The sequence below is a fragment of the Microbulbifer mixtoriginis (SeqCode) genome, assembly GCF_052466695.1.
On sequence record NZ_CP174285.1, the window covers coordinates 1,787,388 to 1,845,058 of the forward strand.

At 50.2% G+C, this 57,671-nt stretch carries 50 protein-coding genes and 1 tRNA gene (2 of these 51 cut by a window edge); 16 read left to right on the forward strand and 35 right to left on the reverse strand.

Annotated elements, in window-relative coordinates:
* The 5 genes in view from ACJJI0_RS07775 to ACJJI0_RS07795 are tightly spaced (at most 54 nt apart) and all read right to left on the reverse strand, a layout consistent with a single transcriptional unit that may run on beyond the window.
* Window positions 1–680 carry the 5' portion of a YhdH/YhfP family quinone oxidoreductase gene (locus ACJJI0_RS07775; protein ID WP_252085393.1) on the reverse strand. The gene continues 334 nt to the left of window position 1, outside the view, so only the first 680 of its 1,014 coding nucleotides appear in the window; the start codon lies at window positions 678–680; its stop codon lies beyond the left edge, outside the window.
* A 54-nt stretch (window positions 681–734) separates the two neighbouring features.
* Window positions 735–1,880: a protease SohB gene (gene sohB / locus ACJJI0_RS07780; protein ID WP_444885407.1), complete on the reverse strand. Its 1,146-nt coding sequence runs from the start codon at window positions 1,878–1,880 to the stop codon at window positions 735–737.
* Between the two features lie 47 nt (window positions 1,881–1,927).
* A complete protein-coding gene (locus ACJJI0_RS07785; RefSeq protein WP_444885408.1) occupies window positions 1,928–2,578 on the reverse strand; it encodes a cation/multidrug efflux pump in 651 nt (216 codons plus the stop codon).
* 45 nt (window positions 2,579–2,623) lie between these two features.
* Window positions 2,624–3,439: an NAD(+) diphosphatase gene (nudC, locus tag ACJJI0_RS07790; RefSeq protein WP_444885409.1), complete on the reverse strand. Its 816-nt coding sequence runs from the start codon at window positions 3,437–3,439 to the stop codon at window positions 2,624–2,626.
* Window positions 3,440–3,459: 20 nt separating this feature from the next.
* A complete protein-coding gene (locus tag ACJJI0_RS07795) occupies window positions 3,460–5,169 on the reverse strand; it encodes a FimL-related protein (protein WP_444885410.1) in 1,710 nt (569 codons plus the stop codon).
* Window positions 5,170–5,541: 372 nt separating this feature from the next.
* On the opposite strand from ACJJI0_RS07795, the gene nhaB reads away from it, so the two are divergent.
* On the forward strand, window positions 5,542–7,077 hold the full coding sequence (gene nhaB / locus ACJJI0_RS07800) for a sodium/proton antiporter NhaB (protein ID WP_252085388.1): 1,536 nt from the start codon (window positions 5,542–5,544) through the stop codon (window positions 7,075–7,077).
* 113 nt (window positions 7,078–7,190) lie between these two features.
* On the opposite strand, the gene dnaQ is transcribed toward nhaB, so the two are convergent.
* The 3 genes from dnaQ to ACJJI0_RS07815 are packed head-to-tail and all read right to left on the reverse strand — an operon-like array spanning window position 7,191 to window position 9,209.
* On the reverse strand, window positions 7,191–7,919 hold the full coding sequence (gene dnaQ, locus ACJJI0_RS07805) for a DNA polymerase III subunit epsilon (protein WP_444885411.1): 729 nt from the start codon (window positions 7,917–7,919) through the stop codon (window positions 7,191–7,193).
* A gap of 19 nt (window positions 7,920–7,938) precedes the next feature.
* Window positions 7,939–8,370: a ribonuclease HI gene (rnhA, locus tag ACJJI0_RS07810; RefSeq protein WP_252085386.1), complete on the reverse strand. Its 432-nt coding sequence runs from the start codon at window positions 8,368–8,370 to the stop codon at window positions 7,939–7,941.
* A gap of 50 nt (window positions 8,371–8,420) precedes the next feature.
* Window positions 8,421–9,209, reverse strand: coding sequence for a class I SAM-dependent methyltransferase (locus ACJJI0_RS07815; RefSeq protein WP_444885412.1), 789 nt, complete (start codon window positions 9,207–9,209; stop codon window positions 8,421–8,423).
* A 223-nt stretch (window positions 9,210–9,432) separates the two neighbouring features.
* Between ACJJI0_RS07815 and gloB the strand changes: the two genes are divergently transcribed.
* Entirely contained in the window at window positions 9,433–10,215 is a 783-nt protein-coding gene (gloB, locus tag ACJJI0_RS07820; protein WP_444885413.1) for a hydroxyacylglutathione hydrolase, read from the forward strand.
* A gap of 203 nt (window positions 10,216–10,418) precedes the next feature.
* A complete protein-coding gene (locus ACJJI0_RS07825; protein WP_444885414.1) occupies window positions 10,419–11,975 on the forward strand; it encodes a LysM peptidoglycan-binding domain-containing protein in 1,557 nt (518 codons plus the stop codon).
* A gap of 93 nt (window positions 11,976–12,068) precedes the next feature.
* On the opposite strand, the gene ACJJI0_RS07830 is transcribed toward ACJJI0_RS07825, so the two are convergent.
* From ACJJI0_RS07830 to ACJJI0_RS07880, 11 genes are all read right to left on the reverse strand, one after another.
* Window positions 12,069–13,952, reverse strand: coding sequence for a SurA N-terminal domain-containing protein (locus tag ACJJI0_RS07830; protein ID WP_444885415.1), 1,884 nt, complete (start codon window positions 13,950–13,952; stop codon window positions 12,069–12,071).
* Between the two features lie 119 nt (window positions 13,953–14,071).
* Entirely contained in the window at window positions 14,072–14,344 is a 273-nt protein-coding gene (hbs, locus tag ACJJI0_RS07835; RefSeq protein ID WP_067086576.1) for a non-specific DNA-binding protein Hbs, read from the reverse strand.
* Window positions 14,345–14,601: 257 nt separating this feature from the next.
* The gene (lon, locus tag ACJJI0_RS07840; RefSeq protein WP_444885416.1) at window positions 14,602–17,007 is read right to left on the reverse strand and encodes an endopeptidase La; all 2,406 of its coding nucleotides are present in this window, start codon (window positions 17,005–17,007) and stop codon (window positions 14,602–14,604) included.
* A 274-nt stretch (window positions 17,008–17,281) separates the two neighbouring features.
* Window positions 17,282–18,568, reverse strand: a complete 1,287-nt coding sequence (gene clpX / locus ACJJI0_RS07845) for an ATP-dependent Clp protease ATP-binding subunit ClpX (RefSeq protein WP_252085380.1) — start codon at window positions 18,566–18,568, stop codon at window positions 17,282–17,284.
* A 164-nt stretch (window positions 18,569–18,732) separates the two neighbouring features.
* Complete coding sequence (gene clpP, locus ACJJI0_RS07850; RefSeq protein ID WP_444885417.1) at window positions 18,733–19,374, reverse strand: ATP-dependent Clp endopeptidase proteolytic subunit ClpP; 642 nt, start codon at window positions 19,372–19,374, stop codon at window positions 18,733–18,735.
* A 186-nt stretch (window positions 19,375–19,560) separates the two neighbouring features.
* The gene (tig, locus tag ACJJI0_RS07855; RefSeq protein WP_444885418.1) at window positions 19,561–20,874 is read right to left on the reverse strand and encodes a trigger factor; all 1,314 of its coding nucleotides are present in this window, start codon (window positions 20,872–20,874) and stop codon (window positions 19,561–19,563) included.
* 183 nt (window positions 20,875–21,057) lie between these two features.
* Window positions 21,058–21,142, reverse strand: a tRNA-Leu gene (locus tag ACJJI0_RS07860).
* A 169-nt stretch (window positions 21,143–21,311) separates the two neighbouring features.
* Entirely contained in the window at window positions 21,312–22,487 is a 1,176-nt protein-coding gene (gene fadA, locus ACJJI0_RS07865; protein ID WP_444885419.1) for an acetyl-CoA C-acyltransferase FadA, read from the reverse strand.
* A gap of 11 nt (window positions 22,488–22,498) precedes the next feature.
* Window positions 22,499–24,655, reverse strand: a complete 2,157-nt coding sequence (gene fadB, locus ACJJI0_RS07870; RefSeq protein ID WP_444885420.1) for a fatty acid oxidation complex subunit alpha FadB — start codon at window positions 24,653–24,655, stop codon at window positions 22,499–22,501.
* A gap of 279 nt (window positions 24,656–24,934) precedes the next feature.
* Window positions 24,935–25,564, reverse strand: a complete 630-nt coding sequence (locus ACJJI0_RS07875) for a helix-turn-helix domain-containing protein (protein ID WP_444885421.1) — start codon at window positions 25,562–25,564, stop codon at window positions 24,935–24,937.
* 93 nt (window positions 25,565–25,657) lie between these two features.
* Entirely contained in the window at window positions 25,658–27,514 is a 1,857-nt protein-coding gene (locus ACJJI0_RS07880) for a beta-ketoacyl synthase (RefSeq protein WP_444885422.1), read from the reverse strand.
* A gap of 137 nt (window positions 27,515–27,651) precedes the next feature.
* Here ACJJI0_RS07880 and ACJJI0_RS07885 point away from each other — a divergent pair, with 137 nt between their 5' ends.
* The gene (locus ACJJI0_RS07885; RefSeq protein WP_444885423.1) at window positions 27,652–28,638 is read left to right on the forward strand and encodes a GlxA family transcriptional regulator; all 987 of its coding nucleotides are present in this window, start codon (window positions 27,652–27,654) and stop codon (window positions 28,636–28,638) included.
* On the opposite strand, the gene ACJJI0_RS07890 is transcribed toward ACJJI0_RS07885, so the two are convergent.
* Together ACJJI0_RS07890 and ACJJI0_RS07895 are read right to left on the reverse strand one after the other, a co-directional pair.
* On the reverse strand, window positions 28,618–29,271 hold the full coding sequence (locus tag ACJJI0_RS07890; protein WP_444885424.1) for a class I SAM-dependent methyltransferase: 654 nt from the start codon (window positions 29,269–29,271) through the stop codon (window positions 28,618–28,620). The two genes, ACJJI0_RS07885 and ACJJI0_RS07890, sit on opposite strands and share 21 nt — an antisense overlap.
* Before the next feature lies 1 nt (window position 29,272).
* The gene (locus tag ACJJI0_RS07895) at window positions 29,273–29,764 is read right to left on the reverse strand and encodes an Hsp20 family protein (protein WP_444885425.1); all 492 of its coding nucleotides are present in this window, start codon (window positions 29,762–29,764) and stop codon (window positions 29,273–29,275) included.
* A gap of 147 nt (window positions 29,765–29,911) precedes the next feature.
* Between ACJJI0_RS07895 and thpR the strand changes: the two genes are divergently transcribed.
* Complete coding sequence (gene thpR / locus ACJJI0_RS07900) at window positions 29,912–30,502, forward strand: RNA 2',3'-cyclic phosphodiesterase (RefSeq protein ID WP_444885426.1); 591 nt, start codon at window positions 29,912–29,914, stop codon at window positions 30,500–30,502.
* A 64-nt stretch (window positions 30,503–30,566) separates the two neighbouring features.
* On the opposite strand, the gene ACJJI0_RS07905 is transcribed toward thpR, so the two are convergent.
* Window positions 30,567–31,565 carry a coiled-coil domain-containing protein gene (locus ACJJI0_RS07905; RefSeq protein ID WP_444885427.1) on the reverse strand — a complete coding sequence of 333 codons (999 nt, stop codon included), beginning with the start codon at window positions 31,563–31,565 and terminating at the stop codon, window positions 30,567–30,569.
* A 484-nt stretch (window positions 31,566–32,049) separates the two neighbouring features.
* On the opposite strand from ACJJI0_RS07905, the gene ACJJI0_RS07910 reads away from it, so the two are divergent.
* Window positions 32,050–32,403 carry an HPF/RaiA family ribosome-associated protein gene (locus ACJJI0_RS07910; protein WP_252085368.1) on the forward strand — a complete coding sequence of 118 codons (354 nt, stop codon included), beginning with the start codon at window positions 32,050–32,052 and terminating at the stop codon, window positions 32,401–32,403.
* 166 nt (window positions 32,404–32,569) lie between these two features.
* Here the strand turns inward: ACJJI0_RS07910 and gorA are convergent, their stop codons facing one another.
* Complete coding sequence (gorA, locus tag ACJJI0_RS07915) at window positions 32,570–33,925, reverse strand: glutathione-disulfide reductase (protein ID WP_444885428.1); 1,356 nt, start codon at window positions 33,923–33,925, stop codon at window positions 32,570–32,572.
* A 229-nt stretch (window positions 33,926–34,154) separates the two neighbouring features.
* Here gorA and ACJJI0_RS07920 point away from each other — a divergent pair, with 229 nt between their 5' ends.
* On the forward strand, window positions 34,155–34,667 hold the full coding sequence (locus tag ACJJI0_RS07920; protein ID WP_252085366.1) for a hypothetical protein: 513 nt from the start codon (window positions 34,155–34,157) through the stop codon (window positions 34,665–34,667).
* Between the two features lie 66 nt (window positions 34,668–34,733).
* Here the strand turns inward: ACJJI0_RS07920 and ACJJI0_RS07925 are convergent, their stop codons facing one another.
* The 4 genes from ACJJI0_RS07925 to ACJJI0_RS07940 form a co-directional block, all read right to left on the reverse strand.
* A complete protein-coding gene (locus ACJJI0_RS07925; RefSeq protein WP_252085365.1) occupies window positions 34,734–35,870 on the reverse strand; it encodes a TIGR01620 family protein in 1,137 nt (378 codons plus the stop codon).
* Window positions 35,870–37,339, reverse strand: a complete 1,470-nt coding sequence (locus ACJJI0_RS07930) for a YcjX family protein (protein ID WP_444885429.1) — start codon at window positions 37,337–37,339, stop codon at window positions 35,870–35,872. Before ACJJI0_RS07930 ends, ACJJI0_RS07925 begins: the two co-directional genes overlap by 1 nt.
* Window positions 37,340–37,443: 104 nt before the next feature.
* Window positions 37,444–38,253, reverse strand: coding sequence for a GIN domain-containing protein (locus ACJJI0_RS07935; RefSeq protein ID WP_252085363.1), 810 nt, complete (start codon window positions 38,251–38,253; stop codon window positions 37,444–37,446).
* Between the two features lie 133 nt (window positions 38,254–38,386).
* A complete protein-coding gene (locus tag ACJJI0_RS07940; protein ID WP_444885430.1) occupies window positions 38,387–38,815 on the reverse strand; it encodes an HIT family protein in 429 nt (142 codons plus the stop codon).
* 334 nt (window positions 38,816–39,149) lie between these two features.
* Between ACJJI0_RS07940 and ACJJI0_RS07945 the strand changes: the two genes are divergently transcribed.
* The 4 genes from ACJJI0_RS07945 (at window position 39,150) to tcdA (ending at window position 41,387) form a co-directional block, all read left to right on the forward strand.
* A complete protein-coding gene (locus ACJJI0_RS07945) occupies window positions 39,150–39,509 on the forward strand; it encodes a globin family protein (RefSeq protein WP_252085361.1) in 360 nt (119 codons plus the stop codon).
* Between the two features lie 130 nt (window positions 39,510–39,639).
* Entirely contained in the window at window positions 39,640–40,104 is a 465-nt protein-coding gene (locus tag ACJJI0_RS07950) for an FKBP-type peptidyl-prolyl cis-trans isomerase (protein WP_252085360.1), read from the forward strand.
* 34 nt (window positions 40,105–40,138) lie between these two features.
* Window positions 40,139–40,594: a thiol-disulfide oxidoreductase DCC family protein gene (locus ACJJI0_RS07955; protein ID WP_444885431.1), complete on the forward strand. Its 456-nt coding sequence runs from the start codon at window positions 40,139–40,141 to the stop codon at window positions 40,592–40,594.
* Window positions 40,581–41,387 (forward strand): tRNA cyclic N6-threonylcarbamoyladenosine(37) synthase TcdA, encoded by an 807-nt coding sequence (tcdA, locus tag ACJJI0_RS07960; RefSeq protein ID WP_444885432.1) that lies wholly within the window; start codon window positions 40,581–40,583, stop codon window positions 41,385–41,387. Before ACJJI0_RS07955 ends, tcdA begins: the two co-directional genes overlap by 14 nt.
* Here tcdA and ACJJI0_RS07965 read toward each other — a convergent pair.
* Window positions 41,384–42,235 (reverse strand): LytR/AlgR family response regulator transcription factor, encoded by an 852-nt coding sequence (locus ACJJI0_RS07965; protein ID WP_444885433.1) that lies wholly within the window; start codon window positions 42,233–42,235, stop codon window positions 41,384–41,386. The genes tcdA and ACJJI0_RS07965 overlap by 4 nt on opposite strands.
* Window positions 42,236–42,399: 164 nt before the next feature.
* Between ACJJI0_RS07965 and ACJJI0_RS07970 the strand changes: the two genes are divergently transcribed.
* Window positions 42,400–43,596 carry an acyltransferase family protein gene (locus ACJJI0_RS07970; protein WP_444885434.1) on the forward strand — a complete coding sequence of 399 codons (1,197 nt, stop codon included), beginning with the start codon at window positions 42,400–42,402 and terminating at the stop codon, window positions 43,594–43,596.
* A 5-nt stretch (window positions 43,597–43,601) separates the two neighbouring features.
* Here the strand turns inward: ACJJI0_RS07970 and ACJJI0_RS07975 are convergent, their stop codons facing one another.
* Together ACJJI0_RS07975 and ACJJI0_RS07980 are read right to left on the reverse strand one after the other, a co-directional pair.
* On the reverse strand, window positions 43,602–45,266 hold the full coding sequence (locus ACJJI0_RS07975; RefSeq protein WP_444885435.1) for an aminotransferase class V-fold PLP-dependent enzyme: 1,665 nt from the start codon (window positions 45,264–45,266) through the stop codon (window positions 43,602–43,604).
* The gene (locus ACJJI0_RS07980) at window positions 45,263–46,051 is read right to left on the reverse strand and encodes a TatD family hydrolase (protein ID WP_444885436.1); all 789 of its coding nucleotides are present in this window, start codon (window positions 46,049–46,051) and stop codon (window positions 45,263–45,265) included. Before ACJJI0_RS07980 ends, ACJJI0_RS07975 begins: the two co-directional genes overlap by 4 nt.
* Before the next feature lie 32 nt (window positions 46,052–46,083).
* Here ACJJI0_RS07980 and ACJJI0_RS07985 point away from each other — a divergent pair, with 32 nt between their 5' ends.
* Entirely contained in the window at window positions 46,084–46,716 is a 633-nt protein-coding gene (locus ACJJI0_RS07985; RefSeq protein WP_252085353.1) for a LysE family translocator, read from the forward strand.
* An 84-nt stretch (window positions 46,717–46,800) separates the two neighbouring features.
* Here the strand turns inward: ACJJI0_RS07985 and ACJJI0_RS07990 are convergent, their stop codons facing one another.
* Window positions 46,801–47,283 carry a hypothetical protein gene (locus ACJJI0_RS07990; protein ID WP_444885437.1) on the reverse strand — a complete coding sequence of 161 codons (483 nt, stop codon included), beginning with the start codon at window positions 47,281–47,283 and terminating at the stop codon, window positions 46,801–46,803.
* A gap of 499 nt (window positions 47,284–47,782) precedes the next feature.
* On the opposite strand from ACJJI0_RS07990, the gene ACJJI0_RS07995 reads away from it, so the two are divergent.
* Window positions 47,783–48,907 carry a M14 family metallopeptidase gene (locus tag ACJJI0_RS07995; protein WP_444885438.1) on the forward strand — a complete coding sequence of 375 codons (1,125 nt, stop codon included), beginning with the start codon at window positions 47,783–47,785 and terminating at the stop codon, window positions 48,905–48,907.
* Window positions 48,908–48,979: 72 nt separating this feature from the next.
* Here the strand turns inward: ACJJI0_RS07995 and ACJJI0_RS08000 are convergent, their stop codons facing one another.
* Window positions 48,980–49,870: a hypothetical protein gene (locus ACJJI0_RS08000; protein WP_444885439.1), complete on the reverse strand. Its 891-nt coding sequence runs from the start codon at window positions 49,868–49,870 to the stop codon at window positions 48,980–48,982.
* 811 nt (window positions 49,871–50,681) lie between these two features.
* On the opposite strand from ACJJI0_RS08000, the gene ACJJI0_RS08005 reads away from it, so the two are divergent.
* Together ACJJI0_RS08005 and ACJJI0_RS08010 are read left to right on the forward strand one after the other, a co-directional pair.
* Window positions 50,682–51,884, forward strand: a complete 1,203-nt coding sequence (locus ACJJI0_RS08005) for a phosphatidylinositol-specific phospholipase C domain-containing protein (RefSeq protein WP_444885440.1) — start codon at window positions 50,682–50,684, stop codon at window positions 51,882–51,884.
* A gap of 179 nt (window positions 51,885–52,063) precedes the next feature.
* Window positions 52,064–53,827 (forward strand): M28 family metallopeptidase, encoded by a 1,764-nt coding sequence (locus ACJJI0_RS08010; protein ID WP_444885441.1) that lies wholly within the window; start codon window positions 52,064–52,066, stop codon window positions 53,825–53,827.
* A 583-nt stretch (window positions 53,828–54,410) separates the two neighbouring features.
* On the opposite strand, the gene ACJJI0_RS08015 is transcribed toward ACJJI0_RS08010, so the two are convergent.
* The 3 genes from ACJJI0_RS08015 to ACJJI0_RS08025 all read right to left on the reverse strand — a co-directional run.
* The gene (locus ACJJI0_RS08015; protein ID WP_444885442.1) at window positions 54,411–56,045 is read right to left on the reverse strand and encodes an AMP-binding protein; all 1,635 of its coding nucleotides are present in this window, start codon (window positions 56,043–56,045) and stop codon (window positions 54,411–54,413) included.
* Between the two features lie 140 nt (window positions 56,046–56,185).
* The gene (locus ACJJI0_RS08020) at window positions 56,186–56,533 is read right to left on the reverse strand and encodes an SCP2 sterol-binding domain-containing protein (RefSeq protein WP_252085347.1); all 348 of its coding nucleotides are present in this window, start codon (window positions 56,531–56,533) and stop codon (window positions 56,186–56,188) included.
* An 83-nt stretch (window positions 56,534–56,616) separates the two neighbouring features.
* Window positions 56,617–57,671: the 3' portion of an acyl-CoA dehydrogenase C-terminal domain-containing protein gene (locus ACJJI0_RS08025; RefSeq protein WP_252085346.1), read on the reverse strand. The gene runs 739 nt beyond the window's last position; the window shows 1,055 of its 1,794 coding nt (coding positions 740–1,794); its start codon lies beyond the right edge, outside the window; the stop codon is at window positions 56,617–56,619.

Below are 57,671 nucleotides of genomic sequence, written 5' to 3' on the forward strand. Positions count from 1 at the left end.
ACAGCCCAAGCCCATAAGGGTTTAGCCATGGCCTTGTTGGCAAATGGCGCTAAAGTATCTCGATCAAGTACCTTCCAAGCACCCAATTCAGCGAGAAAGTCTGCCGCTTCAAGTTTCCCGGTCACCGCAGCTACTCGAAAGCCCAACTTTGCCAGCAGCGCCACCGCAATTGACCCGACTCCTCCAGTAGCACCGCTGACCAATACTTCACCATCTTCTGGCATGGCTCCAGCCTCCAATAGCCGGTCCACACAGAGGGCAGCGGTTAACCCAGCAGTACCAAGCGCCATAGATTCCCTGGCACTGAGCCCCTCAGGAAGCGGTAGAGCCCACTCAGAGGGAACAGCAGTAACCTCCGCCAAGCCACCGGGGGTATTCATGCCTAAATCATAACCTGTGACTAAGAGTTCAGTTCCTGGCGTGAATTTACCACTTTGGTCTTCGAGCACCGAGCCTACGGCATCAATCCCTGGAGTGTGCGGGTACTCTCTGGTAATACTGCGGTTTCCAAATGCAGACATAGCATCCTTGTAGTTCAGAGAGGAATAGGAAACTCTAAGCAACAAGGGGTTACTGGGCAAATCTCGGAGATGTCGCTTCACCAGTAGCTGATCAAATTTTCCAGCGGCCACCTCTTCCACCCTAATGGCCCGGAACTCCCTTTCCTGAGAACTATTCATGCCTGCTTTATCCTAATGACAAACTTCCCTATAAATTGCCCTTGTCGACATCTCTTACTGGGCGTGATGACGCCATGCGCTCAATCTTGAGAATAGACGTGTCAGGGCCGACTCTACCCCGGCCTCAGCAGCCAACCCCATTTTCTTGGCGATATTTTTCTTCTCTTTGTATTCCACCTGAAACAGGTCAGCATGTTTAGCACAATCTGTCAGGTACTCATCAGATGTTTTCAACTCATCCACAAGGCCCATTGTCAGAGCCTTTTGCCCAAACCAAACTTCTCCTGTCGCAACCTTGGCAACATCCAAGTTGGGGCGGTACTCACTGATAAAGTGCTGGAAAAGTACATGTATTTCCTCCAGATCACTCTGGAATTTCTCACGTCCCTCTTCAGTATTTTCTCCGAACATGGTTACTGTGCGCTTGAACTCACCCGCAGTGAAAAGCTCATAATCCACATCGTGACGCTTTAGCAAGCGATTAAAGTTAGGCAGCTGCGCCAAAACACCGATAGAGCCCAACATTGCAAAAGGTGCGGCAAGAATTCTGTCTGCCACGCAGGCCATCATATAACCGCCACTTGCCGCCACTTTATCCACTGCAATAGTGAGCTGAATGCCCGCACTGCGTACACGTGCCAACTGGCTTGCGGCCAGACCATAGTTGGCCACCATTCCTCCGGGGCTTTCCAAACAGAGCAGCACCTCATCACCAGCCTCTGCAACTTGAAGAATTGCAGTAATTTCCTCCCGCAAACGCGAAAGCTCACTGGCTTTGATGTCGCCATTAAAGTGGGTGACAAAAATACGCTTGCGCTCATCTGTCGAATCCGAGATTTTCTCTGCCTCACGGGCATCAGCTTGTGGCTCTTTCGTCTCACCGCCTAGATTGCCTTCTTTGGAGGTTTTCTCTTTGGCCGCCGCTTTATGCTTTTTAGCCAGGGCTTTTTCCTCAGCTTTCTTATCCTTTGCCAGCTGCTTTTTACGCTGATTAAACTCGTGTTTTTCCATAACGGCTTCGAGCAGAGTTTCTTTAAACTGCTCGTAGCGGTCATTCAATCGAGTAACACTGATGTGTCCCTGCACCCTCTCTTTAAGTTGCTCTCGATTAGCAAAAATAAAACCTATCAACACCATCAGAGCAACGATAACAGTTACTATTTTTGCCAGGAACAGGCCGTATTCAATTAAAAATTCCACTTATACTCCAGATTGCTGCCATGCAAATTAAAAATTATTTAGCCGCCCTACTGCCAACCATCCAAGGCAGTGGTCGCCTGCTGATTTAATGGTCGCGCCAACAAGCCGCTGTGACTGATACGCACCTCATAAACTGCACCATCCTCCATGGGCAAAAAGGTTGCGCTCCCGTAGACGGCATCAACGAAAGGAAGATTTTTATCAAACCCTCGTACAAACTGCCAAATATCAACCCCATAATTTGTGCCATCAATTTGATGCACAGAGCGTTCGCGTACTCTTTCGTCTTGCAAGGTAAGATAACGACCGCTCAGGCGATCCAGGCGATAAGCTGGCTCGATACCCCAGCGTATCAATGGGCCTTGCCACTTCAGCATACGGGCATCCAATTGCCACTGATCTCCATACAGCTCAAATTTTTGCGAAATACCATCGGCATCAGAAAACTTCACTTCAAACTGCTGCTCCGCGATCTTTTTAAATGACACAACGCCAACGCTATGCTCATTACCTAGATTTCGATAACTGTATACATCCGCAGCAACCAAAACGATCCAAAGGGCCAAACCAAAGAAAACCAGCCCTACAGAGCCGCGCAAAAAACCCGTCACCCAAGAGCCACTCAATAGTACCCTCGCTCCCCAAAAGACGAGGAACAGAGCCACTACCGCTATTAGGAAGGTGATCACGATATACATGATGATACTTAACTCCTCTCTGCCAATTCCTTAAAAACGGAAGATCTACAGCTTCAATCCGCCTGCCAATAAATTGGAAAACGTATGAATCAACTGTCCAGATAAAGTTTGCACTGGCGGAATAGCTGGCAGCGAACGATAGTGGAACCACTGAGCCTCCTCAATCTCATTTGGATCGGGGCATAGCTCCCCCCCCTGCCACTCTGCCAGATATCCCAACATCAACTGCCCCGGAAAAGGCCAGGGTTGGCTACCGACGTACCTGAGTTTTCCCACCTCAAGTCCAACTTCCTCTCGGACTTCTCGCCTTAAAGCCTGCTCTGCACTTTCACCTGGTTCAATAAATCCAGCCAGCGCGGTATAGGTGATATTTCTTCGATTGGCATGGCGAGCGAGTAGGCACTCCTCCCCACGGGTAACCAACATGATTACGCAAGGAGAAATTCTTGGGTAAACCGTCAACTGACAATTTGGGCAGGTCCTGGCCCGGTCTAGAGAATGGTAATGGGTTTCTGTGCCGCAGCGGCCGCAAAAGCGGTGATCTCGATCCCAATAAGCCACCTGCAGAGCTCGGCCAGCTAAAGCAAATAGATACTCCTCTGTCGAAGTAAGCAGACTACGCAGGTTACGCCAGTCATGCCCATGAATCTCAAACTGAGCTGAAAGTACTCTAACACCGCAACTGCGACCTCCCAGCTCGCCGAGATAGTGGCTTGAGATAGCAGTAGTAGGTGGCAATTGATCCACCTCGTGAATGAACCGGTCTCCACTACAGAGAACCAGGCCCTCCGCTACAATAATTTGCTGGGAGAACTCGGGAGCCTCCCAAACATTTGCGGCAGGCTCAAAGCGATCAACCAAAAAGTGACTCCTTTCTCAAGTTAGGCCGTTTCAACAGGACAACCTAGCGCTGCCAAGCTCTCCACTGCAAGATTCAGAGATTGAACATCTGCCTGGCGATGTAGCTTTACTTCGCCTAGGTAGTATTCCAGACTAATAATCGCATCGGCAAAAATATCCAGCAGCTGCTCCACCTCAGGGGCCGCATCATGCCTATCCACCGAGCTTTCAACAAAGTTCAGCAAACCTTCAACCACGGCTGCGGCACGGCGGAGGTTGAGCACAATCAGCCCCCCTCGAACGGAATTTAAAGTGGTGGAAACATTGCGGATATGCCCGTGATCAAAACCAGAGTCTGCATAGGCAGCCAGCGCTCGCTTGATGAGGGCAAGGCCCGCTTCCGCCTCTTTAAGTACTGCCACCTCGGCCTCGGCCAGCTGGCTGCACTCAAATGCAATATCCGCATGACCGTACTCATCAAGATCAATACTGGTGCTTTGCTTTAGCGCCCGTACAGTACTATCTACCATTAGCACTTGGCCTGTGAGCTTTTGCAACGCTGCATCCGCAACGGAGCCACCAGCACTTGCTGCGCTCTGGTATTCAGCTATGGCATTACGCAGGCTCTCCCCAATCCGTCTGAAATTGAGCATTTGTAAGGTGCCGGCAACCTTTTGCAGGGTAGTAGTCAGGCCATCATCCTCATCAATACCCGATACCCCAATCATCTCGATGTCATCGAGCATTCTCCGCACACTAGACAATTCTTCATCAAGGGCACCCGCAACTGCAGCAATAGCCGTTGCACCAGGGCCGCCGAGGCTTGCGCGCTCTCTTTCCAGTTCATCCTCAGTGTATTCGAGTTCCTCCGCAGAAAAAGCTTCAAGCAGTTTCTCTCCACTTTTATCAGGGCGTGAAAGAGCCAGCCAATAGATACATTCTTTTAAAAGAATTGGCGGAGCCGGTTGATCCAGGGCCGTATCACACTCTTTCTGTAATGCACGCAGCCAGCGGTCAAACATACTGAAAACCATCACCCGCGAACGGCTGATCCGCATTTCAGCCGCAGCCATGCCGCCAAGTGCCGCTCCAGCTACCAGCCATAGGCGCCCATTGGGGCGGCCTGTGGTAATACTGGCAATACGCTCTAGTGCTCGCGCCATCATCGTGAAAGCGGGGCCCCTAGGCTTTCCACGCAACAGCGCCAATAAACCAACTTGGTACATATGACGAAATCTGCGCACAAAACTGCGAAGGTCTTCGGACATTACCGCCGAAGCCCCCAGGCCAGGTATCGAAGCACTTAGATTACAGCTAAAAAAGTGACTCTCTGGCACAGGAGGCTCGGAACGCGCCGCACGTAAATTGTTAATAAAAGGTATTAACAGCTCTGGGCGCGCAATCGCTCGGTTTTGCACAAAGTCAAGATAACGACCCAGCACATAAAAACCCGTACCCAAGGCTTCCATCAGCTCTTCTGTAGGCTGTTGGCGCCCCTCCAGCACCTCGGTCAAAGCGGCGATCTTTTCCTGCGCTAGCAATTCACCCGCATGGAGTTGCACCATTTGCAGCACTCCACTCACTTGCCTAAGAACAGCGACACACTGCTCCAAAGACTGTTTCTGGGTGGTATCTGCTGCAAATTTATCCAGGTGAGCGGCGGCATTGTCTATTGCAACAACCAGCTCGTCCTTGACTACATTGACAGAAGTGATGTTGATCTTGCGCAATTCACTTTTTGCCTGCACCACTACATTCTTCCTGTAACCGAACAAAAAACAACCAACTCCCATGGAGCAGGCCTAATAAACGGCAATTTATACCAATAGCGAAAAGAGTCCACCTTTCCGCAGACAAATTCCACCGAATATTCGACAAAACCCCCGGCAATAAGGCAGACAGTCCTAAATTACTTGAATTTTCCGGAAAACCCAGTAGCGTTTGCTATTTTGATATTTGCGTCTGTACGCATTTTGTTCTTGCGCACAAAAAACAACCAGTACAAAAATTAACAGCTTTGCCGCAAGGGGAAGAGACAGGGGAGTAGGCATATCACTGCTATTCGCCAATCAATTCCAACACTCCAATTTGGCCCTTAACTGGGTAAACCATGGAAGTAAATGATGAACACCTACAACAATGCAATTACCGCGTCTGGAAGCGGTTTTGGCCGGGCTTTTGCAGATAATTTTCTCGGTGAGGCTCCGGACTGGTACAAATTAACCATCGCCGCCTTCCTACTTTTAAACCCTCTCCTACTCTATGTCAGTGGCCCCTTCATCACTGGCTGGGTGCTAATCGGGGAATTTATTTTTACCCTGGCCATGGCTTTAAAATGCTACCCATTGCAACCAGGCGGACTACTTGCAATCGAAGCAGTGTTGATGGGCATGACCAGTACTGATGCGGTTTACCACGAGGTTGTAGAGAATATAGAAGTTATCTTGTTGCTAATGTTTATGGTGGCAGGCATCTACTTTATGAAGAGCCTGTTACTATTTGTCTTCACCAAGATCCTTATTCATGTAAATTCTAAAAGCCTATTGTCACTATTATTCTGTGCAGTGGCAGCTGTGCTTTCCGCCTTTTTGGATGCACTTACGGTAACAGCTGTTTTGATTGCCGTTGCTGTTGGCTTTTATTCTGTATACCACCGGGTTGCATCACAACAACCCCATCACCACCACAGTCACGATCACTCCAACGATGAGCATGTGGTCGAGTATCACCGTGAGGATTTAGATCAGTTCCGGGCCTACTTGCGCAGCCTGATCATGCACGGCGCTGTCGGTACCGCACTCGGCGGAGTGTGTACCTTAGTGGGCGAGCCGCAAAATCTCCTCATTGCCGAGAAAGCCGGATGGGAATTTGTGCAGTTTTTCCTACAAATGGCTCCAGTGACCATCCCCACCCTGTTTGCCGGACTAATAACTTGCGTAGTCTTGGAAAAAACCAAGGTATTCGGTTACGGCGTACAGCTTCCCCTAGCGGTTAGGGAAGTTTTAGTAAACTTCTCCAAGGAAGAAGAAAGCAAACGTACCAGCGCCCAGGTTGCCGAGCTCTGGATACAGGGTATTGTTGCACTAGTTCTAGTATTCGCCCTGGCCTTCCACGTTGCAGAAGTTGGCATGATTGGCCTGATGATTATTGTATTGCTAACGGCCTTTAATGGGGTGGTTCAAGAAGCTCGTATCGGCCATGCTTTTGAAGAAGCGCTGCCTTTTACTGCACTTTTAGTTGTGTTCTTCGCGATTGTTGCAGTCATTCATCAACAACATCTATTTGAACCCGTGACTCACTTCGTACTATCGCAAAAGCCTGAACAACAACCGGCTTTACTGTTTGTTGCCAACGGTATTCTATCCATGATCAGTGATAACGTGTTTGTCGCCACCGTATATATCAATGAAGTTAAATCGGCTCTCGTTGCTGGCGATATAACTCGGGAGCACTTCGACAAACTAGCTATTGCCATCAATACTGGTACCAACTTACCGAGTGTTGCCACACCTAATGGCCAGGCGGCATTCCTATTTCTTCTGACGTCGGCCCTTGCGCCCCTCATCCGCCTATCCTACGGCCGCATGGTGATTATGGCCCTACCCTATACATTAGTACTCAGTGCTGTAGCTCTGTTTTGTGTGATTTACACTCTCTAGAGAATAGTTCGCCGGCAAATACCCAGTATTAGCCGGCAGCCTCAAAGCTATGGCCCAATGACAAGAAGAGTAACCAGCAATAAAAAAGCCCGCTAAGCGGGCTTTTTTATTGCTTACCAGAAGTGCTTCCCAGCAGATTTCTGCAACAGTTCAAGCATAGACAGGTGCGCTTCCTGCTCATGTCCCGAAGCCTGGATTACCCTGAGAGAGGGCCGATTCTGCGGAAGCCTGCGAATTACCGAGGAGACACTCTCCCCCTTTGCCTGCTCACTCTCCTCAGAGCTTTGCCCATCGCTCCCCTGAGCCAACCCCAAATCGGTTTGGCCTCCAGTCATCATCAGGTAGACGTCGGCAAGTATCTCCGCATCTAGCAGAGCGCCATGCAGATCTCGCTGTGAATTGTCGACGAAATAACGTTTACACAACGCATCCAAGTTGTTCTTTTGACCAGGATGCTTTTCTCGCGCAAGGGCCAGAGTATCCAACACACTGCAATGAGCATTCACATGCTGCCAGCGTGGACCGCCCAACAACTTTAGCTCGGCATTAATAAAGCCAACATCAAACGGGGCGTTGTGAATAACGAGCTCAGCGCCCTCGCAGAAAGCCATAAACTCGTCGGCGATCTGCGCAAAAACGGGCTTATCCGCAAGGAACTCGTTGGTGATACCGTGAACTTCAATCGCCCCATCATCAACCTGCCGCTGAGGGTTGATATATTGATGATAATGACGCCCTGTAAGCTTACGGTTTTCAAGCTCCACACAGCCTATTTCAATAATTCGGTGGCCATTCTTGGGATCTAGGCCGGTAGTTTCGGTGTCCAGTACAACCTGGCGCATAACTCACTCCCCGTCAGAATTACAGCTCATCTATACCACGATTGGCTAACTGGTCAGCCCGCTCATTTCCAGGGTGGCCAGCATGGCCCTTCACCCAGTGCCACTCGACCTGATGCCTGGCAACACCTTCATCCAACTGACGCCAGAGATCGGCATTTTTTACTGGCTTTTTACTCGCCGTCTTCCAACCATTCTTTTTCCAGTTATTGATCCAACCAGTGATCCCCTGCCTTAGATATTGGGAATCGGTATGTAATTCAACCTCACAGGGCTGCTTCAGGGCTTCCAATGCCTTGATCGCAGCCATCAGCTCCATACGGTTATTTGTGGTATGGGACTCCCCTCCACATAACTCTTTTTCATGCTCTCCGTAAACCAGTAGAGCTCCCCAGCCACCTGGACCAGGGTTGCCACGACAGGCGCCATCTGTGTAGATAGTAATTTGCTTCAAAATCAGTGCCAGAAATAGGAGTAAATCAGCTTCTGGAGACTCCCCCAGAGCTATCGCTTCTGATGTTTTCCCCGTGCAGCGACACGGGGACTTGTAGGTGTTGCTACCAGGGCAGGCTTACGCTCAGCGCGCCAATCTATCTTGATTGTCCGCACCCGCGCCACTTCTTTGCGCGCGACTATGATGTAAAAGCCACCCCAAGGCAAGCGCAGGCGATTAGCGAGCCTCTCCATCCAGGCCGACTTAGCGAGTAGCTCACGTTGCTGTAAAGGCAGGCGGAAGAAGCCTCGATGCATCTGTTCAGCCTGGAGATCCAGCAGATTCATCCAGTCAGCAATCCTGGCTGCCCTCAATTGATTGCCTTTTTGATAGGCTCCACGTGAAAATAACAGGCGTGATAGACCCAACAAAGAAAAGGGATTGAATCCCATTAGCAGCATGTGACCGCCAGGTATCAGTACTCGCGCCGCTTCACGCAAAATTTGATGGGGATGAGTGGAAAAGTCCAGCAAATGATGTAAAAGGACCACATCAATTGACTCAGAGGGGAGTGGCAGGTGTTCCATCTCTACAATAGCCGCCCCTTGCTGCTCCGGGCAAACCGCCAAGCGAAAGCAATGATTAATACGGCTAGAAGCGGCAAAATCTACGGCATCAGTAACCCCCGCCTGCAATAGATGGTAACCAAAGAATCCTTCAACCAAAGGCTGGGTCAGCGCCAATTGCTGAGAAAGAATCTCCTGCCCTAGACTGCTTGAAAACCAGTGAGAAAGGGCCGGACTGGCTTTGCGCAATAGCGATGACTCTATCGACTCACGAGATCTGGACTTATCAGTCATTCACTCTCCTTAAGAACCAGGCAGAAATCAAATTGATTATCCTGCACTCCCGCAGCCATCCTTTACGGTGGTTAGCTCTAAATGCTATGCAGTTTAACATCATGTCGATCATTCATTTACGAGACACTATAGAAAGCTTGCTGCTAGGTAAGCACCCTCCTCTACACCTTTCGGTTAATATCCATGATATCGTTCCGGCATTGAGTTGGCAGGCAGAACAAATATGCTCTCCGTAACCCCCATTCCCGCATTGAATGACAACTATATCTGGCATCTTGAGAAGGATGGTGAGCACTGGGTCGTCGATCCCGGTGAAGCCGAGCCGGTAATCAAGACCTTAGGGGAAGCCCCCCTAAGTGGCATTTTAATTACTCATCATCATTATGATCATACAGGCGGCATCAAAACACTGCACAAGCATTATGAATGCCCAGTGTTCGGCCCCGAATCCATCAAAGGAGTAACCAATCCAATTGCCGACGGGGATACATTTTTACTGTTAGGACTACCAACTGAAGTCCGGGGTATTCCCGGCCACACCCTGGACCACTTAGCGATAATTCTGAAAGAGGAATCTGCCAGCGGCAGTCGGCAGCCTCATCTATTTTGTGGTGATACACTTTTTGCCGCCGGCTGTGGCCGCATATTTGAGGGAACCCCAAAGCAGATGCTCAATTCCCTACAAATGCTAACCAAGCTACCAAAACATACCCTTGTTTACTGTGCCCATGAATACACGCTCAATAACCTCCGGTTTGCCCATACTGTAGAACCTGGAAATACTGCGGTTAGTAAACGACTAGCCCACACCCAAACCTTGCGGCAATCCGGCGAGCCGACCCTGCCTAGCAGCATTTCCGAGGAACTGGCAACAAACCCATTCTTACGCTGCCAATTTCCAGAGGTTGCTCAAAGTGGAGCCCATCATCTGGGGCGGGAAACGCCCGAAGAGCTCAGTGAAGTTGAAATATTTTCCAGCCTTCGCGACTGGAAAGACCATTTCTAATAGAGGTGGCCATAACCCCATAAGTCACGACCAGCAGCTTAGCGCCCTCAAATACTGTCTGTTTTTTATCCATCTACATTGACCGAAACTATTCCCACTAATTAGAATCAGAAGGCTATGATCTAATGCTCAGTGTTAGCAAAAAATAAGCGCCTTCGCGCGAGCTGAGTGGGAATTAAAAGAATTACTCGCGGATATCAAACATGGTTCACAAGAATTTTGCCGCAGCATTGCTGGCCGCTACGGTTGGAGCTTGCTCGCAAATACCTGAGACTGGCTCATCCCCCGATAGCGAAAGTCAGCAGACGCAAGAAACCAGCCCTGCAAATAACCTTGAGATATCTTCCCCTATTTCCACGGAAGCAGCCCCGCCCCCTACAGATATCTGGGAGCGCCTGCGCCGGGGATTTCGCCTCAATCACCGCACCGAAGATCCGAAGGTGCAGGATTACATCGCTTATTTCTCTCGTAATGAAGGCTATATGTCGCGGGTTACAGAGAGGTCTCGCCGCTATATCTTTCATGTTGCAGAGGAGTTAGAGCAGGCAAATATGCCTCTTGAGCTCGCCTTATTACCTATAGTGGAGAGCGCCTACGATCCCTTTGCTTACTCTCATGCACAAGCCTCCGGAATGTGGCAATTTATCCCCGCCACCGGTCGCTCTTTCGGCCTCCAGCAAAATTGGTGGTATGACGGACGCCGAGATGTACATGAATCGACCCGCGCAGCGGTAAAATACTTCAAATACTTATTCGAGCGTTTTGATGGCGACTGGGAGCTTACTCTAGCAGCTTACAATGCTGGGGAAGGAACTGTGCGTCGCGCAATAGAGCGCAACCGCCGCAGAGGACGAGGAACTTCGTTCTGGGAAATCAAGTTACCACGCGAAACAAAACGCTATGTACCACAGCTTCTAGCACTTGCTGAGGTAGTATCCCGCCCAGAGCATTACAAGGTACCTCTACACGAAGTCGCTAACGAACCCTACTATGCCCGCGTCAACGTTGGCAGCCAGATAGATCTTTCCCAAGCCGCAGAACTTGCTCAAATCGAGTTGGATGAGCTTTATCTACTCAACCCCGGGTTTAACCGATGGGCCACTGACCCCAATGGCAATCACCACCTGCTTATTCCAGTAGAAAGCCTAGAGCGCTTTGAGTCGGCCTTGGAAGAACTGCCCGTAGAACAACGCGTAACCTGGGAGCGCTATAGTATCGCCCGGGGAGATACGCTTTCTACCATCGCGCGGCGCTATCAGACAACCATCTCAGCCATTCGTGAAGCCAACAAGCTGCGAAATAACAATATTCGCGCGGGTAAAACCCTACTTATCCCTAGCGCCTCTGGTCCAGAGGGCCAGTATGCGTACACCGTAGACCAGAGAGTGAAACAGCGCCAAGCTACTGGCCAAGGGCAGAGGTCGAGCTACACAGTACAACCCGGTGACAGCCTTTGGGCCATCTCGCGCAAACTGAAAGTGAGCGTCAAGGAGCTCGCTCATTGGAATAGCATGGCTCCAGGGGACACCCTTCGCCCAGGCCGGACACTGGTTGCCTACAATGGGGGGGCAGGTAGCAGCAACCGTACCACTCGCAAACTCTCATACAAGGTAAGAAGTGGAGACTCCCTCTACCGAATTGCCAATAAGTTCAGTATCAAAATCGACGATATTTTGCGATGGAACAAAATTCCCAAGTCGAAATATCTACAACCCGGCCAGCGTTTAACTCTCTTCGTCGATAGTGCACATAACAGCTAATCTTTTTTCCAAGCGGTATTAACCACAATAAAAAACCCGGCAAAAGCCGGGTTTTTTATTGGCCAAATTGACTAGCCTATACATGCTTACCTGCTATTCGCCTGTAGAACTAAGCTCCACTTTGGCCTGATCAGACAGGTAACGGCGAATTGCAGCCAATTCTGCACCACCATTCACTGATGCTAACTGCTGCATCAACGCTCGGCGCTGCTCCTTACTCTGCTGGGAGAGGTCTCCTGGACGCACATCACGCAATGCCAAAACAATCTGGTTGCCGTTGCTCACAGCAAAAACAGCCAACTCCTCAGAACCTGCCGTAGGCACAGGCATAGAGAAAGCCTTGCTATTAATCTCAGCGCGCTCACCGAAACCACCTCGACGAGTCTTATCACTAGCCTCCAGGGTCAAGCCCTGCTCCTGGGCCAGCTCAGCAAAATCACCGCCAGCTGCCAAACTTTCTTTCAAGCTTTCCGCCTTTTGGGCAAGCTGAGCACTCGCCTTGTCACGCTTCAGAACGTCAACAATCTGCTCGCGCACCTCTTCCAGCGGGTAAATACCTGCAGGCTTGGAGTCAGTCACTCGCAAAACGACAGAATGCTCATTATTGAGATTCAGCACATCAGAGGTATTGCCGTCCTCCATCACCTCTGGAGAAAAAGCAGCCTCTACTACCTGGCCATTAGCCAGTACCCCACTACCATTTGAGCGAGAGAAAAGACCGCTGGTTTGTAAGGATACCCCTAATTCCTCAGCCGGGCCTGCCAAGCTTTCAGCATTGTAGGCCAGGTCTGCCAAGCGACTCAGAGCATCCAGAAACTCTCTTTCCGCTGCCGCAGTACGCAACTGATTTTCAATAGCGCTCTTACGCTCTTCAAAAACCGGCGGCTCACTCTCTTCCACTTCTAAGAGCTTAATAAAATGAGTGCCACTATCAGTGGTAACTGGAGCAGATACCTGCCCAACTTCCAGAGAAGCAAGGGCCTCTTCAAAAGCTTGCGGGAATACATCGCCAGTAGTGAAGCCGAGGTCTCCCCCTTCATCACGGGAACCAATATCCTCCGAGTAACTTTTGGCCAGTTCAGCAAAATCTTCACCGGCGTCAAGTTTCACCTGAATTTCATTCAACTTTTCCTGATCTGCATCTTCTAAAAGAATATGCGCTGCACGACGGCGAAGATCAGAACCAAAATTAGCAAGCTCCAGGTCATATTGAGCGCGAACATCCTCTTCAGAGATATCAATGTTGGAGGCAAAAACCTCCGGAGTCAGCTCAATATATTCAACCGCTACCTGCTCAGGCCGCTGGTATTGACTCTGGTTGGCTTGGTAATACTGCTCAACTTCAGCATCACTAACGTCTGTAGAGGCCAATAACTCCTGCACAGGCAACACAACGTAGGAAAAGTCGCGCTCTTCCATAGAGGCTGCAACTATCTGCTCAGCGTCTTCCTTGGTGGTAAAGGCACTGGCAGTAACGCTATCCGCATATTGTTGCAAAGACAGATCGCCCTCAACAATTTGCGGGAAACTAGCAGTGCTATACCCCATACGGCGTAAAGCATCACGATATAGCTGGGTGTTAAAGGTACCGTTGACCTGGAAGGCCGGAATATCGGTAATCGCCTTATTAACCGCAGCGGTACTCATCACCATACCACTCTCCTGAGCAGCCTGGCGCATGACTGAAGTGGAAATCAATTGGCGTAAAACCGGTTCACGCAGCTGCTCATCACTGATCAAGTCCGCCGGAACATCCTCTCCGTATTGGCTCATGATCATACTGCGGCGGTTTTGTATGGCCCGCTGCAAATCCATATTAGTGATTTTTTCACCATTGACCTCGGCGACCGCGTCGGTGGCACCACCACTGGCACCGGTAAAAAAATCGATTCCCCCAATGACCATAATGAACCCAAAGAATGCCGCAACAATAATGGCTGCCGTTCCCTTCAGGTTATCGCGCATGGACTGAAGCATGCTCAGCTCCGAATTTTCACTCTAATTGTTCAACTGTTAGCAGATACAAAAAAGGCGTATCGAAATTGACACGCCTCTTTGCACTTCGACTTTTACAAGGTTTCGAAGTTCACCGAAACTTAGTTTACGGCGTCTTTCAGGGCTTTACCGGCCTTGAAGTTAGGAATTTTTGCCGCTGCAATTTCAATCGGGTCGCCAGTGCGTGGGTTGCGGCCAGTGCGGGCTGCACGCTCTTTTACTGCAAAAGTACCAAAGCCCACCAAGGCAACCTGATCGCCTTTTTTAAGCGCATCAGTAATGCTGTCAACCATTGCGTCCAAAGCACGGCCAGCTGCAGCTTTAGGAATATCTGCAGACTCAGCAATAGCTTCAATCAGTTCGGACTTATTCACGCTTAATCCCTCTGTTCTTTTAAATATGTTTAGGGCATGCCCTCAGGCAAGGCATCCCTACTCGTAACTTTCTAACCACCGGCAATTTTAGCGCCGGCCAAATAAGGCCCGTTTTATACCAACTGCCCGGTAGCGGGTCAAGGAACCATGCGGGTTTCCGGCCGGTAAGACAAACCTCAGGCAACAAAAATCAATTTTGTGGTTAGATTTTGGTCTTGTAAATTGTTACGGGGTGACAGTTGTCACCCCGAATGCGATTAATGGGTTTGAACGGATCTCTGTGAGCGCTCTTCAGCCTGCTTTTGCAAAGCAGAATATTCCTCATCAGTAAGAGACTCGGGTTTGTGCTCAAGCGCCAACTCAAGAACCTGATCAATCCATTTAACCGGTTTTACCACCAGATCCTGAAGAATATTGTCGGGAATATCCTTCAAGTCTCGCTCGTTATCCGCAGGAATCAGCACAGTTTTTATACCGCCCCGATGCGCTGCCAATAACTTTTCCTTCAGACCTCCAATTCGTAAAACTTCTCCCCTCAGGGTGATTTCTCCGGTCATGGCCACATCCGAACGAACTGGAATATTGGTCAGTACGGAAACCAGTGCCGTGCACATGGCGATACCCGCAGAGGGCCCATCTTTTGGCGTTGCACCTTCCGGAACATGAATATGGATATCCCGGGTTTCATGGAAATCAGGACCAATACCGAGCGCCTGGGAGCGCGAGCGCACCACTGTCAATGCAGCCTGAATAGACTCCTGCATCACATCGCCGAGAGAACCGGTCTTGATCATGCGCCCTTTACCAGGAACAGCAGAGGCCTCAATATTGAGAAGCTCACCGCCCACCTCTGTCCAGGCTAGGCCGGTAACAATCCCGATCTTGTTCTCTTCCTCGGCGCGACCAAAGTCAAACTTGCGCACACCCAACAACTCTTCCAGTTCCTCAGACTGCACTATCGCTTTTTTGTCCGAAGGATTACGGACATGCTCCGTTACAATCTTGCGGCAAACTTTGGCAATTTCCCGGTCGAGCCCCCGCACACCCGCTTCACGAGTGTAGTAACGAACGATATCCCGGATTGACTGGTCAGAAAGCTCCAGCTCATCCTCTTTCAACCCATTGGCTTTACGCTGCTTGGGTACCAGGTAGCGCTGGGCAATGTTGAGCTTCTCATCCTCGGTATAACCGGGGATACGAATAACCTCCATGCGATCCAGCAAGGGACCGGGGATGTTCATGGAGTTTGAGGTGCACACAAACATCACATCGGAAAGGTCGTAATCCACTTCCAGGTAATGGTCGTTAAATGTCTTGTTTTGCTCTGGATCAAGTACTTCGAGCAGGGCCGACGCGGGGTCACCACGCTGATCCATACCCATTTTGTCGACCTCATCGAGCAGGAAAAGCGGATTCTTAACGCCGACTTTGGATATTTTCTGTACCAGCTTACCTGGTAGAGAACCTATGTAAGTGCGTCTATGTCCGCGGATTTCTGCTTCATCACGAACGCCACCAAGGGCCATACGCACATACTGGCGGTTAGTCGCACGAGCGATAGACTGCCCAAGTGAGGTCTTACCAACCCCGGGAGGCCCAACCAGACAAAGGATCGGCCCCTTCACTTTCTTGACACGTTTTTGCACAGCAAGATATTCGAGGATACGCTCTTTCACCTCTTCTAGGCCATAGTGCTCCTTCTCGAGAATCTCTTCGGCTTTCTTCAGGTCATGCCGTACGCGGCTAGCTTTTTTCCAAGGAAGGCTCAACATCCAATCAATGTAGCTACGCAATACCGATGCTTCTGCCGACATGGGCGACATCATTTTCAGCTTGGCCAGCTCGGCACGGGTTTTCTTTTCCGCCTCTGCAGACATTCCTGAATCTGTAATCTTGTTTTCCAGCTCCTCAATTTCATTGGGCTCTTCGGTAATTTCGCCCAATTCTTTTTGAATCGCCTTCATCTGCTCATTGAGGTAGTACTCACGCTGGCTCTTTTCCATCTGCTTCTTAACACGGCCGCGAATACGCTTCTCCACCTGTATCAGGTCGATCTCGGAATCCATCAAACCGAGCAAATGCTCCAGCCGCTCTTTGACATTGGAGGTTTCCAGCAGCTCTTGTTTCTGAGCCAGCTCGAGGGACATGTGCGCGGAGATGGTATCCGCCAAGCGCCCCGGCTCATCAATGCCAGACAGCGAGGTAATAACCTCATTGGGGACCTTCTTACTGATGGAGACATACTGCTCGAACTGAGACATAACCGAGCGCACCAAGGCTTCAGCCTCTCCCTCGGACAGCTCAGTAGTTTCTATAGGCTCGACAGTAGCCTCAAAGTGATTATCGTGCTCGGCAACATCGAGGATATTGACCCTCTCCCCCCCTTCCACAAGCACTTTCACAGTGCCATCTGGAAGCTTGAGAAGCTGCAGAACACTGGCAATAGTACCAACGCGATAGATGTCCTCGGCGCCAGGGTCATCTTCCGATGCTCTCCTCTGGGCTACGAGTAGCACTTGCTTATCCCTGCGCATGGCCTCTTCCAGAGCCTCAATGGATTTTTCCCTGCCGACGAACAGCGGAATCACCATGTGGGGGTAAACAACAACATCGCGCAATGGCAATAACGGATATTCAAGCTTGGTGTCGGATGACTGATCCATAGAACTCCTCTCGGCCCTATCACTGGGTATTTGGCGCGGCATCATGCTGCTGTTGAAATTGACAGCTTAATTTGGGCCACCGCCCGTCAGTTGCTAGAGATGGGGGGGGAGAGCCCGGAATACAAGTCTAATCTCGCGACCAATTTGTGCCGAATTCAACTGAATACTGGCTGGCCGCTGGTAGTTAAGCATGTCAAACAGGTAGAAAAGATAGATTTGAATAACAATTGGCTATAAAAAAAGCCCCACAAGTGGGGCTTTTTAATATGGGGAGTTACTCCTCTGGCGCCGCCTTTTGCGGCTGGCTTTCACTTTCGTAAACCAACAGCGGTGCCGACTCCCCCTTTATCACCGCCTCATCGATAACGACCTTAGCGACATCATCAGAAGATGGAATATCATACATAGTTTCCAGTAACACCGACTCCATGATAGAGCGAAGTCCCCGAGCACCAGTTTTGCGCTCCATAGCCTTAGTAGCCACAGCATCCAAGGCGTCTGGACGGAAGTCCAGCTCTACATCTTCCATTTCGAAGAGTTTTGCATACTGCTTGGTCAGAGCATTGCGCGGCTCAGTGAGAATTTGCACCAAAGCCTCGCGATCGAGCTCCTCCAGGGTCGCGGTAACCGGCAGGCGCCCAACAAACTCTGGTATAAGACCATAGCGAACCAGGTCTTCTGGTTCGAGGTCACGCAGAATTTCACCAAAGTTACTGGTTCCATCCTTAGACTTCACTTCAGCGCTAAACCCAATCCCCCCCTTCTCTGAGCGATCGCGAATCACCTTGTCAAGGCCCGCAAAGGCACCGCCACAGATGAACAGGATGTTAGAGGTATCCACTTGCAGGAATTCCTGCTGTGGGTGCTTACGACCGCCCTGAGGGGGAACAGAAGCCACAGTACCTTCAATCAGTTTTAGCAGTGCCTGCTGCACACCCTCACCAGAAACGTCCCGGGTGATGGATGGGTTATCGGATTTACGTGAAATTTTGTCAATTTCATCGATGTAGACAATTCCCTGCTGGGCCTTCTCAACATCGTAATCACACTTTTGCAGCAGCTTTTGGATGATATTTTCTACATCCTCACCGACATAGCCAGCCTCAGTAAGAGTGGTGGCATCGGCGATGGTAAACGGCACGTTCAGCAGCCGCGCAAGGGTTTCAGCCAGCAGGGTTTTACCGCTACCAGTTGGACCCACCAGAAGAATGTTGGACTTGCTCAGCTCAACATCATCTTTGCCTTTAACGCCAGTTTTACTACGTAGGCGCTTATAGTGGTTGTAAACCGCAACCGCCAGGACACGCTTGGCCCTCTCCTGGCCAATCACGTACTGATCCAAAATCTCGGTGATTTCACGCGGCGTGGGTAGGCGCCCCTCCGGGCCCTCCGCAGTCTCCTGGACCTCTTCGCGAATGATATCGGTGCAGAGCTCGACACACTCATCGCAGATAAAGACTGACGGCCCAGCAATCAGCTTCCGCACCTCCTGCTGGCTTTTGCCACAGAAGGAGCAGTACAGCAATTTGCCGCTATCTTCTCCGCTGCTTTTGTCGGTCATCAAAATACTCCGTGGTCACTGGCCTACCAGGGCCTTTAATTCAGCTATTACAGCAAGATGCTGTCTCTTGGCGTTTTTTTCAAGCCCCCTCTGCCTGAGAAATGACTTTGAAAGAACTCAGGTTCTCTCTTCACGCCTTTAGCAAAATATTTTTGTTGATAGTGTTACTTTTCAAGAGCCTGACGGCGGGAAAGTACATCATCCACTAGACCATACTCCTTCGCCTCATCGGCACTCAGGAAGTGGTCACGCTCAGTATCTCTCTCAATATCACTGACCGGACGGCCAGAATGGTGGGCCATCAACTCATTTAAGCGATGACGAATTTTGAGGATTTCCTGAGCATGAATATGAATATCGCTAGCCTGCCCTTGAGCGCCACCACTGGGCTGATGGATCATCACCCGGGAGTTAGGGGTGGCAAACCGCTTACCTGGCGCTCCCGCCGTCAGCAAGAAGGCTCCCATGCTGCAAGCCTGACCAATACACATGGTGCTCACATCAGGCTTGATAAACTGCATGGTGTCATAAATGGACATACCTGCAGTTACAGATCCACCGGGAGAGTTGATATACAGATGAATGTCTTTATCAGGGTTTTCTGCTTCGAGAAACAGCAACTGGGCAACCACCAGATTAGCCATGTGGTCTTCCACGGGGCCAACCAAGAAAATAACCCTTTCCTTCAATAGACGTGAGTAGATATCAAAGGAACGCTCACCCCTGGCAGTTTGTTCTACCACCATGGGCACCAAACCAGTCGCTAAGGGCTCAATTGAGGCTTGGGGATAATCGATTCGTGCCATAGGTACCATTGCTTCCTTTTGTGGCGTGTTCGGCAGGCCAGCATGCAAGCGCTAGGCGCCCGTGCTGAAAATTAGGTTTTCAGAGCTTAACCGGTCAGGCAGGATAAAGCCAGCCGGTAAAAAGGAAGGAGATGCAACGACGCCCGACTGAAGCGGGCGCCAATGCATTCGGAGATAAAGGGATAATTAACCCTGCTTCTGCGGCTTGATCACGTCGTCATAAGTACTTTTAACTTCTTCGACTTTTGCAGACTTCAGTACAAAATCCACAACCTGATCTTCCAGAACTACCGATTCAACTCCAGAGAGCAGCTCGCGGTTATTGTAGTAGTATTCAACCACTTCTTCCGGTTGCTGGTAGGTAGAAGCCAGCTCCTCAACCTTAGCTTTTACCAGGTCAGCATCTACAGACAGTTCGTTTTTCTTAACGATCTCACCAACAACAAGACCTAGAACTACACGACGCTTAGCCTGCTCTTCGAACATAGTGTCCGGCAACATACGCTCAGCATCTTCGGCTTTGATCTGGCCACCAAACTGCTGAACCATTTGTCCACGCAGAGTGCTAACCTCACCTGCGACTAGGGCAGAAGGCAATTCGACCGGGTGCTGTTCAAACAACTGGTCCATCACCTGGGTTTTAACCTTGTTCAGCGCTGCGTTTTTCAGCTCACGCTCCATGTTACCGCGAACTTCTTCGCGGAACTTCTCTTCTCCACCCTCCTGAACACCATATGCCGCGAAGAATTCTTCATTCAGCTCGGGCAGCTCAGGCTTTTCAGAAGAGGTAACTTTAATATTGAAGGTTACAGCAGCACCACGTAGCTCTTCAGCTTGGTAGTCTTCAGGGAAGGTCAGGTCCAGATCTTTCTCTTCACCGGGCTTCATGCCGAGGATACCTTCCTCAAAACCGGGGATCATCTGGCCGGAGCCCAGTACCAACTGGTGACCTTCGGCCTTACCGCCTTCAAACTCTTCGCCATCTTTACGGCCCAAGAAGTTGATCACAACACGATCACCTTTTTGTGCCTTGCGCTTGGTATCCTTCCAGGAAGACTGCTGTTTGCGCAGCACATCAACCATATTGTTAACATCCGCATCAGTTACTTCTGCAACTGGACGCTCAACGCTAACCTCAGCCAGGTCGGCCAATTCTACTTCTGGATAAACTTCAAAAGTGGCGACGTATTCCAGATTCTCGCCAGCTGCAGTTTGCTTTGCCTCAATGCTTGGCTGACCGGCAGGCTTAACTTCTTCCTGCTGAACCGCATCGTAGAAGGAACGGCTCATAACCTCGCCGAGCACTTCCTGGCGAACGCCGGCACCAAAGCGCTGACGCACAACTTTCATCGGCACCTTGCCTTTGCGGAAACCGTTTATACGAACAGTCTTAGCCGCCTGCTGAAGGCGCTTGTCCACTTCTTTATCGACGACTTCCGCCGGCAAGTTGACCGTTAAGCGACGCTCCAGACCGGAAGTAGTTTCGATGGAAACCTGCATGTTTATCCTCGTGAGACTATCTCTTTAATCGCGCCGCAGCGCCAACGAATACCGGGTCACCGAGACTTAGTCAGCAACCTCATGGGGAAACATCAAAACAATATTTTGAGCTTCCGCCAAATACACAAGAAGCCCGCACCCACCCCTCCAGGGTAAGTCACACGGACTTCAAGGTTTTTGATTTGGTGGGGACGGGGAGACTCGAACTCCCACACCTTTCGGCACCAGAACCTAAATCTGGCGTGTCTACCAATTTCACCACGTCCCCGAAACTCTCTTACCGCTAACCCATTGATATATATAGGGTTTCGATCTTTTTTAAGACCTCATCGCGACAAGGGGTGCAAATTGTGCCACAGCATTTTAAAGGCATCAACACTTTACTGAAAAAAAATAAAAAAGGCGCCAGAAAGGCGCCTTTTGTGGGGTGCGGGAGATTAAACTCGCTCAACAATCGTGGTGATTCCCTGCCCCAAGCCGATACACATGGTGGATACACCAAGGTTTCCACCCTCGTTTTGCATAACACTCAACAAGGTACCGGTAATGCGAACGCCTGAGCAACCGAAGGGGTGGCCAAGAGCGATAGCGCCACCGTACAGGTTGACCTTCTCATCCATCTGCTCGAGCAGATCCAGGTCCTTCAGCACCGGCAGCGCCTGCGCTGCAAATGCCTCATTCAGCTCAAACTTGTCGATATCGCCGACAGTTAGACCCGCTCTCTTGAGCGCCTTCTTGGTGGAAGGCACCGGGCCATAACCCATAATAGACGGATCAACACCGGCCAGCGCCATTTCCTTCACGCGAGCAATAGGGGTCATACCCAAAGCCTGAGCACGCTCAGCGGACATTACCAGCATCACAGAAGCACCGTCGGTGATCTGAGAGGAGGTGCCAGCTGTTACCTGGCCGTGCTTCGGGTCGAATGCCGGCTTCAGTTGAGCCAGACCTTCCACGGTGGTGTCAGGACGGATGGTTTGGTCCGCCTCAACCAGGAAAGGTACGCCGTCATCGTCATGGCCTTCAATAGCGATAATTTCGCGATTGAATTTGCCAGCCTTGGTAGCCTCAGCGGCGCGATGGTGAGAGCGTGCGCCGAACTCATCCATCTGCTGACGCTGGATACCGTGCATCATCGCCAGGTATTCAGCCGTCATACCCATGGAGCCGGCAGCTTTAGCCATATAGCGACCCAGCATTGGGTTGGGGCTAACATGCTCCATCATGTTCAGGTGACCCATGTGCTCAACACCACCCACAACGTACACATCGCCAACGCCAGCCTGGATGTTGGCAGCTGCAGTATGCAGGGAGGACATAGAGGAACCGCACAGGCGGTTGACGGTTTGCGCCGGGATAGTGTGTGGCAGACCTGCGCGCAGCAGGATAAAGCGAGCTACGTTAAAGCCCTGCTCATCGCGCTGCATAACACAGCCCCAGATCAGGTCATCGATCTCGGCGGGATCGAGCTTGTCATTGCGCTGCATGAACTTTTTCAGCAGCTCAGCGGACATATCATCGGCGCGAACATGGCGATATACACCATTCTTCGAGCGACCCATGGCCGTACGCGCGTAGTCGACGATTACGGCATCTCTAGGATTTAAACTCATCGCTATTCTCCTTACTTGTCGCCGTAGTAGGTTTTGCCACTTGCGGCCATTTCACGCATGCGATCGGTCGGCTTGTACAGCTCACCCAGATCGGCGTACTTATCGGCAATCTTCACGAACTCATCCAGACCAATACTGTCCAGCCACGCGAAGATTCCACCGCGGAATGGAGGGAAGCCAATGCCGTAGATCAGCGCCATATCGGCTTCAGCCGGGGAATCAACGATACCCTCTTCCAGGCAGCGAGCCAGCTCGGTGGCCATAGGCACCATCATGCGCTCGATAATTTCGTCTTTTTCAAACTCGCGACGCTCAGCCACGTGCGGCTTAAGCAGCGCGTAGGACTCTTCGGTAGCCACTTTCTTCGGGCGACCTTTTTTGTCCTGCTCGTAGTTGTAGAAGCCCTTGTTGTTCTTCTGCCCGTAACGACCCGCTTCATACATAACGTCGGAAGCAGCGGTAAAGGTTTTACCCATGCGATCGGGGAAGCCTTCAGCCATTACGCTTTCCGCGTGAACACCGGTATCGATTCCGACAACGTCCATCAAGTAAGCGGGACCCATCGGCCAACCCCAGCGCTCCATCACCTTGTCAACGGCCTGGAAGTCAGCACCATCGCGCACCAGCATGGAGAAACCGGCAAAGTAAGGGAAGAGAACGCGGTTAACCAGGAATCCAGGACAGTCGCGTACAACAATAGCTTTCTTGCCCATCTTGTTTGCGTAGGCAACAACGCGAGCTACAGCTGTGTCGGAAGTTTTCTCTCCGCGAATTACCTCAACCAGCGGCATTTTGTGCACTGGGTTGAAGAAGTGCATGCCGAGGAAGTTTTCCGGACGGGAGAGCGGCTCAGCCAGCTGGTTAATAGAAATAGTGGAGGTGTTAGAAGCGATTACAGTGTCTTCGCTTACTTTGGTTTCCACTTCTTTCAATACTGCGTGCTTCACCTTGGGATTTTCAACCACAGCTTCCACAACAACATCGATATCGTTGAAGCCGTCGTAGCTCAAGGTAGGCTCGATACGGTTGAGCACTTCACCCATTTTAACGGGGGTCAGGCGCTTGCGATCAACCAGCTTGGACAGCAGCTTGTTCGCCTCATTCAAACCAAGGTCGATACCCTTCTGGTCGATATCCTTCATCTTGATCGGAGTGCCCTTGTAGGCAGACTGGTAAGCGATACCGCCACCCATAATGCCAGCACCCAATACTGCCGCACGCTCAATCGGCTTATCGGCTTTCTTCTCCCAACCTTTGGCAACCTTGCTGATTGCCTGGTCAGCCAGGAACAGCCCTACCAAAGATTTCGCAGTGCCAGTCTGCGCGCAGAAAATAAACTTCTCTTGCTCGATTTTCAGCGCTTCATCGCGAGTCAGCTTGTAGCCCTGCTCGATTGACTCAACCGCAGCTACAGGAGAAGGGTAGTTTTTGCCCGCCTGCTGACCCACAAATGCCTTGGTGGTAAAGAAGGCCATCAGCGCTTCGGTGTCATTCAAGGGAATCGGAGATTTCTTGAGTTCGCGAATGGCTTTGTAGTCCAGCTCGCCATTGATAGCGCGCTCAAGCAGCTTGACCGCTGCATCTTTGAGTTTGTCAGTGGGGATCACCGCATCAACAGCGTGAGCCTCCAGAGCGGCAGCCGGCTTCTGCTCTTTACCTGCTGCAATCCACTCAGCAGCGACATCAACACCCACTACACGCGGCAGGCGAACGGTGCCGCCCCAGCCCGGGATCAAGCCCAGTTTAACTTCCGGAAGGCCAACTTTGGCCTCTTCGCCCATCAGGCGGAAGTCACAGCCAAGACACACTTCAAAACCACCACCGAGCGCGTAGCCATTAATTGCCACCGCAGTCGGTACCGGCAGATCTTCCAGACGGTTGATATTTTCGTTGTTCTGATTCATCAGATCAGCAACGCCCTCTGCGCCAGCAGAAAAAGCACCGCCAAACTCAGTGATATCAGCACCGACAATAAAGACGCTCTTGCCACTGGTCAGCAGCACACCTTTGATGCCATCTGCTGCTTCAATTGCATCCAGAGCCTGAGAGAATTCGGAAACCGTTTGGCGGTTGAACTTGTTGACGGATTCGCCTTGCAGGTCGAATTTAAGCTCGGCGATGCCGTTATCCAGCATCTGAACCGTGAGCGCTTTGCCACTAAATAACATTGATTGACCTCTTTTATTCTGGGCCGCAATCCTGGACCCGGGGTCGGAATTTTTTTGCAACCAAGGGCCGCCCCGCAGTGTGCGGTGACACTTTGGCCCAATATGGTCAGCCGTAGTATAGCCAGATTCAAACGATTGTTTGAATACTATTTCTTACAAAAGAACTGGCACCAAGAGCGCCAAAGTACAGAAAACAACCAGCCATATCTCACAGGCTGGTCGCACAGGCGGAGCCAGTCTATCGCGGATCAATCCACCTTTTCAGCACGGTGGCGTAAATCACCCTTTATAGAAAGGCTCGCTTGGACGGGAAGCGCAGGGAATATTCGATGAGGGAGTGGCAGCCACGGCACTGAAAACCACACAGTCAACACTTCCGGGGTTGCGGAAGCGATGTGGACGCCGTGCATTTAAGTAATAACCATCCCCCTCCTCTAGCAGGGCAAACTCTGATCCTGCTGTAACCTCCAGCTCTCCAGCAATAACAATCCCCCCCACCTCCCCATTGAGTAGCAATTGGCCTGAACCGGTATCCTGCCCAGCGGGAAACACTTTACGGAGGATTGTCATGGCGCGGACCTGGCGGGAGCCGCCGAGCAAATGACAGAAAACCCGACCATTACCAATATCGGGCATTTCATTGGCGCGAAAAAAAATCTGTTCTGGCTCGGCAAGTTCCAGGGAGAAAAACTCAGCCAGAGACATGGGCACACTATTCAATATCTTCTCAAGCGATCCCACAGATGGGCTGACCCGACCCTGCTCTATAAAAGACACAGTGGCATTGGTAACGCCCGCTTGCCGCGCAAGTTGTCGCTGGGAAATCCCATAAATTTTTCGCACCAGCTTCAGCCGGGCACCAAGATCCCCGGCATCACTAACTTCACTACAAACATCCATGTCTGACATTGAATCTCTCACTCCGCCAACTGCCAAAGGAGGTTTCCCCCTTAATTGGCAGGAAAAATTTTAAGCATCATACATTACCGATGCACGGGCCTTTTAAACCATATCGGTAAAGGGGTTATCAACATCGAGCTCTACAGGAGGAAACCCTGGAAATGAGACCTTATCGACAGAAAGACCTATTTGAGCATCATCTACCAGCCCCTCTCCAAAACGGTAGATAGTTTGTAAATCTCCTCTGCTTGCTTTTTCATCGTACGCTACAGCATGCTCCACGACAGACTCATTTTTTCTATGATGAACAAGCATCTTTTTTGACCCGTAGCGTTTTTCCAGCATTGAGCGGGTCAAGTGAGGAGAGAGTACAGCCGCAGTCGCATTATTCCCCCCAAAACCTTTAGAATTCAGGAAAGCGAGATCCAGTGAAGCGGGATCTCTCTCCACATGCTCACAAGAGATCTGCAGGTTATTCTGGTGAACATCATCTGCCACTCTGTCAATCGTGACGATACCCGGTAAAATTCCCCTATCAAAAACTCCCAGGGTCGAAATTAACTGGTCACCACTCGCCACCGCTATCGTGTGCCCAAGATAAGCTTTAACAGCACAAACCGGCCATTCCTGCACACCAAAAACAGAAGCCAAACGATCAAGGATCGCAGACTCTGTTACGCGATTTTGCGGTGTGCTAGATCCATGGGCCTGAACAAAACTGCGCTTCTTCAGACTTTCATCCCCGACAATAGCTTTCGACTCCGCCATCGCCCTGGCCATCGTTAGATAATTACCTGGCCCCGGTGCGGAAATCGACTTTTTGAAGCCATCAGCATTGATATACACCCCTGTAACCGCACCGTGGACACTCGCCCCCAGTTCAACGGCCAAAGCGTCATCCATTAAGATGGCCCACTGGGTACCCTCCCCCAAAGTAAAACCGCAATTCTCCCCAAACGGGCGACTAGTGCGGCGGAAGTCCACTTCGCCCGAAGAGATCTTTCGCAGATTTTCAGTGGTAGCAAGCGCGCCCATGGTTGAGTAACCATCAACAATCTCGGGAACCAATGGCGCTTCAGTAGCACCAACAACGGCCACCCTGGCCCGACCACTGCGAATATCCTCTACCCCTGCGCGCAAATTGTACAAATAGCTCGCACAAGCTCCGGTAACCGCCCCAGTAGAACCAACATTACCCAGCACATAGGCGTTCACAAAGTCTGCCGGCATACTATTCAGCCCAAGCGCCAACTGCTTGGAGCTAACCCTGGAGCCGCGCAAACGGGACTGCATCAAGCCTCCGTTTCCATAAGGGTCGAGTTGGCTCATGGCTGAGGAGGCGTAAACAGAAATATTACCGGGACCAGCTGCAGCAACAACATCCTGCCAATCCACCCCCATAGAGAGAACAGCATCAGATGCACCCAACACTGCCAACTGCAATCCCCTCGGGTGGAATCGGGAATTGTAAAGCTCACCAGGCTCAAAGCCTGTGGGCAGCTGTCCTGCCGCCCCCACTGGGATCTCGCGAAAGCTATCCAGCATGACTGACAAACTTGATGTAGCCACACGAACCCTACCACTACCAATAGTTTCCACTTGCCATCCCTCTGGCAGTGGATGGGGTAATTGGCGCGTAGAAATCTCAAAAGAAATACCAGCGGGATTTGAAAGATTCGCCGCCTGGTGAAAATGACACCTGTGGTAATCGTAGATTCGCGCTTCCAATTCTCGCACCAAGGTGCCCTTGAGAACCTTTTCCTCCAGCGCTGACTCGAGGGGGCCTTTGGCCTCGACGCCTGTACGCAACCCCATCAATGCGGCGAGATCAGAAAGCGTATCATTCCGCTCCCTCTGTCCGAGTTTGTCGAGCACCATGCGGGCATAGCCCCGGTGAAAGGAGCTGCGTCCTGCAGGGTTAAAACCACCGAACGCGGTAATTACGGGAAGGCGCTGCATCCTGACCTCCAGCCAAGCTAAACACTACAAATTTGATATTTGGGAGTGTAGGGGCTGGCGATTCCGTCCAGTTATGGGCATACTGGCCAGCAAAATTGAGTGTTTTGGCCAATGGCGCAACCCCGCCTGAGTATGTAATGCGAACGGTTACCTTTCTTCTGATTGATCAAATGCTGGCCACCGGCACAGTTCTGCCCTTAGAAATGCTGCGCGGTGCCGAAAGCCGCGCCCGAGTGGAAAGGCTGGCAGAGCCCTTGCGCCTAGTAACAGCCAGCATAGATGGACAAGCGGTAAAAACCCGCTGCGGCTTTACCTTTCAACCTGACGTGTCTTTAGAAGAGGCACCAGACAGCGACTTGATCTACATTCCTGCGCTTTGGCGCAATCCCCGCCCAGCCCTGAAGCGCAGTGGAAAGCTTTTAAGATGGCTAAGGAGCCAGGCCGAAGGTGGAGCTGCGATCAACGCCGTGGGTACTGGAGTTTGCTTTCTAGCCGAGGCAGGCCTCCTTGATGGCAAACCCGCCACTACACACTGGCACTATTTCGACCAGTTCAGCGCGGACTACCCAAAAGTCAAATTGAAGCGCCAGTATTTTATCACTCAGGCTGACAAACTTTTTTGTGCTGCCAGCGTAAATGCCTTGGCAGATGTCACGGTTCATATGATTCGCCAGCTCTATGGAGCCGCTGTAGCCAGTCATGTGGAGCGTAACTTCTCCCATGAAATTCGCCGACCATTTGAGGAAATTGCTTACTCAGAAGGTTCGGTGCATCTACATCCAGACGAGGATATTGTACAGGCCCAGGCATGGCTAAAAGAGCACTGTAATACCGAGGTGCGCCTCAGTGAGGTGGCACAAATGTTCGACATGAGTGTGCGCTCCTTCAACCGCCGCTTTAAATTAGCTACAGGACAGACACCGCTGCAATATTTGCAAAATGTTCGCGTAGATATGGCTCGGGAACTGCTGCAATCCAGTAATCTATCCGTGAATGAAATTGCCGAAAAAGTTGGCTACCAGGATATGGGGCACTTCACTGCACTGTTCAAAAAATTCCTTGCTACTACACCAAGCGAATATCGGGCCACCGTCAGAGCCAAGCTATTCCGGGTCAATACCTGATTTCTTCAGGAAGATAATATCACTATCTGCAAAGTGTAGTTCCGCACCTAATTTTCGCGACAGCCATTGAAAGGTTTCAACACAAAAGAAGGAAATATGTGTTGGGTCACGAATATAATGCCAGCTGGCAAAGCGTTCTCGAGAAATAACCAACTTGGTCATCAGTGCCAGCACACCGCCAACTCGTAATCGTGTCCACAAAGCCGACAACTCATCGCCAGGCGCGCTCAAATGCTCCACCACTTCTGTCGCCACTATGAAGTCGTAGCTTTTTTCCTGCACCCGACGCTCAGGGAAGTAATAACGGTCGAACAACTCAACTTTATGGCCCTGCTCCTCTAAAATTCGCGCCAATAATGGCGCTGGTCCACAGCCAAAATCCAACCCCACACTAGTAACAGAAAGCTCTTTCAATAAGGGCTTGGCGCAACGGCTTAGGAAATGGCGATACCCTTCATCCTCCATAGAGTTTTCATGCAGATTGTAATAGGCATGCTCTTCAACTGGAGTCAAATGATATTCTGCGGGCACAAACACCAATTCGCAGTTATTACATTGGTAATAACTGCGAAATTTATCTCGATAATAGAGTTGTGCCGCGCGATGGCGGCACAGGGGGCAAGAAAGTGTCAACTTATGCAGCTACCGTGTCAGGCTTTTTTTTCGCCGTGACGTTTTCAGCCTGCTCATGATTCAGTAAAGCGCCTTCACTGATCTGGATTTTTCGAGGCTTCATCGCTTCAGGTATTTCTCTAACCAGCTCTATATGAAGCAGGCCGTTGGCAAGCTTCGCATCAGTCACTTTGACGTGATCTGCTAGCTGGAAGCGTCGCTCAAAATTTCTCGCAGCAATTCCTCGATGGAGAAAGTTTCTTTGTGCAATATCTTCTGGTTTTTTACCGCTCACACTTAAGCGATTTTGCTCAACCTGAATATCGAGTTCAGATTGCTCAAACCCAGCCACAGCCATAGTAATTCTATAGCTATCTTCACCAGTAAGTTCTATATCATAGGGAGGGTATGAGGGTTGTTTTTGCTCACTGGAGCTCATTGCATCCAGCAGACTGGCCATACGATCAAAACCAATTGCAGATCGATACAGAGGGGAAAAATCAAAATTACGCATAGTTATATCCTCAATTCAGAGCAATATTCAATTTTGCTCGCCAATAAGCACGAGCATTGCTAACGGGGCACTTTCACACTCAAAGCTACCAACCGTACTCAATAAGTATGGGCCACAAGTTTTATTTCAAGGTCCCAAAGGGAAAAAATGCAAAGAGAAGAAAATTTGTCAGATCAATCCACTAGCAGGTTATTTATTGGTATTAAACCTGATGTGGCATCACAAGCGTTCCTAGACGAGATAACCACTCTGTGCCAAAAGCAGCTAAAAGGCACATCTACTAGCCATATACGCTGGACAACCCCCAATAACTGGCACCTGACCTTGGCTTTTCTTGGAAGCATTCCGAAAGAAAAAATTCCCCAGCTTAAGCAGGGGCTTATTGAGCTTGCACACTGCAAAAGAAGTTTTCAAAGTAGGATTTGTTCTTTAACTCCTTTCCCAAAACAGCACTCCAAAATTCTTGCGGTAGAATTAGCCCTAAATCCTAATTTAACTGAACTCCATGAGGAATGCCGGCAATTTATTGGCGAGCTTGGAATGGAACCAGAAAACCAGGAATATCGACCCCATATCACCTTAGCGCGCAGTCGCAATAAAGAGGGGTTTCGGCACATTACACCGCGCAACCTAAACTCATCTGTGTTAGTCGAAAATGTCATTCTTTATGAGAGCGTTCCCCAGACAGGGAAAAGTCACTACCACTCCTTACTCAAAGTACCCTTACTAAATGACTAAAGCGTAGAATAAAAAAGCCCGCACTGAGCGGGCTTTTTGCATCCTCTTGAGAGGCTGAGACTTCCTATTTGAGGGCGTCTAAGACATATTCTGGATACATCACTAGGCGGGGACGTGAAAGGCGCCGAGCATCAAAAATAAAAACATAGCGTTCGCCATCATCTTCTGCAGGTATGGTACGACGGAACTTCCAAGTGTTGATTTTGTACGTCTGTCGACCAGCATGAACTGTTGCCACCAAACGATACTGGTTCTTCCCCAGGAACTCAAAAGGTTGACGCCCCCCACTAGATGGCTTCAGAAGCAAATTGCGGAAAGTCTGTTTGTTTTCCCCCTCTTTATCGGAAAGTAAAAGACTCAGACGTTTCTGTTCCCGCTTGACATAGGCAAGCAACTCGGGATCAATATCTCTCTTAACAGTCGGAACCGGCTCAGGTTGCACCTGTCGTTTCTGGGGTTTCTCAATTGCCGCTGTCTTCAGCTTAGGAGGCTTTGGCTTTGCTGCTTCAGCTTTAGCACTTTTTGCCAAAGCGGCACGCCTCTCAGAAGCCTCTGCCTTGGCCAGCATAGAATCCACCACCTGGCTAATCTTATCCTGCTGGGCAGAAACCTTGGCCTTGGTCTCGGCAATGCCTTTTTTCTCTTCGTCGAGCCTAGCCAAAAGCTCTTGGTGGTTCACCTTGATAAACTCTAAACGTCGGCTGCGGCTATCCACTCCTCGCTCGGCCATTGCAAAGCCGTGCTTGGCTTTGGTCAGGCGACGCTCAGAATCTGAGGTGCCATTGGATTCATGGAGCCTACGCGCCTCCTCGAGCTCGACACGGCTCGCCTCATACTCTTTGCGAAGCTCGTTGAGAGATTCCTGCGCACGCTCGAGCTTATACTCATAAGAAAGCAGTTCATTCTCAATATCTTCCAGCTCAACCTGCCTGTTTTCCAGGGACTGCTCCAGGCGCGCCAGTCGGTTTTTTTCCACAGTGAGGTTTGACTGCGCCTGCGCTGCCATTCCGCTAAAAACTACTAAGCCCGCCAAGAAGAGCGAGCAATACCGCTTTACCGCCATTGTCCAGAACCTGTTTCTCGATTTTTCGACACTCGTAAGATAAAAGCGCAGAGGTTAAATTTTGTTCAAAACTTCATCTACTCTGTCGCAGCATTGTCAATTTTACGCAGGCCTGAGCTCGCGAGCAATGACCTCTCGTCCACCCTTTGCCCCCATTTGATAAATAATCCCCTTAAACCTAAGTGCTAAAGTCGTCTTAATGACGCTTCACCGAATTTTATGTGACATTTTCAAGCGATAGCGCTTGATTTTTTTTTTAGCGGAAGCATTATGGGTAACAGGGAGACGATCGCTGAACACAGCGGAAACCCGACCCGGACGTAAAACACCCAGAGCTGCTCAGACAGCAATTATTCGTTGCGCTACCGGCGACTCGGCGATTCAACTGCGGACTCGACCCCTCCCATTAGGGCGCCCTACCTTCTTTGAATAGCAAACCGCACAAGCGGCCTGCATGGTTTCCTATAACCGGAGGTATTTATCCATGAAATCAGCGCCTAACGATAACATTGTGTTCCGCGATATCGACAAATCTGCTGCCCTGTCAAATACGGTATCTAAGAAGTTACACAAACTGGAACGTTATTGTGGCGACATCATACATAGTCGTGTAGTTCTGGAAGCTCCCCACCAACACAAAAGCAAAGGCAAGCAATACAAAGCCTCCCTTGAACTTGCCATTAGTGGCAATCCCGTGACCATCAGCAATGAAAATGAGTCTATCCACCGAGCGGTGAATGACACATTTGCCTCCGCAGAACGCTGCCTAAAAGAGCGTAGCGAGCGCAAAAAAGCGCAGCGCCATCAGGCGCTTTATGAAGTCGAGGAAGAATCCTAGAAGAGAGCAAAAACGGCGCACCAGCGCCGTTTTTGCATTAAACCCCGCTTTAAAAGCGGGGGGATTTTAAGATTTTTCTTTAGCAGCCCTCAATTTTAGAGCTAAATACTCAAGAGGCGCCTCGAGGATAGTCACCACAAATTGTATCCACTACCAGATAAACACCTTACTGTACTGGTGTACGCATAGTGACGAACTCTTCTGCTGCCGTTGGGTGAATTCCGATGGTTTCATCAAAGACTTTTTTGGTAGCCCCCGCTTTCAAAGCAACAGCCAAGCCCTGGATAATCTCACCAGCATCATCACCAACCATATGAACACCAATCACCTTATTGGTATCGGCATCGACCACTAACTTCATTAGGGTGCGCTCGGTATTCCCACTTACTGTATGACGCATTGGTCTGAATTCTGACTTGTAAATGGTAACTCTAACTCCGGAGTCCCTGGCCTCTTCTTCTGACAACCCTACAGTTCCAATATTGGGCTGACAAAATACTGCGGTGGGAATGTTGTTATAATCAATCTCCGCAGTTGTTCCAGTGCGCCAGTGCTTTACTAGAGCCATCGCCTCCGCAAGGGCCACAGGCGTCAACTGTGGCTCACCAGTAACATCCCCAAGGGCATAGATAGAATGGACATTCGTGCGGAAATTGTCATCCACTGAGATTGTGCCATCGCGATGCAACACGACCCCTTGCTCCTGCAAACCGAGTCCTTCAGTATTGGCAACTCTGCCTGTTGCATAGAGGACCATGTCCACATTTAAACTGGAGCCGTCCTCGACATGTACTAAAAAACTACCATCTTGCAACTTTTCAATGGCACTCACTTGATGGTTAAACTTCAAATCAATATTCTTTTTTACCATCTCATCACGGACAAAATGGCGAATATCGCGATCAAAGCCACGTAGGAATAAATCACGCCGGTAAGAGAGGTGTGTCTCAGCACCTAAACCAGCAAATATCCCAGCAAACTCAACGGCAATATACCCCCCACCAACAACCAGTACTCTATTGGGGAAGGCTTCCATAGAAAACACCTCGTTGGAGGTCAGGATGAATTCTTTCCCAGGAATATCTGGGACAAAAGGCCAACCTCCTGTTGCTACCAGAATTCTCTGTGCCGTGTATTCGCGACCATTCACCATCACCTGATTGGCGCCAGTAACTTTGGCACGGCCGTCAATGACCGTCACATCTGAGTTTGCTAATAGGTTTCGATAAATATCGTTGAGGCGGGACACTTCACGTGCATTATTTTCACGTAATGTTGGCCAGTGAAATTCAGCCGGCGAACTGTTCCAACCATAGGCTCTAGCATCGGTGAAGTCCTCATTAAATCCACTGGCATAGACGAATAATTTTTTGGGAACACACCCGACGTTTACGCAGGTCCCCCCCATGTAGCGATCTTCAGCCACCGCCACCTTCATTCCCTGGGCGGCAGCCATACGCGAAGCTCGTACACCACCAGAGCCCGCCCCAATCACAAATAGATCAAATTCATATTCAGCCAAAGCAAACCTCTGTCTTTAATTTATTACCTAACTTACAACGCAAGGGATACTTCCCCACAACACACCTTTCGAGCCAGAGCTGTCACTCCGCACTTAATAACCGTTGACACCTATTTGTCGCTTCTATATTCATGTGACAACTATCACAAAAAATACTTCGCCAAACAAAGTGTTAGAACAACTGAGCAGGTTTGGCGGATAGAATAACAGCCACTAGAAAGAGTAACCCATGGGCAAGACAATGAACTCTCCTTCTTTAGCCATCCTTCGAACCTTGGGGCTTTTGTCTTTGCTGATTTCAAGCTCCCTTAGCAATGCCAATACCCATCCTAGTTATCTCACAAAAGAATACTGCAGCAGTGTGGTAGAGCAGTTTGTCGGGGCAGGCATGCGCAGCCTAGACAAATATGTAAACGAGCACTTCAACCCAGAATATAAAGGCGGTATCCGCAATACAATTCGATTTCTAGAGCAGCGGCTTGAGTGGCTAAATGAATGTAACGCCTACTTGGTGGATACCAATAACGCTTACGTTTTCCATAGCCAGGACGATACTCAAAATATTTTTTCGGCGATAAACGAGTTAACTCGAGAACTGCAACATGTCCGCTCAGGCGTTGAATATCGGGACGATGCTGGAAATAACAACCCCGCCCCCTTTATCAAACGACGCTTTGCCACCCTGGCAGAATTGGTGGATCGCCACCACACACGCCTGCTGATGAAAAAGCAGTTCCAGTAGGGCCGTCACTACATCCTGAAAACATTCGGCCCGCAGTATCTTGCGGGCCTTGTCGCAGCGACGAAATCAGCTTTTTCTGGTGAACTTCGTCGCGGGCTTAGCGGGGGAGCTGCCAGCCCGACTGCCAAGCCCGACCATAGAAAAAACATCCGGCATCCGCTCTTTCAACCCGATTCCAATGCGTTTAACCAATGCGCCCAGGCGCGGACGCTGTTTTTCAGTAAAAGGGATGGGTCTACAGCTCTGCATCGCAGAAAGTCCAATACGCGCCACAAAAAAACTTGCGCCCACACCTTGCCCCAAACGAGTAGAAACTGTACTAACAACACTGTCGCCGACCAAATCTGGCCATATCTCGCTGATCGCATATTCACTGGCACCGCTATAAGCCACCAGCGCAAGTACTTTCTTGAAAAGGCGCCAACGCACTACAAGCGAAGGTTGAATGCCATAAATTTGTGCAACATCATCAATCATTCGTAACGATTGGCGCAGGGCAACAAGGATGTCAATACTGGCAAAAGGACTGAGACCTACCAATGCCCCAGTTGCTGTCGCGTGACGAACTACGCGGCGTTGTGCCTCCTGGTCAAGTGCATCGAGAAAAGTCACTTCCAAGTGCTGCAGTAACTCACTACTGTCATAATAATCCGGCGCCTCATCCAGTACCCGGTTGAGCAGTACACCCTGAGGTTTTCCTGAAAAATGCAGCTGCAACTGTCGACGGAGAGATTCCGCTTCTTCATGGCTGCGACACTCTCGCATGTCGGCCGCCATTGCCTGTGTTTTTTGCAGCTTGCGCAGTGGCCGACCAGCACGGAAAAATTCCCACAGGGAACTGACTATTGCCGCTGCAAGGCTCGCTATCACCACTCCTGCGAGAATACCAAGGCTCCAGTGCTTATCTGCCGCCCAGGTATACATCTGGCGTAATTCCCAAGCGAGTACAGCCACTATTAATGCTACGCTTGAAAGCAGTGCCGGCTTTAACCATTTCAGGCGAAAAACAGGCAGGCGCAACTCAGAAAAGGCAATCCTATCGGGTAGTGATTCTCCCGTGGTAATAGATCTCGGAATGTCCTCCCCTTCCTCTTGCAGGGTTTCTACACGCGTAGTATCCCGGTGAGGGGCTTCACTTTCTGGTTCCTGCAGGGACTCTATCCGCGTTACCCGGCGAGGAGCCTGTTTATTCTCATCACCCATCAAACTTTATCTCCAAGCAACAAATTCAAAAGCGCATCGACGCGGATATGAGGAATGGAACCTGAGTCCATACCTTGCGGGGGGCGCAACTGGGGTGGAGCAGCCCCGGTATAATGACCCCAGCCACCCTCTTCACTGGGCAGGCGCGAGAAAATCTCGGCATTCTCAAAACCCAGATAGCGACCATCCAGGTCATATCCAACCAGCATACGCCGCCCATTACGCTGATCCTCGCGGGAACAACGCACAGCAGCAATGGCTTCACTAAAGATCGGCAAGCCACGGTGGCGCGCTCCGGTAAAAGTTTGCTGCAGTTGCTGGCCAAGCAGCTGACGCAAGGCATCGTGATCAGCCGCAAGCACCTGATCAACCTTAGTCGCGGCAAAGAGCAAGCGATTCACCTTAGGACGCCATAACTTACTCAGGAACCCAGACTCTCCATAGCGGAAAGTATCGGCAATATGTGTAAAAGCCAGACGCATATCCTCCAAGGCCTGCTCACCCGCAAACAAGGTGCCGATCATATCCACCAGGACCAGCTGTCGATCGAGGTGTTTAAAATGGCTCTCGAGAAAAGGGGCCACCTTCCCCTCCACATAAGCTTCATAAAGGCGACGCAGAACCTGATAATTACTACCATCAGGCAACTGTTTCAATTGATCGGCACTAAAGCCTCTGAGATCCAGCAGAGGTAATAGCTGATAATCCTCGTCATCCAACAATGCTCGTCCCGGCTGCAGATAGCTGAGTTTTCGCTTTTCGCGGCAGTCCAATAGAAATTGACGATATTCCCGCCACAATGCCTGCAGTTCTGACTCCTTTGCCTCAGCCTCGGGGGAGAGCGCTGCCAAGCGTGTCAGCAGCCCCGGGGCCAACCCCGCGCGCGTATCGCTCGCAATAATATGGGCTTGATGGCGACACCAGTCACGAAAATCCATTCTCAGCATCGGCAAGTCCATCAACCATTCACCTGGGTAGTCCCGCAGCTCCAGGATCAAGGTTTTATAATCGCCCCCCCCAAAACGACGATGCCGTCGCAAGTGAATGTGCAATTCCATTGCCGATACATCTCGGGTACTTTGTGGCCATCTCGGTGGATGGGACATCAAAGCACTCAAGCAGCCTTCATAGTCAAAGACTGGCAGGCCAGAATCGAGAGCGGGCTTTAACTCCGCCCCCAAAAGGTCTCCATTTAGCGCTGGGGCAAAACCCGGTAGTTGTGCTTTCTGCGGGTGACTCAACTGGTAGATAAGGCTGGTAAGCAGAGTCGATTTACCAGCCCCACTCAAACCTGTCACTCCAACACAGACACGGCGGTCCATGAGGCGCTCTGCCAACCAATGAGATTTTTCCTGCGCACCCCGTCCCCAGTGACGCAACTTTTCCTTGAGACGCTTACTGCGTTTGTCTGCTTGATCTAAAGGGTACTCCAGGCTCACTTGCCCGGACCCTGTCGCCTGCGATTCCATGGGGAGTTCACTTCCAAAATAGAAAACTGGGCCGAAGAAGGTTTGGCCCTAATGAGGAGGGCACTGCGCTGTGGCAGTGCCTACTATGCAGATCAATAGAGTGGTTAGTCTACCAGTGCAACATCACCAGACCCCATAACGGAAAAAGAATCACTTTGCGGGCGTTTTAGAACGATATCCCCTGATCCCATGACCGCGCCACTGGCATTATCTGCGCGCAGGCTGCGGCCGACAAAGTCACCAGACCCCATGATACGAATATTGACATCTGCTACACGGCCACCGACTCGCATATCACCGGAGCCCCTGATTTCCGCTGAGAGCTTCTCTCCTGTGATGCCTCCGAGGAAAATATCGCCCGAACCGCTGATGGCAATCTCGCTGTTGACCGATAGTGCCTTATCCAGAATCAGGTCCCCAGAGCCTGTCACGTAAGCACTGAGATTTTCTGCCGCAGCCTTGGCGACACGCACAGTACCAGAACCCGTGACTCCAAGGTCAATGGTTTCACTTTCTAAGGTTTCTGCCACGGCCTGCCCGGAACCAGCTACCTCTAATGCCTCAACCTTTGGCATGGTGACCGTGAAGTGCACCTTCTGGTCCCTATCACGGGTAATGGTAATCACACCAAACCAGTGTTGAGTGTTGTCATCCACATACAGCTCCAGAGTGTTGCCCTTCACCTCCGCTTTGACATGGGGCATAACTTCAGCCGGACCACTGGCATTCACGGCAAAATGATCCCCCTGAATCACTTCAACGTGAGAACTGCCTCGTAGAGATACCCGGGTAAAGCCATTGACATCGAAGCTTTTAGTTTCTTTTTTATCTCCCTCAGCCTGGGCGCTGCTGAGGACAAAAAAGGCCAAAAGAGCAAACAGCGGGGCTAAAAAAGCTTTTTTCATGGTTGCCATTGCAAAATTCTCGTAATTATCACTGTTACGTATTACTTGACTACCCGAGTATACGAATTGGATGCAGTGCCTCCAGAAAATTTATGAAGGCACAAAGTGGGTGACCAAATAGTCTATAAATTGCGTTCAGAAATTAACCTCTGACACACTCTGCCTCCGAACAGCCCTGCTGAATGAGTGCGCTACGAATTTTCTCAGCCTCAATAGCCAACTGCTCAGATGTTGCACTCTTTTGCAGGGAAAAATCAAAATCTGTCAATTCATCGACAGGAATCAGGTGTATATGGGTGTGCGGTACCTCCAGCCCTGCAATCATCACACCTACACGCTTGGGTGAATACACTGCCTTTAGTCCCTTGGCGACTTTTTGTGCAACCAACATTAAGTGTGCCGCAAGCTCGGCTGGCACATCATCCCAGTGATTAATTTCTTCAACTGGGATTACCAGGCAATGCCCCGGCTTGATGGGGGAAATGGTCATGATTGCAATCGCTTTTTCATCCTTCCAGATAAAGTGGCCCGGTAAGTCCCCATTCAAAATTTGAGTAAAAATGCTTGCCATAATTTAATCCAATCAGTTGCAAATTTTTTATTTAGTTCAAGCGTGCAGTCTAACATCTACGCTAAAAAACTCAGAATAAAGGGATAAAAAACACTATCTTAAAAGCAATTTTTTATTTGGCGTAGATAAAGGCAAACTGGACTACTACCTGTCGAACAAAATGACAATTTTCTTAAAGCACGTTGGCAGTCCGAGAGAATATGACTTACGCTGCTGAGCAATTAATGTTGTACCGTTAATGAGCCAGTGCATCCTGTGCATTTTTTCTATCACAATATTTTGGGCTCTGCGGAATTTTATATTTCAGTACCAACTGCTCACCGGGGGGAGAGATATGAACAGCCTGTTAGAACAGGTCGGTGGTGCTAAATTTGTCTGTCATACAGTCAATGAATTTTACGAAACCATAGGCCGCCACCTTTCCAGTTACGAAACCTGTGATCATCGCAAACAACAAAGTCGCCAAGCACAATTCCTAAACCACGCCTTTTCTGAACAGCCCGAGCCTGATCGCAGTAGTCGTGCCAGTTTCCTGGCTCGCGGCCTGAATCCAGCTCTGTTTGACGCCCTGCTCGAATATCTGGAAGCGCGCTTGGAAGAGCTGGGGTTTCCATGGCAGCTTAGTACAAGTCTTATACAAACAGCGAGTAGTCTTTACGGTGGCTGTGAGCAAGACCTTTCCATCGCTTGTTAACCCCACTTGCGCCGCACAAGTTGCGGCGTATGTAACCTCTCAATACAATTGCATCCTCACAGCCTTTACCTCCCGTTTTCCAGCGCAGCGGTAAGCGCTAATTCACTCACTCTTCAATCAGAGACTATCCATGAAGATTGCCAACCACACAGTTGTGGAAATCAACTACACCCTGAAAGATGCTGACGGAACGGTCATCGACTCCTCCGCAAATGGGGAGCCGCTTAAGTACTTACAGGGCGTGGGCAATATTATTCCTGGCCTTGAGCGGGAAATGCTGGAAAAAGCACCAGGGGACAAGTTCACTGCGGTGATCTCTCCTGAGGAAGGTTACGGCGTGCAAAACCCAGAGCTGATCCAAACTATGCCCCGCAGCGCCTTTTCCGGTGTAGAAGAGCTCGAAGTTGGCATGGCTTTCCACGCCCAGAGCACCGATGGCCACCCCATTGAAGTCGAAATTATCGATATTGATGGCGATGAAGTTACTATTAACGGCAACCACCCTCTGGCCGGAGTGGAGCTGCACTTTGAGATCGAAGTTATCTCAGTGCGCGACGCAACCGCGGAAGAAATCGATCACGGCCACGTTCACTAAAGATATTGGCGGCCTCCGGGCCGCTATTTTCCCCATGCCCCCCTCTCCTCCTGAAAAAATCGTCCTCTTCGACAGCCAGTGTAACCTTTGTAACGGCTGGAGCCATCTGCTCATTAAGTACGACCCTCATTGTCGCTTCACGCTCTGCCGAGTACAGTCCCAGGCTGGCCAGCACTACTTGAGGAAGCTTGGGCTACCCCTGAAAACCTATGAGAGCGTGATTCTATTAGAGCGACAGGGAGATTGCTTCCAGCAATACCATAAGAGTGAGGCGGCCCTTCGTATCTCAGCCAACCTTGATGGCTACTGGCGTTATCTTGTGGTTTTGCGCTACATTCCGCGCTCAGTGCGGGATTGGCTCTACGATTTGGTAGCGCGCAATCGCTACCGCTGGTTTGGCCGGCGCAGTAGTTGTTTACTGCCCTCTGCAGTAGACAAGCACCGCTTTCTGGAAGAAGTATCGGAAAAGAGTCCCAATGAGTCTGTCTGAACAATACCTACAACGCTTTGGCGGTATCGGCCGCCTGTATGGTAACCATGCCCTGGAGATATTGAATCGGGCCCATATATTAGTTATCGGCATCGGCGGTGTGGGTACTTGGATCGCTGAGGCACTTGCCCGAAGTGGTGTAGGCGCCCTGACACTAATTGATCTCGACGATATATGTATCACCAACACCAATCGCCAGTGCCACGCCCTCTCCTCAACGGTTGGACACATGAAGATCGAGGTCATGGCCGACCGACTCAGGAAGATCAACCCGGAGATTCAGGTCACCGCTATCGATGACTTTATCGCCACAGACAATCTGGCCGAGCTGATCGACCCCGATAGAGATTGTCTGGATATTGTTATTGACGCCATCGATAATGCGCGAGTTAAAGCTTCGCTGGTTGCCTACTGCAAAGCGCGAAAATTGCGCCTGATCACCGTTGGCTCCGCCGGTGGTAAGCGCTCTCCACAGGCCATTGAGTGTGCGGATCTCGGTCGCACCATCAACGACCCTATGCTGGCCAAGGTGCGTCAGCATCTCTACCGTTTTCACAATTTCCAAAAGAGCAGCAAACGGCAGTTCGGTGTGGACGCCATTTTCTCCCGCGAGTCGATGGTTTACCCGAAACCCGATGGTGACGTTTGCCAGCAGAAAAGCGCCATGCAGAATGGGGTTAAATTAGATTGCAGTGGTGGCTTTGGTGCAGCCACCATGGTTACCGGCACTTTTGGCTTTGTGGCAGCTTCCCGAGCTATAGAAAGGCTTCTACAGGCAAAAAGCACAAGCTAAGCCGACCTCAACTGAGTCCTGAGCAGATCCCTGTAGCGACGACTTACAGGGATTTGTTGGCCGCCTTTTAAGCAAATACGCGCATCCCCACTTTCAAGGGGAACTATCTCGGCAATGGAATCCAAACGCACAATATAAGAGCGATGCACCCGCACAAAGTCATCTGGGTCTAAACGTTCCAGTAACTTTGCCATGGTATCGCGAAGGGGATAAATTCTATCTCCCAAGTGTAAGTTTACATAATTCCCTGCGGCTTCCACCCACTCGATATCTCTTACATTCACCAGAAATTCTTTGCCCAGCTTCTTTATTAAAAGGCGCTCCTGGCGCTCAATAGAGCCTTTCGGTCGCCCTTCACCCGGGAGTTCTAGTGACTCACCTTGTATGCGGCGTAGGAGAAAACGATATAAATAAACAGCCCCTAGTAGAAAGCCATAAGTACGAAAATCTTTCAGGTACTCATAGAAAAATTCAATTCCCCAGTGTCCAAAATTGTAGGAGCCACCTTCGAAGTAGTAGATCGCCGTACGCAGTGCCACCATAGCAACAACATGTAAAAGCGACCAAGGCAGGGTCAGCAGTAGATGTATAAATAAATGTCGAGCAAGTGTTTCCTTACTTAGGGGAAAGCGATGATCCCAGATCAGAATCAATGGGAACAACAGCCCCACAACCAGAATACTGGTGCCCTCCCAAACCAAAAACTCCCAAGGCTTGAATCTGGACTCCGCTCCGTGATGCTCCAGGTACACTACTGTAAATTGCACCAGCCATAGTACGAATAAGAACAGAATGCAGAGCCCTATTTCAAATTGCCGCCTGCGCGCCAGGTACATTTGTACCGTCATTTATTCCAATCCCCATGCATTTTTGCCGGTAGCATAGCTTCAACTCATCCCTGAAAACCACCATTCACACCTTTAGCAATGCATCTCACGTCCTTTGCATGGCAGACAGGGCTTTTTCCCAAGGAACATAGCGAAACTTGTTTCAAATCCAAATGAAGGACGCCATGCAAAAAAACATTCATCGCCGCCATGACATTGATGCCCTGCGCGTGCTCGCTTTTGCCCTACTCATTCTGTATCACCTGGGGATGGCCTATGTGGCTGAATGGGGCTGGCATGTAAAGAGCACTTACCAGAGTGAACCTTTTCAGATCCTGATGCTGGCAGTTAACCAGTGGCGAATGCCATTGCTGTTCCTGATCTCTGGGGCCGCAACATACTTTCTGCTGGCTAAGCTTGGGAGCGCTCGGTTTCTGCTGAGGCGATTGCGACAGCTACTTATCCCACTTCTCTTCGGCATACTGGTTATAGTGCCACCACAAGCTTACTATGAGGCGCTCTCCAACGGCGTCATAGAGCCAGGTTACCTAAGCTTCCTCTGGCAATACTTTACGTTTCAACCCTGGCCGGCCGAGAGCTTTGCAGGTAGCCATGTTGGCTTCACCTGGAATCACCTCTGGTATTTACCCTACCTGCTCTGCTACACGCTAGCCATTATTCCAGTATCTTATTTTCTGCATACCTACGGGCCAGGGCTAGGAAACTGGCTATCTCGCTTCAAAGCCTGGCAGCTTCTATTCATGCCGCTGCTACCCCTGACTTTATACGGCCTCTATCTCTTCCCGCTTTTTGGTGGAATTAACTACGCCGTTGTTGGTGATTGGTATACCCATGCACAATTTTTCACTTTCTTTCTATTCGGCTACCTGCTTGTCAGCAATGAGGCTCCATGGAAACTGCTAGTGCGACTGCGCTTCTTCCTGCTGATTGCAGCTCCGCTTTGTTTTTGCCTATTCCTGCTGTTCGATCGGGTATTGGAAGAGGATATAATTCCTGGGCAGTCTTTAATTCAACTGATAGTGATTTATGCCAATCGTTGGTTCTGGCTACTTACAGTATTAGCTTGGGGACACTACTGCCTCAACCGCCCGTTTACATGGCTGCCCTATGCCACAGAGGCAGTTTACCCCTGGTACATCCTGCACCAGACAATTACCGTTGCGGCGCTCTTTAAGTTGAAAGAGTTTTCCATGGGGCCGGTTATCGAGCCCCTACTGGTCTTTTTAATAACGGTGATAGGGTGTCTCGCTATTCATGAATTTATCATTCGGCGGGTGTCCTTGCTGCGATTACTGTTCGGCCTGAAAGCTAAAACGCCCGGTAGAGCCCCAAGCCTCAGCCCTGCCAACCAAGGTGTATAACCCTATCAAGACCGCTCTGCGCCGCTCTCTATCTGATGTAATGCGCGGCGCATCAAAGCATAGAACCCATTACTGCGAGACTGACTCAAGTGCTTACTCAGCCCCAATTCATTAAATAGTTGGGGCAGGTCCAATGCTTGGACCTCGTCCGCAGTGCAACCATCTATCTGAGAAAGCAACAGTGCCCCGAGCCCCTTCACCACCCGGCTATCGCTGTCGAGTCCAAAGAAGTGACGCCCATCTATTTCCCTGTGTACTAACCAGGCCTCAGATTCACAGCCACGAACGAGATTCTCCGGATTGCGGATCTCGGGCTTACGGGTAACCACTTTACTCCACTGTAATAGCTCACGATAACGCCCCTGCCAATTTTGATGAGAGGCCAGACGCTCAAGTTGCAACAGGGAAAAATCATCTCTTGCCCAGCTTTTGGAGTGAACCTCTACCCCAGATGTGACCAGCTGTTGGACCTCGCAATAGTCCTCTAACGCCTGCAGAAATGCCCTGATATCATCGTCGGTGTTATAAGCCGCTATAGAGGCGCGCACCGTAACCTGATTCCCACTGGTTCGCCCCAGTATTTGCGCACAGTGATGCCCCACCCGCACGGCGATATCCCGCTCATCCAACCAGTGCATTAAATCCGTAGCACTGCCTTCGACCGGCACAAATGAAATTATTCCGAGGTTGTGACTAGCTTGACTGATCAAACGAAAGTTTGGGGATGCATTTAGTTCCCGGTGCAGCCAGTGTGTCAGTCTTTGTTCATGTTCGGCCATAGCGATACGATCCTGTCGGGAGAGGAAATCCAGTGACGCCCCCAGCCCGGCTATTGCAGCCAGTGGTGATGTGCCCGCCTCAAATTTATGAGGTAATTCGGCGTAGTGGCTCTGCTGGAATTCCACTTCCGCGATCATCTCACCCCCACCGTGCCAAGGGGGCATTGACTCCAAAAGGGTTTCGCGCCCGTAGAGAAAACCGATCCCACTGGGGCCGTAAAACTTATGTGCGGAACAAACAAAGAAATCACAACCAATTTTTTGTACATCAATTTCTTCATGAGCGGCCAACTGAGCGCCATCCACGATCCACATAAGTTGCCAAGGCCGTAACAATCTTCGAATTAATGAGAGATCTGGACGCAAACCTATTGAGTTGGAACCACCGGTCAGAGAAACCACTCGTGTACGATCGTTCAACACCTCTCCCAGTCGATCAAACTGGGGAATTCCTGCAGAGTGGGGCACATAGCGCAGAATCAGATTATGGCGCTTGGCCATCATCTGCCAGGGTACGATATTCGCGTGATGTTCAGCGGTGGAAATAACTATCTCATCGCCAGGCTGTAATTCACTACAAAGACAATGGGCGAGTAGATTCAGGGCCTCAGTTGCACCGCGACAAAAAATGATTTCTTTGGTACTAGCGGCATTCACAAACTGCTTGGTTTCATAGCGCACCTGCTCGACTATTTCAGTAGACCTGCGCGCTAATCGATGACTAGATCTATGAGTGTTGGCACTACTGTGAATATAGTAATCCCGCATCGCATTAATAACGAATAGCGGTTTTTGCGTGGTAGCTGCATTATCCAGGTAGACTAATCCTGCATTTTCCTCCTGGGCAAAAAGTGGAAACTGCTTCTTGAATTGCTCTGCAGAAAAACTCATAGGGCAAATAATATCTCAGTATTTTTTCGTGTTGCGCTGGCAATTTCTTGTAAAGAAATACCGCGCAGCGCCGCTAATTCGGCGGCTATTAATGGCAGATTTTCAGGGCTATTTCGCTGCCCCTGCCGCCCTGACAGTGGCATATCGGGTGCATCGGATTCCAGTATCAGGCTCTCTAACGGCATACGTGTAACGGTCTTGCGGGTTTTGGCCGCGCGACTGTAAGTGATAGTGCCTCCAACGCCCAAATAAAAGCCCATTTTCCAGTAGTCCATAGCCATCTGCTCACTACCACTAAATGCATGTACCACTCCTCCCCTTGGTAGAGGGTATTGCTTCAATAGCTTAAGTACTTCGTTGTGCGCCCGATGCACATGTAAAATCAGTGGCAGCTGTAAGTCGCTGGCAACTTCCAGCTGTGTTTTAAATACAGTAATTTGTTTTTCCAACGGAGTTGCTATAGCGGCATCCAGGCCACACTCTCCGACAGCAATACAGCGATACTGCTGCAAATGCTCGGCTAGTGCACTGTTCAGTTGCACCTCATTGATGCACTCTTCATCTTCCTGGCAGTTTTTTGACACCCACCAAGGATGGACTCCAGCAGCCGCATGCCAATGGGGCTGACCGTCAACCAATAGCGCAAGCTTTTGCCACTGGGATTTACAAACACCGGGGATAATCAGTTGACTGATCCCCTTGGCGACACAGCGCTGCCAGACCTGAGCCCGATCAGTCTCGAAAATTTGAAAATCAAAATGACAATGGCTGTCGATCAATTTCACTTGTGCTTCTCTGGTTTTGCCTGCATCTTAGCATGATGCCCACAATGGACCCTGAGGCCCCCTTGATAGAAACGCTGTTGCCCATTGCCCTTTTTGTCTTTTCCACCAGTATCACCCCTGGCCCCAATAACTTAATGATCATGTCCTCTGGGTTAAATCACGGCGCCAGCCGCTCCTTACCACACTTGCTGGGTATCTGGCTTGGGTTTCCCGCAATGGTCATTGCTGTAGGGTTGGGCCTCGGCTCAGTCTTCAGCCAATTTCCAGTACTTCACGAGATTATCCGCTGGGTAGGCATTGGCTATCTGCTATATCTGGCCTGGCTGATCGCTTCAACACGCGAGATAGACTCCGCCAGCGATCGCCACCCCTTCTCATTTTTTCAGGCCATCGCCTTTCAGTGGGTCAACCCCAAAGGCTGGATTATGGCCATAGGTGCCCTAGCAGCATTCACCAGCCCAAATGGCGAAGTATGGAAAGACATATTGCAGATCGCCCTAGCCTTTATAGCCATAGGCGGCCCCTGTGTCGCTGTTTGGCTGTTCTTTGGTATAGGGCTAAAGCGCTTTCTGACCAAACCCAACCACCTGAGACTGTTTAATATCACCATGGGCCTTTTACTGGCAGCCAGCGTGGTTCCTTTGGCGCTAGAAGGTCTGTATTGAACCAGCACTCATAGAGACGCAGGAAAAAGGGACTACAAGTGCCAACTTGTAGTCCCATAACTCAAGGAAAGAAAGCGAAAAAACTTAGCGCGATGCGGTCTGGGTGGCAGTTGCAGCCCGCAAGGCTGCGGAGTCCTCTAGCCAAACGATATCACTGGCATCGATCTGGCTTTCAGTGACATCAGATAAGGTTTTCCCCAGGCTTTGCAGGGTCTTCTCTTCCGAGGTGAAAGTTTCTATCGGCATCTCAAGCCAGGCCTGCCCCTCTTCGTCGATTACCTGACGCACTTCACCTCCATCCAGGCTACTGACGTGACGGTCGATTACAGAGCTACTCCCCGGCGGTAAATAAATGGTGCCATTGGTGATATCTACCGCAAAAGCCACAATACCGGGGATGATGCCAAACAACAGTGCGGCCCCATCTAATATCAATACAGCCGGGTCAACCCGTCCACCACTTTGCCCTTTGCGCTCTGGATACAGGAAGTAACCACAAGCACTCATATTGATCACCACGGTCAGCAAACCGCTGAATACAATGCCACGCTTTAGATTTCTATTCATGGCCTACCTCTATTATTAACTTTGATAATATTGTCCAGGCGGGTACTTCCCCTGTAATGGGCTCCGCCAAGCTTTCGAGTTTCTCCCCTACAGCTCTCAATCAACTCATTATCGACGGGGTGAAAGATAAGCAAATTTACGCCTATCTGCACCAACGTACAACAATTGCCCAATCGAACTGCCTAAACTTTAACCAGCACTTGTTGCGGGATGTTAAGGAGATGTAGTCGATTTCTGACAGTGTGGATTGACGCACTTGTGATCAGGCCGGGCAGTGAGCAGTCGCCAGGGGTCCGACACCGGAAATTTCAGGGAGCAGTAGTCGTAGCGGGTGCCGCCATGGAATGGCTAAAGCACGGTATCGAATTCGGTACCGTGCTTTTTTAATTTCAGAAAGCGCAAAATTGCACCCTCAAGTGGCGAAATCCCCCACTCTCCCCCTGAAAAAATCCCTCCAGAGCTGTATCCTGCGCCCAACAACAAGAGTGGAGCTCACTACATGTACATAACCAGTGCCTTTGACAGCGGCAATATCGAAGTGATCAACGCTGAAAGCAGCCCTATTCAGCTGGCTATACGCCAGGATAATAACTCCGATTTCTACCAGTGGTTTCACTTTCGACTAGAAGGTGAGGTGGGCGCAAGCTATCCACTGAGTATTGTCAATGCAGGTAAATCCGCCTACCCGGAAGGCTGGGAAAACTATCGGGTGTGCGCCTCCTATGACCGTCAGAATTGGTTCCGCATCGGCGCCAATTACGATGGCAAGACTCTCGACTTTACCGTAACCCTGGATGAGCCCAGTATTTACCTGGCTTACTTCGCACCTTACTCCTGGGAGCGCCACCTGGATCTGCTGGCCTGGGCTCAGAGCAATGAGCGGGTAAAAATCCAAACCCTTGGCAAAACCCTCGACCAACGCGATATGACCATGCTCACTATCGGAGATGCCGAAACCGCCAAGCATCGGGTATGGATGATTGCACGCCAGCACCCCGGAGAAACCATGGCGGAGTGGTTTGTAGAGGGCTTCCTTGAGGCGCTGTTGGATGATGCCAACTCTCAAGCCCAGAAACTGCTGGCAGATACCGTTTTCTACGTAGTCCCCAATATGAACCCCGACGGAAGCGTTCGCGGCCACCTGCGCACCAATGCCGCTGGTGCCAACCTGAATCGCGAGTGGCTCAATCCCACCATGGAGCGCAGCCCGGAAGTATTCCTCGTTCGGGAAAAGATGTTGGAAATCGGCGGGGATATCTTCTTAGATATTCATGGAGACGAAGCACTTCCCTATAACTTCGTTGCTGCCTGTGAAGGTATTCCCGGCTATGACGAGCGCCACTCAAAACTGGAAGAAACCTTTAAACAGGCCTACGAGGCTATCAGCCCCGACTTTCAAACCGAGCACGGTTATGAGCTGGACAAACCTGGCGAAGCCAACCTTACCATTGGCACCGCCTGGGCCGGTCATCAGTTCCGCACTCTGGCATTGACCCTGGAAATGCCATTTAAGGATAACGACAACCTGCCTGACCCTGTAGAGGGGTGGTCCCCAGCCCGCAGCCAGCAATTAGCCCGCGATATTTTGTTCCCAATACGCGAGACCCTAAAAATCCTGAAGTAATTTCAAATCAGCTTGAGCCCCGGCCCAATAAGCCGGGGCATACTCCGAAATAAAACTGAGCCTATCAGCAATTCACTTTACAGGTCGCTCAACAAACCAGGCCAGCCCCATCTGGCTGCGCCGTTGACGAGAGATCTGCCCGCTGTGTAAATCCTCCCAAATTAAATCAAGCTCACCTGCAGTACTAACTTTAGCCCCCCAAAGAACCTTACTATTTGCATATTGGTTAATACTGGAATCCAGGAAATGCTTTGGAAGAAAACTTTGCGGTAATTGCGCAATGACTTCTCCCTCAGGTGAGATTTGCACTGAGATAGGTACTAGTTCCGCTACTTTGTTTGCAGCAATTTCTTTTTCTAATTTTTCCTTTGTCAAATCTAGCCTACCAAGCCGTATCGCCCACCCTCCTTCCACAGCATCCACTAACTGAGACTTTTCACCTTCAATAGTGCTACCGGCGCGATCATGTTGAAACACCATTTTCCAGGTTTTACGAGGGGGCTCGGTAAAGCACCAGATTGAATGGACGCGATCTTCATTTATTCTTTTGGAGTGTTCAAAACGTCCGAGTAGAATCCCACGACTATCCAGCAGACCATGCCACTGCCCAAAATCTGTGGAAAGCTCTATTTTTTCATCCTCAAGTCTGGGAATTTGTCGGTGTACAGACTGGACCTTGGTCGCCACCTCTCCCGATACCACACTGGTAAATTGTGCATCTGACCAATGCGTGAGGTCTGATTGTTTATCTCCATCGAAATCCAAATCCCAACCCACCCGCATCGGCTCCCCACTGAGGGCAACATTCACTAGTCTCTGCTTGGAACCAGCAATCACAACTCCATCAAAATCTACTTCCAGGATGGGATCGGCACAATACGCTGACTGATACGCATTGACAGCAACAGAAAAACCAAAGAATAAACTTATCAACAAACAATTTATTTTTATCATTTTTAGCACCAGCAATTATCCAACATTAAATTAGAGAGCAATATACTTTTCCCTCTTGTAACACATAAAATTTTATACCTCATTTACAAGAACACAAAAAAGCATAAAAGCTGAAATCACTTAAACTCAAGTCAAACCGATGTACACTTTGCAGAACACCCCCAAAAGCAACTAATCATATGCAAGTACTGCTATCTTGGAGGGCGACCAAAGAGCAATATAAAATTTAAAAAAATATAGATTTTATTAATTCAAAATAGCTCAATATTGGCACCCCATAAATCCACTTAAAATTGAATGAAATAGTATCGCAACTTCAAATCCTGAGTTCCCACCCCCTTCCAAAGGCAAAAGGAACAAAAAGTTCAGATCAAACATCTATGGCTTATGGCAATAGCCAAAAAGAAAAAAAACCCACCAACCCATCACACAGCTTCCGAGGCAAGTGGGTATAAGGGGTTTATCATGCCAACAACTTTGCCCTATGGCATCAATAGCGACCCTTAACTGGAGTATTTTTGTATTAAAAAACCCGCAAAAATGGAATGCCTGGTCACTACAGAACATTATCAATGGGATATTGGAACTTTCTATCCAAGCAATCCCAACAAAACCAAACCAATATCCCAAAAGCTGCTAAATCACACCACTTTCTCTAGACAGAAAAATCCGCCCGTAGTAAAAAAAGAAAACAATAAAAAGGTACCAATAGGGTTCCGCAAAATAATTGAACATAAAAGATTAAAAAATCTCTCTATTTATCTTAAAACCCCAAGCGAACGAAAAGGCTATCCGTCCAGAAAGCCCCCGGAGAATAATAATGAAACTCAATATCATGCAATCAATCCAGATTACAGCCGTTTTGTCGCTGCTTATCTGTTCACCACTATGGGCAGACACAGTTTCCGACTTTCAAAATAGCTGGACAGGCAGAGCCCTGGACCTGCAACGTAAAATCGATAACCACACCCCAATGAGTGAGAATAATATTCTCGGTACCCACAACACTTACAACTCAGAGGTCTATCGAGCCTGTAATTTCTCCGTTGGTTGCCGCTATCTAGACCCCCAGCAGGAATACTCCATTAAGGATCAACTGCGAATGGGAGCAAGATTTATTGAACTGGACGTCCACTGGACAGCAAAAATGGAGAACCTCTTCTCCTACCCCAAACGCTTGCTGCTTTGCCATGGGCTGTGCAGCCTGAATGACAAGTATGCTACCGAGGGCTTTAATGAGGTGAAAGCCTGGCTTGAGGACAGCGCCAACCAGGATGAGGTTATTATCCTATACATCGAAGACCACTCCGACGGACGCCACCAGGATCTTTACGACCAGATTACCAGCCGCTTTGGCAATAGAATCTACTACAGCGGCGGCTGCCAGAGTATTCCAAGCACCTTGACCAAGAATCAGGTACTGGCTGCCGGAAAACAGGTTGTCGTATGGAAAGATGGCGGATGCTCGGGTAATAACAGCATGAAGAATATGGCATTTACCGGCCTCGGTGAGATTGGTCGCGTCTGGGAAGACAGCACCACTATCGGCACCATTGGAGAAATCTTCAATGGCGGTATTGAGAGGATCACCGCTAACGATGTACGCAATGGCTTTGCCCAGGGGCATAACATTATCAACCTGGACAATATGAATACTAGTGACGGCCGTATCGCCGCCGCAATCTGGTCCTGGGATCAGAACGAACCCAATAACCTCAACAATGAAGACTGTGCAATGCAGTGGGGCAACGGGCGTTGGAATGATGCCAACTGCAGCAATCAATACAGCTTCGCCTGCAAGAATGTAACCGACGGTAGCTGGGTCGCCACTGCCTCTACCGGACCCTGGGCTTACGGTAGCGCCAACTGCCAAGCCCTTGGCAGCCAGTACGTCTTTGAGGTACCCACCAACAGCAAAGACAACCAAGCCCTAAAAGCAGCGAAGGAAGCCACGGGCTACGACAAGGTCTGGATTAACTATCAAGACCAATCCACTGAAGGCCAGTGGCTGCGCAGCGAGTAATCCCAGCCCAACTCTTCACTTACAAACATCCTTTAGAGCCCGCGTTAGTATGCGCGGGCTCTCCCTTTTCTCTTCCAGCGGTACCAGCCTGCTTGACTAGCCGACTACCGAAGAATTGTCGTTAGTTTGCTCTATATCGTGCATAATCCGTGTCTGAGCAAGACTCACAGGACATAATTATGCGAATCCCTACTCTTTGGCGTCGCCTCGGTTTGACCATTGCCGTCGGCAGCGCACTAACCGCTTGTGGCAAAAGCACCACTGAAGCGGCCAAGCCGGAGGCTGATCACAACGCAGCCCATGCCGAACACCACCATGCTGACAGTGCCAAGTTATCTCTCAGTGAAGCCGAACAGGCTCAGGTCGATGCCATAGCTGCAGACCTGCACAAACACATTGCGATCCTTGCTTCCGACAAGTTTGAAGGGCGCGCTCCCGCTACCAAGGGTGAAGAGCTCACCGTGAATTACCTGGCGGAGCAATTCAAGGCGCTGGGCCTGGAGCCTGGGGCTATGGATGCGGCCGGCAAACCCAGCTGGTTCCAGCAAGTCCCTATCGTGGAAATGGAAATTGAAACCACCCCCCTGACATTCAAGGGCGATGGTTTCGAGCAAAACCTGCAACCAATAGACGATATGGTGGCCTTCACCCAAAGACAGACCGCAGGCTCTTCCCTGGAGAACAGCGAGTTGGTATTTGTGGGCTACGGCATTGTCGCTCCAGAAAATAACTGGAACGATTACGCCGGATTGGATATGAAAGGCAAGACTGCGGTTATTTTGGTGAATGACCCCGGTTACGCGACCCAGAACAAGGCCTTGTTTAATGGCAATGCCATGACCTATTACGGCCGTTGGAGCTACAAGTTCGAGGAAGCCGCCCGCCAAGGGGCTGACGGTGCGATTATCATTCACGAGACCGGTGCTGCGGGCTATCCATGGGAAGTGGTTAGTGGCTCCTGGTCCGGTGCACAAGTCAGCCTCGAAGCCGAAAATAAGAATGCAGACCGGGTTGCTATTGAAGCTTGGATGACCAATCAAGCCGCCAATACGCTATTCCGCTCCGCCGGTCTCGATCTGCAAAAGGAAATGGACGCAGCCAAAACTCAGGGCTTCAAACCCAAGGCTCTGGGGATAACCGCCAGCGTACAACTGAAAAACAGCCTGCAGAAGTCTAATTCTCGCAACGTGGTTGCCAAGCTTTCGGGCAACAAGCACCCCGACGAGGTGATTGTCTACACCGCGCACTGGGACCACCTGGGCGTTAACAAAAATGCAGATGGTGAAGACCAGATCTTTAACGGGGCCGTCGATAATGCCACCGGTACCGCTGGTTTAATCGCTATGGCCGCTGAGGCGGTGAAGCTGGATCGCCCAGAGCGCTCGCTACTGTTCGTTGCCGTAACGGCTGAAGAGTCAGGCCTGCTCGGCTCCAAGTACTACGCCGAAAAACCTGTCGCTCCTTTGGAGAAAACCGTTGCTGGCATTAACTTTGATGCCATGAACGTATTGGGCCCAGCCCGTGACATTACTGTAATCGGTTATGGCAGCAGTGAGCTGGAGCAAATGCTGGAGGTATCCGCCAAAGGACAAGGCCGCTATTTAGCCCCGGAAGAGCACCCGGAGCGCGGCTACTTCTATCGTTCAGATCATTTCAGCCTGGCGAAGAAAGGCGTGCCCATGCTGTATTTCGACTCCGGCAGCGACAACTTTGAGCATGGCCGCGAGTGGGCCCAGGCAAAGGGTGCCGAGTATGTTAGCCAGCACTACCACAAGCCTGGCGATGAGTACGACCCCTCTTGGAATCTGAAGGGCTCGGCAATGGACCTGCAGCTTGGCCTAAAACTAGGCCTGAAACTGGCCAACAGCCGCGATTGGCCCAACTGGTATGAGGGCAACGAGTTCCGCGCAATTCGCGATGCGAGTGCCGAAGCCCGTAAGTAACCCTCTCTCCAGCCACTCTACGGCAGTGATACCATCAGTACTACTGCCGTAGAGTCCATATCCTTCTCATCGACCTTGCCACCACTATAAACTCTTTGGAAATTGATTCATTCAGTTTTGCAGCACCTGCCGTCACTTTAATCGCGAGGCATGGCAATCGGACAAAAGCTAAACACTCCCTACACAAGATAAAAATATCCAAGCAAATCCTAGATAATTGTCACGCGTTATAGAGATCCCCTTCAATTAGACCTATGTTTTTCAACACCACATCGGGGTGAGGGCAGCCTACTAATAAATGGTCACTTTAACTTCACTAGGTTTTCCCAAAAAAAGATAAGGAAATTAACAATAAAAAAAGTTGGTCACGAAAGTATTAACAACGGAAAGATCCGAGCACTTTTTCAAGTGTGCACTTAAGTGTTCTAGTCGCAACTGAAGATATATTGAAACAGTTGAGACCAGCGGAGAATGGCAGATTTAAACAGGCTTATTAGAGGGCGGGATTTAGGAAACGGCTATCGCAGGCGACACATCCTTGTGTCGCAGTTATCCGCCAAATAATTGCCGGATAAACTTATAACTAAGCGCCGATAGCATCCTTTTTCTTCAATTCTTCATCGCGCAGTTCACGACGCAGGATTTTACCGACATTTGTCTTTGGCAAATCTTCACGGAACTCAACCTTTCTCGGCACCTTGTATGCCGTCATATTCTCTCGACAGAAAGCGATAACTTCTTTCTCAGTCAAAGACGGGTCAGCCTTGATAACAAAAAGCTTCACCTGTTCACCACTTTTTTCATCGGGAATACCAATTGCAGCGGCTTCGGTCACTTTTGGATGGGCACTGACGATATCTTCAATTTCGTTGGGATATACGTTGAAGCCAGACACAATAATCATGTCCTTCTTGCGATCCACAATCTTGATGTATCCATCATCCTGAATCACCGCCATATCACCGGTGTTCAACCAACCTTCACTATCGAGGGTATCGGCAGTAGCTTCTGGGCGCTGCCAGTATCCCTTCATTACCTGGGGACCACGCACACAGAGCTCACCGGGAGAATTATTCGGCAGATCGTTGCCATTTTCATCCACGACTTTAACTTCAGTTCCCGGAACCGGGATACCCACAGTACCCAGCTGTACGCCCTCGGTGGGGTTAAAAGAAACAACCGGAGAAGTCTCGGTCATACCGTAGCCCTCCATAACCACGCAGCCGGTCATATCTTCCCAGCGCTTGGCAGTGTCTCTGGTCAGAGCCATACCACCAGAAGCCGTGGAGTGCAGCTTACTGAAATCCAATTCGGCAAAATCTTTATTCAGCATCAAGCCGTTAAACAGGGTGTTCAGGCCAACAAAGCCGGTAAAGCGCTGCCCTTTCAGGGTTTTCACAAAGCCGGGAATATCGCGCGGGTTTGGAATCAGCAGAGAGTGGTTGCCGGTGGAGAACAGGCACATGCAATGGATGGTGAAAGCGTAAATATGGTAGAGCGGCAGCGGCGCAATATAGAACTCCTCCCCCTCTTTCATACCACTACCAAACGCTTCAAGAACCTGCTGCATATTGGCAACCAGGTTGCGGTTGGTCAGCATCGCACCCTTGGCAACACCGGTGGTGCCACCGGTGTATTGCAACACGGCAATATCTTCTGGTGCGCGCTCAACATCCTCATTGCCCTTCTGTGCACCGAGAGCCAGTACCTCACGGAAATTTACCTGCTGGGCAAAAGAGAATTCCGGCACCATTTTTTTGATGTGCTTGGCAACGCCGTTGATCAGAACCCGCTTTAAAGGGCTGTGCAGGTCTGCGATCTCAGTAACGATCACTTTCTCAACACTGGTTTCAGCAACAACAGCCGAAGCGGTATCAGCGATATTCGCCAGTACAACCAATGCTTTGGCACCGGAGTCATTCAACTGGTGCTTTAATTCACGCTGGGTATACAGCGGATTGGTATTGACGACCACAAGTCCAGCTCGCAAAGCACCAAATACTACTACAGGGTACTGCAGTACATTGGGCAGCTGGATAGCGATGCGATCACCGGGTTTCAAATTGGTGTGATTTTGCAAATAAGATGCGAACTTCGCGCTCAAGGTGTCGATATCACCGACAGTCAGAGTTCGCCCCAGGCAGGTGAAAGCCGGTCGGTCACCAAATTTGGCGCAAGCGCCTTTAAATACATCGAGAATGCCGCGATCAATGTCCAACTCTCTTCTCCCATTCCTGATTGTTGTTATCGCTTGCTCACATCTCTCGCCCTTATAGACGAAACCTGCCATTTTTCGGAGCCAGCGAGAATTTATTTATTGTTTGTAGTATGTTGCGAGACAATAAAAAAGAGGCTTATTCATGCCTCTCCAAACCCATCGTCCTCTTTACCCTGCGCAGGAAACAAACCTGCCAACGCAGCGGCCAATTCTCTATCTCCAGAGTATTGGACATCTCCCAACAAAAAAGCATGTCTAGCGTTTAAATGGCCAGCCAAAATCGCATTCAAAGTGTGATTAGCCATTTCCAATATTAGCGCCGGTTCTTCCGTTTGCCCGAACTCAGAAACCACTTCGAGATCATTCGGAGCTCCTTTTACGTAAACATAAAAGTCACAGGCATCCGGCAGGCGGAACTGTACCCGAGCAAGTGGGTGCAAACAAGCTATGCGCCGCAGGCGCTCCTGAACTGAATCCGGCAATTGCATCGGAATGTCTCCGTCATTGGCCACTTCGGCGCCGGTAAAAAAAACCGCCGGTGAAGACCGACGGTTTTTTATTGAGGTTGGATTTAGAACGCGAAATGTTCTGCGTCCAGATCCATCAGGTTGGCCGCACCGCTCAGCATGGTTTCAGCATGGCTGGAGGTACGCGGAAGGATGCGCTCGAAATAGAAACGGGCAGTCTTCAGCTTGGCTTGATAGAAATCTACTTCAGCAGTGCCTTCAGCTAACTTCTCGTTAGCTACTTTAGCAGCACGCGCCCACAGGTAACCCAGCACGGTGTAGCCGGAGAACATCAGGTAATCCACGGAAGCCGCACCAACTTCGTCCGCATTCTCCATGGCCTTACCGCCTACGTGCAGAGTCAGGTCGCCCCACTGCTTGTTCAGCTCTTGCAGCTTGGTAACAAAAGGCGCAAGCGCTTCATTATCAATTTCCGCCTGGCAGAACTTGTGCACTTTCTTGGTGAAGTGGCGCAGCAGCTCACCCTGACTCATCAATACCTTACGACCCAGCAGGTCGAGTGCTTGAACGCCAGTGGTACCTTCGTAGATGGTGGAGATACGCGCATCGCGTACATTCTGCTCCATGCCCCACTCGGCAATGTAGCCGTGGCCACCGAAGCACTGCAGGCCCAGGTTGGCAGACTCAAGACCGGCTTCGGTAATGAATGCTTTAGCGATCGGCGTTAGGAATGCCAGCAGATCTTCCGCTTCTTTCTTCGCTTCCTCATCACCTTTATGAGTGATGTCAACCAGTTGCGCACAAGTAACAACCAACATACGGCTGCCTTCAGAGATGGCCTTTTGGGTCATCAGCATGCGACGTACATCAGGGTGCACGATAATTGGGTCAGCGGGACCCTCTGGGTTCTTAACGCCAGACAGGGAGCGCATTTGCAGGCGATCTTTAGCGTAAGCCAAGGACTTCTGGAAGCCGATTTCGGAGTGGGCAAGGCCCTGCAAAGCGGTACCCAGACGCGCAGTATTCATAAAGGTGAACATGTAGTTCAGACCTTTGTTGGGCTCGCCAATCAGGAAGCCTTTAGCACCGTCAAAGTTCAGTACTGCGGTGGCATTACCGTGAATACCCATCTTGTGTTCCAGAGAACCACATACAACAC

Excerpts from the sequence above, each read along its gene's own strand:
- fadB (WP_444885420.1), bottom strand. The coding sequence starts at position 24,655 with ATGTTATTTAGTGGCAAAGCGCTCACGGTTCAGATGCTGGATAACGGC.
- clpX (WP_252085380.1), bottom strand. The coding sequence starts at position 18,568 with ATGACCGACAAAAGCAGCGGAGAAGATAGCGGCAAATTGCTGTACTGC.
- nhaB (WP_252085388.1), top strand. The coding sequence starts at position 5,542 with ATGAACACCTACAACAATGCAATTACCGCGTCTGGAAGCGGTTTTGGC.
- ACJJI0_RS07825 (WP_444885414.1), top strand. The coding sequence starts at position 10,419 with ATGGTTCACAAGAATTTTGCCGCAGCATTGCTGGCCGCTACGGTTGGA.
- ACJJI0_RS07945 (WP_252085361.1), top strand. The coding sequence starts at position 39,150 with ATGAACAGCCTGTTAGAACAGGTCGGTGGTGCTAAATTTGTCTGTCAT.
- ACJJI0_RS07975 (WP_444885435.1), bottom strand. The coding sequence starts at position 45,266 with ATGAGTTTTTCTGCAGAGCAATTCAAGAAGCAGTTTCCACTTTTTGCC.
- gloB (WP_444885413.1), top strand. The coding sequence starts at position 9,433 with ATGCTCTCCGTAACCCCCATTCCCGCATTGAATGACAACTATATCTGG.
- ACJJI0_RS07990 (WP_444885437.1), bottom strand. The coding sequence starts at position 47,283 with ATGAATAGAAATCTAAAGCGTGGCATTGTATTCAGCGGTTTGCTGACC.
- ACJJI0_RS07920 (WP_252085366.1), top strand. The coding sequence starts at position 34,155 with ATGGGCAAGACAATGAACTCTCCTTCTTTAGCCATCCTTCGAACCTTG.
- lon (WP_444885416.1), bottom strand. The coding sequence starts at position 17,007 with ATGGATCAGTCATCCGACACCAAGCTTGAATATCCGTTATTGCCATTG.
- ACJJI0_RS07875 (WP_444885421.1), bottom strand. The coding sequence starts at position 25,564 with ATGTCAGACATGGATGTTTGTAGTGAAGTTAGTGATGCCGGGGATCTT.
- ACJJI0_RS07995 (WP_444885438.1), top strand. The coding sequence starts at position 47,783 with ATGTACATAACCAGTGCCTTTGACAGCGGCAATATCGAAGTGATCAAC.
- ACJJI0_RS07955 (WP_444885431.1), top strand. The coding sequence starts at position 40,139 with ATGCCCCCCTCTCCTCCTGAAAAAATCGTCCTCTTCGACAGCCAGTGT.
- ACJJI0_RS07935 (WP_252085363.1), bottom strand. The coding sequence starts at position 38,253 with ATGGCAACCATGAAAAAAGCTTTTTTAGCCCCGCTGTTTGCTCTTTTG.
- fadA (WP_444885419.1), bottom strand. The coding sequence starts at position 22,487 with ATGAGTTTAAATCCTAGAGATGCCGTAATCGTCGACTACGCGCGTACG.
- ACJJI0_RS07880 (WP_444885422.1), bottom strand. The coding sequence starts at position 27,514 with ATGCAGCGCCTTCCCGTAATTACCGCGTTCGGTGGTTTTAACCCTGCA.
- ACJJI0_RS07950 (WP_252085360.1), top strand. The coding sequence starts at position 39,640 with ATGAAGATTGCCAACCACACAGTTGTGGAAATCAACTACACCCTGAAA.
- tig (WP_444885418.1), bottom strand. The coding sequence starts at position 20,874 with ATGCAGGTTTCCATCGAAACTACTTCCGGTCTGGAGCGTCGCTTAACG.
- ACJJI0_RS07965 (WP_444885433.1), bottom strand. The coding sequence starts at position 42,235 with ATGACGGTACAAATGTACCTGGCGCGCAGGCGGCAATTTGAAATAGGG.
- clpP (WP_444885417.1), bottom strand. The coding sequence starts at position 19,374 with ATGGCACGAATCGATTATCCCCAAGCCTCAATTGAGCCCTTAGCGACT.
- ACJJI0_RS07905 (WP_444885427.1), bottom strand. The coding sequence starts at position 31,565 with ATGGCGGTAAAGCGGTATTGCTCGCTCTTCTTGGCGGGCTTAGTAGTT.
- tcdA (WP_444885432.1), top strand. The coding sequence starts at position 40,581 with ATGAGTCTGTCTGAACAATACCTACAACGCTTTGGCGGTATCGGCCGC.
- ACJJI0_RS07910 (WP_252085368.1), top strand. The coding sequence starts at position 32,050 with ATGAAATCAGCGCCTAACGATAACATTGTGTTCCGCGATATCGACAAA.
- ACJJI0_RS07885 (WP_444885423.1), top strand. The coding sequence starts at position 27,652 with ATGCGAACGGTTACCTTTCTTCTGATTGATCAAATGCTGGCCACCGGC.
- thpR (WP_444885426.1), top strand. The coding sequence starts at position 29,912 with ATGCAAAGAGAAGAAAATTTGTCAGATCAATCCACTAGCAGGTTATTT.
- ACJJI0_RS07830 (WP_444885415.1), bottom strand. The coding sequence starts at position 13,952 with ATGCTTCAGTCCATGCGCGATAACCTGAAGGGAACGGCAGCCATTATT.
- dnaQ (WP_444885411.1), bottom strand. The coding sequence starts at position 7,919 with ATGCGCCAGGTTGTACTGGACACCGAAACTACCGGCCTAGATCCCAAG.
- ACJJI0_RS08020 (WP_252085347.1), bottom strand. The coding sequence starts at position 56,533 with ATGCAATTGCCGGATTCAGTTCAGGAGCGCCTGCGGCGCATAGCTTGT.
- ACJJI0_RS08005 (WP_444885440.1), top strand. The coding sequence starts at position 50,682 with ATGAAACTCAATATCATGCAATCAATCCAGATTACAGCCGTTTTGTCG.
- ACJJI0_RS07985 (WP_252085353.1), top strand. The coding sequence starts at position 46,084 with ATGATGCCCACAATGGACCCTGAGGCCCCCTTGATAGAAACGCTGTTG.
- ACJJI0_RS07925 (WP_252085365.1), bottom strand. The coding sequence starts at position 35,870 with ATGGGTGATGAGAATAAACAGGCTCCTCGCCGGGTAACGCGGATAGAG.
- ACJJI0_RS07785 (WP_444885408.1), bottom strand. The coding sequence starts at position 2,578 with ATGTATATCGTGATCACCTTCCTAATAGCGGTAGTGGCTCTGTTCCTC.
- ACJJI0_RS07895 (WP_444885425.1), bottom strand. The coding sequence starts at position 29,764 with ATGCGTAATTTTGATTTTTCCCCTCTGTATCGATCTGCAATTGGTTTT.
- ACJJI0_RS07815 (WP_444885412.1), bottom strand. The coding sequence starts at position 9,209 with ATGACTGATAAGTCCAGATCTCGTGAGTCGATAGAGTCATCGCTATTG.
- ACJJI0_RS07940 (WP_444885430.1), bottom strand. The coding sequence starts at position 38,815 with ATGGCAAGCATTTTTACTCAAATTTTGAATGGGGACTTACCGGGCCAC.
- ACJJI0_RS07930 (WP_444885429.1), bottom strand. The coding sequence starts at position 37,339 with ATGGAATCGCAGGCGACAGGGTCCGGGCAAGTGAGCCTGGAGTACCCT.
- ACJJI0_RS07970 (WP_444885434.1), top strand. The coding sequence starts at position 42,400 with ATGCAAAAAAACATTCATCGCCGCCATGACATTGATGCCCTGCGCGTG.
- ACJJI0_RS08010 (WP_444885441.1), top strand. The coding sequence starts at position 52,064 with ATGCGAATCCCTACTCTTTGGCGTCGCCTCGGTTTGACCATTGCCGTC.